The organism is Flammeovirga sp. SJP92 (assembly GCF_001583495.1).
Classification (GTDB): domain Bacteria; phylum Bacteroidota; class Bacteroidia; order Cytophagales; family Flammeovirgaceae; genus Flammeovirga.
In genome coordinates, this window is the sequence record NZ_LQAQ01000038.1 from 1 (window position 1) to 57,671 (window position 57,671).

The following is a 57,671-nucleotide window of genomic DNA, read 5'->3' on the forward strand; positions in this document are numbered from 1 at the left end:
TTGAAGGGAAAAGCGTTAAGAATTTCATGAATTGAGCCGTTAAAAATGATTTTCCTGTTTGAGCAAAGCGAGTTTAAAATCATTGAGGCGAGTGGAATGAAATTTAGCTTTTGACTTCTAAGCCTAGATTTTTTGCTTCGTTTTTCATCAATGGAAAAATGAAGAAGAAGGAAGCTTGAAAGTAGAACCTTCAAAGCTTGTAGAAATGTCTAGTGAAAGTTGACGATAATTTAGTTTACAGAGTAGTAGATTGAAAATTAAAAAAAGGATATGACAATGTCATACCCTTTCCAAGTTTGTTTGTTAGTTCTTATTGTGATCCGTACACCATATATAAAATACTATGGTAAACGGTACACTCTACTTCTGCTTTGTATATTCAGGCAGAATATTGTATCCTTTTAAGGCTTCATTCAAGTTATCTTCAAGTATTGGAATCCCTTCATTATTCATTGCACTTTCTTCCAATTCCAGCCAGATACCATAATTGAATTCCGGCAAAATCTCCTTGATTTGCTGTTTGTACTTCTTGTAGTTTTTCTCTTGCATATCAAGGCATTTTGACGAAGATGATCCGTAGTCATACATCGCTTGAAGATTATCTAAAAAACGTTTTGATGCTGATAATCTCCATTTAATTTCGTCTTCTTTTGAGATCAAAAATCTATTTCTCATTTTGTGCATTTCACTGTCCAAAATAATATTCTGATTCAGCTGAGCATATGATCGATCTAAATTGCTGAAAGTATACGTGATAAAATCGGTTTTGTCTTGTTTGCCTATTATTTGTTTCGGTACTGTATAATCTACCACCGTATTTTTATCTCTTTTGACCTTCACTTGCATTTTACCTTTCCCTTTTTCTACATAAAAAGTATGGATTCCTTTTGGTGCAAAACCTAAGTGTTTTTCATTAAAATAAACATCTCCTCCCTCTTTCAAAACCGTCACTACTTCTACACTGTCCAAGTCTTGCAACTGGTACCTTTCTTTATTTCTAAATCTGATTTCAACGCCATTATTTTGATTTAATTCTCCAGGTAAATAATTTTTAAAAGAAGTCAAAACTATGTCCTCATGAGTTTCAAAATTACTATCTAGCCATTTGTTTTTATAGTATTTTAAAATCAATCCTAATCCATAACCATGGTGTAACTCTGGTGCAAAGTGGGAGCCATTATCATAATAATTCCATGAAGACACAAACATCATATCTGCATCTCTTTCTAAGCCTTTCTCCAGCAACTTACGTAAGTCTGAAGTCATCTTATAATTATGGGCTTTTACAAAGGTCTCTTTATCCGTTATGTTCGTATTTTTTATTATTCGATTAGTCTTTACACTATGACGGTTGGCTCCTTGAAGATCTGAATAAACACTTTGTATAAATGGACGGTTTCTTTTCTTACACACCTCTGCCAAACGATCCACACCTACTTCATAACTCTGAATACCTCTTAGGGTATAAATGGCTGGGAAGTGGTCCAAAACCTGATTCATGAAACGGTTGTTACCAATAAAATCTCCTTGATATACAAATGCGACATCATCATTCAGTCCTTTCTTAAGGGAGGTATACACGTCCGCTACTTTCTTTATCAAACTTGGATCTTCCAGAAAACTTCTCGTGTACTTCTTTTCCAACCCTTCATCAATTACTTTCTGTGTGAATTTAGTGAAGACAATTACTTTATTATTTCCCGTTCTCAACCACTTCTTTGAGTAGTTGGTTGACTTGAATAAATCATTCAATGTATTCTCTACTTTCATTAATAGATATGAAACCGGTATGTTTTTAGTACGGTCCATCTCAATGGCAATAGAGAATTTGAAATCAATATTTTTATCCTCTGCTACTTTTACATAAGCAGAAAAAATCTTCTTGAATTGGTTGATATAATAATCTGTTCCCAGTGGTCTGAATTCAAATTTAAATCCATCAATGCCCATCAGTTTAGCAGACCTCATTTCGTATTCATATGAATCACTATTTTCCATAGGATTCCCCATCATTGAAACCTGTGGAACAGTTGTTCTATAGTACTTGTGCACTTCGGTTTCACCCAAGGTAGACTCATATTTCATCCCTTTCAAATAAGCATCATTAATGCTGAAATTATAATAAGGGTGGTTAAGTGCTAAAACTACTTTTTCAGGAAAGAAAACATCCGCTGTCTCCTGTACTGGGTCTTGAGCAAAAGTAGTACTAGAAACGGTGCAAATTAGTAGTAATAATTGGAGTAGAGAAAGGTATTTCATTTCAATAGGTATTTAAAAAATGTGACTATAAGTTCAGAACTCAAGCAATGTTTCGGTTACAATATCATTGCTGACAGTAGTAAAAACCAACATTCCGCTTTCAATCTGTACTCAGAGTCACTTCTTATTGATTCAAAGAAATATTTCTCTACATTCCTTTCTTTTTTGCAGCGTCTACTTTCAATAAATACACTTTTAGTGGAGACATTTTAAATTCATAAGGAAGGGTCTGTCCTGTTATCACATCTGTAATTTGCATCGACTTTTGATCGTCTTTTAACTCAATGTTAAGTGTAGCTTCCGTCTTACCTACATTAACAATAGATACCCACTTGTCTTTTTTCTCATCTTCAAAGTAGCGCCAAATACACCCTTTATGACTCGTTGCATTTTCTTCTGAAATCTTTAGTGAAGTTGGAGTTATCAGGCCTAAAGTCTTTGCTTGAATTTCATCTGAATTTTGAGCAATAATTAATGTCCCTTTTCCGGCTTTCAAAGCGGTTAAGGATTGACCGTATTCATCTTTCAAAACGCTCTTTTTATCCATTACTATTTTCCCGCCTTTATCTAAATACGATTGCAAAGCGTCTCTTTCACCAACGGTCATAAATGGCGTTTCTTCAATCACCACTACATCCCAATCTTGATGAGGTTGTGTATTCAAAATTCCTTCGGTTACGAAACCGACAGCTCTTCCTTCAAACAAGAAACGCTCATAGGCATGGTATTCTTTGTCCATATGATTATCGATGTTGATGGCTGATGTTTCAGAGTGGAATACACGAATAGGTTTTCTTAATTTCTGAATCTTAGTCAACAACTCAGCATTGGCATTCATATCCATATACGTCAGTGTGATTTCATTCAATACGCGAGGCATTTGTGTCAAGGAAGCGGCATAGCCTTTTGAGTTTTTTCTTAAAGATCCGTCTTCTCCTCTTGGCCAAAACCATGTTTGAATCACATCTAAACCTAACATTGTTGCCAACCAATAAGTCGCTCTTGCGTACTCTGGTTTCATTTTTAATTCTCTAAAACGGATCGTTGAGATAAAGTGACCTTCTGAATTAAACACTAACTTTTCTGGGCTCACTGATTTCATAAAATCATATCCCATACACATCTGTCTCCAATCAAAGTAATATTTCGAAGCCCATTCTGGTTCTTTCTTTTGCCACATATCCGAATACACTGCACCAGCATCATTACCAATCACTGTAGATAAAGCCGTCAAAGCCTCTAAATCAATACCGTGATCTCTTGTGTTTTCTGAAAAGAGATGAGGCATAATCTTGATATGTGTATTTGCATCAGGATCATATTTATGAATTTCATCCGACAGAAACTGAAACCATTCCACTCCTCTCAATTGATTAAAACGCATCCAATCATACCAAACAGCAGTTCCTTGTAATTCACCTGCCATTGGGATTGTCACATTCACACTCTCAAAGTCAGTATAATTCGTCTCCCAAACTTGATTTAATGCCGAAATACTCTGATGTTTTTCTTTTAAGTAATTTCTGAACTTTTGAAGCGTAAAATCGGAAACTGTACCCGTATCCCATGATTTTGCTTTGGTGTGCCAATGTGGTTCATTCGCAAGCATATAACCCAAACTACTATACTTCTTACCTTTGATATGAGGCACCACTTCTTTAAAAAGCAGACTTACTAATTCTCTTGATGCAGGATGATCAATATCGTAATCAAAATACCTTCTTTTTCCTACTGATGCTTCTGGGTATTTTTCTGTAAACCACTCTGGAGGACTTAAGTGATTGATAAATGCTGTACCAATTCTACCTGAAGGTTGATTGATCAAATCTTGTTTGAAACGTTTCTTTAATGTCCCTTTTTCATCTTCTAAAAAGCGAGTAGAAAGGAAAATACCGTCTAAGTTACCGTGGTACTCTGTAAGATAATCCGTCTTCGGTTTCCATGAATAATCTGCCAAGAAAACAGGCTGACCGTTGTACATTACATCATCACCAACAATTTCCGTTTTGCTCCAATCAATAATTGGCACTTCTTGTTTACTGATCTTCCCTTTTAATGCTAATGATAATCTTTCTTCTCCTTCTTCCAACATCAGTAAGATTTCGTTTCTTTCGAAAGTCGGCAATTCCTCCGCTGTTTTGCGTGCCTCTTCCTTATATCTTTTTACTTTCTTAAATAAGGCCTCATTTCTGTCAATGTTCTTTTCGTCCCAATCAGCAAATTGACCGCATATTTCAGCCGTCCTGATTGTACTTTTCTCTTTCGTCACATCAATCCCTTTTTTCTCCGCTTTTTTAATCAGCGTCTGAAGGGCTTTTTGTTTGGTGGAAATCGCTTCTTTTAAATCTTGTGCTTGTGCAGTAAATGTGATACACAATAATAGAAGGATAAAAAATGGATAGTTTGTTTGTCGATTCATATTCGTAAGTATTTAATATATATAGTATTGATATCGCAAGTGTTAAGCCGGCAGGCGTCACTTGTGATTAGTAATTGGCGAAGTCTCCTGACTTCGAAATGAATATTTCAACTTTCCTTAAGTATTTCGAAGTCAGGAGAGTGTTAAGCCGGCAGGCGTCACTTGTGATTAGTAATTGGCGAAGTCTCCTGACTTCGAAATGAATATTTCAACTTTCCTTAAGTATTTCGAAGTCAGGAGACTTCGCCAATAATCAGTTCCAAGTGACGCTAGCGCTTAACACTTGAAACATTAGGGAGCTTCCCAAAAGCCCACGATTGAAATCGTGGGCCTTGTATGTTTATTTCTTCAAAACTCTAAAAGTCTCTTCCCCCTCAACCGTTACATAATAGGTTCCTTTTTGAAGTGATTCCATTTCCAAAACAGTATTGTAATCGTGGCTTCTCAAAGAAAGTACTTTTTTCGCATTACTATCGAAAACAGTAATATTATATTCTTTTTGAGTACCATTGATATGCAATTGACCTACTGTTGGATTAGGAAAAATCTCAAATAGAGGTTTCACTTCTTTAGGTTGCATCAATAATTGAATTGGAAATTGATGCCCTTCGTACATTTCAAAATCATAACCCAAAGAAGGAAAGGCTTGACCAAATTTAGACGACTTGTAATACACCTTTGCTAAAGGATTGGAAACATCCGCTTTCAAGTGTTTTCCTTCCGTCTTATAATTGGTCATTATCCAATATTTACCTTTTTCCAATTCAATATCTTGAATGGACAATTGGAGATTTTTCTCTGAAAGTTGTACGATATCAGAAGTATATATTAATGCCCCTGGACCATCGTTATCATCAGTATAAATCCCAAATTGGGCTTGTACTTCGGTTGCGTTATTCTCTAATTGAATGCCATTGATTGTCCCATCATATTCTAAGAGGTAGGGAACACCTACAACAAAATCAGAAGATGATAAAATATCGGTATCGTAGGCTGTTGTTTTATTTTGAGCGAATAAAAATGTTGTATTCAACAAAAGCGAAATCAAAAATAGCTTTTTCATGTTTTCTTTATTTAAAAGTTTTAAAAAGGGATTACTCATAGATATAGTCGTCGTCTGAAGCACCGGTGGTGATCACTCTGGCTTCATTTCTATACACTACTTTATCTCCCGAAAAAGCTCCTCCTTGTACTGTTATCGCTGATTCGTTCGGAATATTTACATTGTATCGGCCCGTGATATTTCCGATTGTATTTTGGGAGAATTTCGCAGTAAACATGATCGGTGCGATAGGATGCGTTTTATAACGCTGTCCGCCAGCATCTTTGATAATCAATGAATACACTCCCGGTTTTGGCGATCTGCTGTTTCTTACCGTCACCAATTTCTGACGTGCCAATTCTGTCATAAACCTCAATCCTTCAATTCCCGTATCTGCAGGATAATTGGAAGCGACAAGATTGTTTGTACCACTTGAAACCGTATTCGTTATCGTCTGTTTAAAGGTGATATTCTCAAATGTGGCATTTGTAAATTTCCCTCTTCTTGATTGTGGTAATAAACTCGCTGACGCAATGTAAAGGGTCGATAAACTGTTTTCAGCATACAGACCCGTAGCGTAAATGTTATTACAAATCTTAGAGTGAGGCTTAATGAATAAAGCGCAGAAACCTAATTTATTCGACACATTTTTGATGTAAATATCATCAATCGAACCCATTTTTTGACTATCAGTCAGATTCAAATCATCATTCGCTTTCCCACTTCCAGGTTCTAGTCTAACAGTGATTCCTTGCTCCCCTTCTAAGTTTTCCATGTAAATACGTTTTCCACTGAAAGGCTGTACCAAGGCATATCCCGTTCCAATGCCCGTTGCTTTTGCGTTTTTCACCACGCCTTGCATTGGAATTCTATTGAAAGTCGATAAATCATAATTCAATCGACCACTGGAATCTCTTCCTAAAAATTTACTATCGGCCACCAAAAACACTGAAGGGTTTAAGGTATAATTGTCCGTGATGATAAATCTCGAAATTGCAAAATTCTTAACATAGGCTACCTTAAATGGTGTAGCTGTTTCGAGTGGTGCAAAATTGCTTAAATCAATCTCAAACCATGTCGAAGAACTTTCTGAAGCACCGATAATTTCTACATTGGAAATCACGGCTTGATTGGTACTAGAATTTCTACCTAAATTAAATAAGGTATTGTTTCCGCCACTTCTATCAATGATAAATTTCACATTGTTGCCAACCTCAATTCTGATATTGGATTTAAGGTTGATTTGCCCCAAAGTATAAGTCCCCGGATTGAACTTGATGACTCCACCACCAAGGCCAGAAAGTCGATCAATTTCACTATTGATTTGTGAAGCTGTCGCAATACCATCTCTATAAACAACAGTCTCATTGACCGTTACTTTATCAATAAAGAAGGTGAGATTTTTAGTACCTACAGTTGCTCGTGTTGTACCCACTGTTCGTTGAGCATAGGTAGAAAAGTGCAGACACAACGAAGTCATGCCTATCAAAAGTAACTTGCTAATCCAGTTACTCTTAATGTGATTGTAAGAATAATTCATTGTTCATTTCATTTACAGAGTATCTTTATAAATACTCTAATTTTCATTTCAATATTATAGCTAGCTGTTGATCTCAATTAAAGCTTAAGTATTTAGTTTGCAAACTGCTTGAATTGATTTCTGGCTCTAATGTAGATTGAAATAACAAAATGAACGTTGTTTTCCGTTAGAATGATGTTTCTATTGAAATGAAAATGAATGTACAATTAGGCACATTGAAATGACATTAGGTTACATGGTATTAACGTTAAAAATAATGGTTCGTAAAGTGGTTTTTAAAATGGTTCGTGAGCCACAAGGCATTGTGGCTCTACAAGACCCTTTTCAATTTAGCAATTCATTAAATTGAAAGTACAACTCCTGTAAAGACGCAATGCTTTGCGACTCACGAACCACAACACGGGCCATGATATTTTGGCCAAATCCTTTTCCTCAAAATCACATATCTCTCAACTGACCATCTTCTTTTATGATCACTTCCTCAAAGCCTTTGATTTTGTTTTTACCAATTTCCACATTCTTACAGTGGTTAAATTCAAAAATTGGACGATCAGGGTGAAGCTCTTCTAATTCATTATTTTTAATGATTTCGTTTCCTTTAATCAATAAACCATCCACATTATATGCCCATACAATTCGGCTATCAAAAGTGTTGATTTTATTATTGATAAAGCGAATATTTCTATCATAAATTGCTTTTTTATCGGTTGCTTTTCCTAATCTTGGCGTGATATAAAGCACCGCATGTTCCATCCCACTTGTGGCACAATTATAAAAAGTGTTATTCTGAATCAATACATCTTCTACCTGCCCCGATTCAAACCAATGGAATGATTCTCCTCTAAAGAAAACGGCTGACATACTTGATGAAAAGTAGTTCTCCTCAATCACAATTTTCTCTGGAGTTTTCAATACAATATTTCTTGCTCGATGGTTTTGCATGGTACATCCTCTCATTGTAAACTCCGGATTCCATGTTTTATTTTCCATCAAATCACCACTTTTTAATGCCGATGGAAGATCATTTTCAAAAGTCAATTGAGTATATTCTTCATTGAGTTCTTTATAAGAAGCTACCTTTAAAACTTTCGCTTGACGGTCTGGGCTTGGCTGATGGATCCACCAAATTTCATCTCCTTTTCCAGCAAACTGAAAACCATATTGTTGGTAGTGCTCCAACTTCACAATCACACTTCTTTTACCTACTACTTTATCAATAAAAACATACGTTCCATGCACGTTGGTTGCATCATCCAGCATATTTTCAAAACGGCAGTTTTCTACCAAAACTTTTCCTTTTACATTACAGAAGTGCGTTGCATCAGCAGTAGAGGAAATCAATCGATCGCTGTCTTTTCTTGTGTAAACACCACTGTTTTTGATCGTTACATTTTCGCTTCTCTCCGCCAAAAAGCCCATTCCTAAAGCATGGTGTACAATCACATTATCAAAAGAAATATCTTTAGACGAGATCATTTGAAAAGCGGGTGCATATCGGTTATCGCCATGCGGTCCTTTAAAATTGATCTTATTGTTTAATGTTGGAAACTGTCTCATCGGGCCATGGAAACGGTACTTATTGCTCTCTAAAAGTTCTACTTTTTCAGGTCGACCATTTAAATCCAATGCTCCGTGTGCCACTGCTTTTGTTTTCGGATCAAAAGTCAATGTGTTTCCTAAACTAGAGTAAGTGAAATGCTTGATATTAGGGAATTGTAATTGTCCTCTTCTAAGTTGAAATGAATAACCCTCTGTATCCATTACTACATCCATCCACTCTTCTTTTTCATTGACTGCTACTACTGTTCCTTGAATTGTAAAAGGTACTTTCCAGTCAATTTTGATGTTTTTGATGCTTACATTCTGACAGTTTTCAATCAAGAAAGGAAACATCTGACCATTAAAAATCAGCTCTGTATTCTTACCTTCAATAGTTACTTTTTCAAAGTTTTCAAAAGGGAAAGCAATACGTTTGATTCCGTTTTTATGGTTGGTGATAGGACAGTATTTCTCGTAGGCGAAATCAGGTTGGAAATAATATTTTCCTTCCTCAAAGACCAATTTAATTTCTTTGTCATTTGCGTTTTCTATCGCTTCACGTACCACGGGAGTCATATCCCTGTCCCCCTGACGAGGAATAGGAATAATTTTCTCCGCATAAGATGGTACCACGAATACCAAAATTAGAAATTGAATTATGAATAATTTCATGTCGTTTGTTAGTTTAGTTTACGTTGAAGGCTTCCTTTTAATTGTTCCGATTTAGAAACTGCTTTGATGCTGATGTCTTTTTTCAAGCTATTGATTTTGATCAAAGCTGTCGCGATACCGGCATCTGTTGTGAGCGTTTCTGTATTCATTAATTGGATATCCCCTTCTAGTGATACATTAATTTCTTCTTGATGATCGTGTACCAAAGTACCATTTTCATCCACCACTTTGATGTAGGCAAAAACCACATCTTGAGAAGCTAAAGGCACTGCTCTATCTGCCAAAACAATCGATAAATGATGTGCTTTTTCAGGTGTTTTCACCCAATCCTCTCTTACTTTTTTTCCTTTGATATACCCTTCCGCTCTTAGCGTTCCCTTCTTAAATTCTTTCAAAGCAAATGTAAATGGAGGATGAGAAAGGTTTGTTGATTTTTGGTCTTGATCTGGCTTTTGCTCACCAATCAATTGATCATTAAGATACAGTTTTACTTGCTCACAATTAGAATACACTTTCAGGGATAAAGGGGAGTTTTCATCCCAATAAGAAGCAATTTTCACCATGGCATCTTCCTTTTTAGAAACATCTTTTTGAGATTGATAAAAATAATAGGCGAATTTCTCAATCCTAAAAATGTCCGCAATTCCAGAAAATTCGATGTCCTTATGGTAGCCTCTATTGTAATCAAACATCACCCAATACCCGTCTCCAAAAGCAGTCGTTTGTAAGTTGTCGTTTAATGCTTCTTGTACATTGTAAGCCTGTTGTAATAATCGTTTTTCACCGTACGCTCTCGCTTGTCGGCTTGACGTTTCATATCGTGTTTGCTTGTCTAATTGATGTTGATTTAGACCTGCATTTTTTGAGTAATATTCCCAATCACCATACTCTGAAACAAAGTAAGGTCCCTTCCAATGCTCCTGATCATCAGGATGTAAAATACGGTGTTGGCGCGCTTGGAAGAACACATCATACCCCTCGTTCATCCAACCTGCTGAGTATGATGCTCCAATTGGATATTCTTCCTTTACAATCGCACTTAATTTCTTTCTAAATTCCAACGGCATTTTTGTCTCATTCAAAGAAACCTCCCAAAGCAATACATTCGCATGATTTCTATCTCTTCTGATTAAATCTCTTGCCGTTTGGAAAATCTGATTTCTAAAACCGTCCGTTGGTTTGTAATATTGCCATCCCAAAATAGCATCAATTGTCAATAAACCCAGTGAATCACAAGCATTCATAAACGCTGTTGAATGCGGATAATGCGACAGACGAATAACATCAAAACCGGCTTCTTTGATCAATTTTGCATCACGAATTTCTGCTTGTTCAGACAATGCATAACCCACATAAGGATACTCCTGATGTCTGTTCGTTCCTCTCAAATATCTTTTCTGTCCATTGATATATAATTCAGTCCCTACAAACTCCACTTTCTTAATACCAATTGTCGTTCGCTGTTGATCCACCACTTTACCATCTACGGTCACTTCTGTTACCAATTTGTATAAATTCGGTGAGTGTGTATCCCAAAGTTTCGGTTTCTTTACACTAAGATCTTGTGTAACTGTTTTTGTATTATTAGATGAAAGTTCGAAAGCTGAACCTTGGAACTTCATCACTTTCTTATTTTTAAAGTAAAGCGTTTGAGCCACTTTTACTTCCTGTACTTTGGAAGTCGTATTCTTTACTTCCGTCTTAATTTTTAATGATGCCTTATTCGCATTTACTTCAGGGTAATTGATAAAAATACCACCTCCAGCTACTTTCTCTTCCAACAATGGAAAAGTAATATGCACTGGATTTTTCTCAATCAACCAAACATTTCTATAAAGACCGCCATAAGTATTGAAGTCTAATATTTTTAAGGGTTTCGGCCCTGTAATCTCACTATCTGTATTATCCAACTTCACCACAATCACATTTTCCTTTTGAGGAGAAACGTAATCCGTCATATCAATGACAAACGGTAAATAACCACCAAAATGTTTCTTGACATATTGTCCATTGACCCACACTTCAGCAATGTTCATCGCTCCTTCAAACTCCACAAAAATTCTCTTCTTTGCAGGGTTCGACTGCACTTTAAATTTCTTTCTATACCACGAAATCCCCTGCCATTGATCATTCACTACCAAAGGCTCTAGTCGTGTAGTATGTGGTAAAGTTACTTCCTCCCACTGACTATCATCAAAATCTAATTTATGAAGTTTATCTACATTAAGAAGGGCCTCCTCTCTTACAAATTTCCAAGAACTATTAAAGTTCACTCTATCACTTCCAAGGACTTGAAATGACAGTATAAGTAGTACAATATTTAATCCTATCAGCTTCAACATTTTTATTTCATTTCATTCAAAAATATTCGATGTCACTACCCAAATATCAATGAATAATAAAAATTTGATGTTGTTCTCCGTACATGATCAGTCCTTTTACGTACGACTTTTCTGTCAGATACAGCACAACCTAGCTGACAGTATTAAAAATGAGGTTTTTATACTGATTCAGACCAATAATTAATCATTAATGAAAAAGCTGAATTGACTAAAACATACATATTAAAAACGCAAAACCACCCTTATTTTAGAGAAAAAAATGACCTTGTCAATGGTATTAAAAACCATGTTTCAAGTGTTAAACGATAGTGTCACTTGGAACTGATTATTGGTGAAGTCTCCTGACTTCGAAATGAAAGGGAACAATACAAAATCTAATTTTACGATTGAAATGTAATGAATATGATGAAGCAACTTTTTTATATAGGACATTTCCTCCTATTTTTTCTATTAAATACTAGCACCTACGCCAAAGAACCACCCAATATCATTTTACTTTTTGTAGATGATTGGGGATGGATGGATGTTGGCTATCGCAATAATAAATATGTCACACCTAATATAAATCAGCTGAAGGAAGAGAGTCTGGAGTTTACGAGAACGTATGTTTCTACTCCCACTTGTAGTCCTAGTAGAGCATCGATTTTGACAGGAAAAGAAGCCGTTCGCATGCAGATGGTGAGACATATTGTACATTCTAATCCGGATGGATCGAATGATGATAAATTTAGTTTTTGGAAGAAAGATCCTGTACAACGCCCGTCTATTAATTACCTTCCTTTGGAAGAAGTGACCTACGCAGAAGCCTTAAAAGAATACGGTTATTATAATGCTTTCTTTGGAAAATGGCACCTTGGTCATGCACCTTATCATCCCATTCATCAAGGGTTTGATGAGCAAAATGGCACAACCAACTGGGGACATCCTAAAAGCTATTATCCACCTTATTTCAAGTCTGGTTTTGGTGAAATTAAAGAGGGGGAATTCTTAACGGATAATTTGACCAATCAAACCACTTCTTTTATTAAAGAGTACGATAAGAAACAGCCTTTTATGATCTCGCTTTGGTACTATGGTGTGCATGGTCCACATGTGGGGAAAAAGGAGCATCTTGATTTATACAAAGGTTTACCTAAAAGGGAACAACAATATGGGGCTATGGTCACTGCGGTGGATGAATCGGTCGGGCAAATCAGAGAGGCTTTGAAATTGAAGGGATTGGATGAAAATACAATCATTATTCTGACTTCTGACCAAGGTGGATTTTTCTCTCAAGCTCCATTAAGTGGTGGTAAAATTGGTGGTAATACGCTGGGTGAAGGTGGTGCTAGAGTACCAATGTTGATCCATACACCTGATCCTTCTAGCCATAAAAAAGAGATCGACACTCCTGTTTCTACGATTGACATCTTTCCTACTTTAATGGAAATTGCCTCTCAAAAGAAATATAAAAATACTGGGATTCAAGGGGTCAGTTTGTGGTCTACTATCAACGGAAAAAAGAAAATAAAGGATAGAAATCTCTACTTTATGAGAAGCTATGAGGATCAATATGCTTCTGTTATTCAAAACGATTGGAAGTTGGTCAAATACCATAGCGGGAAGAAAACTTTATTCAATATCGCTTTGGATCAATCTGAGAAAAATGATCTGTATACGGTAGAAACAAAAGTGGCGAAGGAGTTGGAAGATGCTTTATTGGATTGGGAAAATGAAGTGTATTCTACTTGGGAGAAAGTGGATCCGCCTGTCAACTAAAATTGAATTAATAAAACATGTGTGCTACGAGCACCACGACTAAAGTCATGGGCATGTGATACTGACTCCAACAACACTAAAGTGATGTTTCCGTGTTTTAACCTTCAAGACTTCAGTCTTGATGAGGTTACGGTATCACCTGCCCATAGTTTTAACTATGGTGCAAGAACCAAAATAACAATAAAAAATGAAATACATTAATTATACTTTCATCTTGTTTATCTTTTTGTTTTCACAATGTGCAATGAATACAGCACAACAAGAGAAAAAACAAGTGAATATTCTATGGCTATTCGGGGAAGATATTGACCCTTGGATGCCCGTGTACGGTGACTCAACTATCCAAACACCAAATATCGATTTCCTAGCTCAAAATGGTGTGACTTTTACCAATTGTTTTTCGATGTCTCCGGTATGTTCTCCAGCACGTTCGGGGATATTTACAGGAGCAATGCCAACGACTATTGGTACTCATAATCACCGTGCAGGACGAATGGTCAACAAACCTCTTCCGGACCATGTAAAAGTGCTTCCTGAGCTTTTCAAGGATCAAGGTTATCATACTTTTAGTGAAGGAAAAGATGACTTCAACTGGTCATATGACTGGAATGACTACTGGTCTGGAAGTTACACGGAGAAAAAGCATTTTGGAAAAACGGGTACGGGAAGCTGGAACGACAGAAAAGAAGGGCAACCTTTCTTTGGTGTAATTGAGCTCTATGGTGGTAAGAACAAAAATAAGCCGAAGCATTTGGTTGACCCTAAGGATGTGAAAGTGATGCCTTACTACCCAGACATTCCGTCTATCAGAAAGCAAATTGCAGATCATTACAATCAGATTAAAGTGACGGATAATGAAATTGGGGAATTGATAAAGCAATTAAAAAAGGATGGCTTGTATGAAAACACTATCATTATTTTCTTCTCTGACAACGGTTATAACCTCCTGCGCGACAAGCAATTTTTATATGATGCCGGACTTCATATGCCTATGATTATTTCATCACCAGGAAACCCTGATCTATTAAAACAAAGTGGTGTGAGAGAAGACCTAATGAGCTTACTTGATTTAACGGCTACTACTTTACATTTAGCGGATATCGAAGTGCCCGAATACATGGAAAGTCAGAATGTATTTGATAAAAATTATCATAGAGATTTTGTAATCGGAGCAAGAGACCGTTGTGATTTCACGATTGATCGTATCCGTTCGGTGAGAACTGAAAAATTCAAGTACATCAAGAACTTTATGACTGACCGCCCTTTGATGCAATTACAATACAGATCGCATAAGAAAAGTACGATAGCGGTGATGGAGGCCTATAAAAATGGTGTAGAGTTTAGCAGTGATTGGCTTTCTGACACTCGCCCTGCTGAAGAGTTGTATGACCTTGAAAAAGATCCTTATGAACTTCATAATTTAGCTTCAGACCCTGATTATCAAGCGGAATTAATTCAGCATAGAAAGACATTGGAACTTTGGATTGAAGAGACAGATGATAAAGGGCAATATCCTGAATCTCAAGAGCAGTTGAAAGCTGTTTTTGAACGTTATGGAGAACGATGTATCAATCCTGAATTTGATTTTCTGAAAGCAACGAAGTAATAGTTAATATATAGATTTTTGAAGCCACTTCTGCTTTGCGGAGGTGGCTTTTTTGGTTGAAATTTAAACGTTATCATTCAAAGGCAATTGGTACTATAATCCAACTATCCACGGCCTTACCATTCTCTATTCCAGTCTTAAATGTCATTTTTCTCACTACTTCTATGGCGTTTTTATCCGCTTCGTCTGATATCCCCTTCACTACTTCAAACTCACTTGTGTGACCATTTCTATCGACTAGAAATCTCACATAAACTTTACCTTCAATACAACCTTTCGCTTTTGGATATTTTAATTCTCTTTTTACGAACTCAGATAAAGATATACCTTCTCCATGGTAAAATTTTGGTAATATTTCTGAGTACATGAAGTACGCTTTCTCTTCTTCTATATCGGCATTCATTTCTTTCGTATGACAACTTTCAAGTAAGTGGCATGAAAGAAAAATGGAGAGCGTAAATAATATCTTATTCATTAGTTTCATCTTTGGTTAAAGCATCTGTAATAATCTCTTGTCCTTTTTGGTTTATTAAATTATAAAGTGAATCAGCATCTAAATCCAAGGTATCAAATCGTAGATAGCTTAAACTCTTGTTCTCATAAGTGTGAGCTAGGGTATCTTCCCTTGCAATTTGAATAAAAGTATCATTTTCAAAGAAATATTTCGATTCTTTGACATAGCTTTTAGATTCTACTATTAATTGCTGTCTTTCATAAAGGTATGCTATCGTTAGTTTCTCATTTTCAAAATTATAGATTTCATGAATTGCATAATACTCATAAGCTCCCCGCTCTAGTTCAGCTTTGAAGATTTTATCATTTTTGTATGAAATTTTTATATCTGTCGCAACATCACCCTCTAAATATTTTTTATGAACCTGTTTTATATTATCCTGCTTTTTAGGTAATGCTTTTGGGGGATTAGTAATAGGATTAAATTCAATTCTCTTAAAGTCCCTTATTTCCTCTTTTTCGTGAGGTTTGGAACAAGAAATTACCATCATGATGAGAAGTAAATTGAATAGAATAGTTTGCATTTTTATATTATTGATCTTGATTTAAAAGTAGCAAATATCTTTTTAACCCACAACTGAAGTTGTGGGCTTTTGAGGAGCTATTCTAACCTCTTTATCTTCCCTAAGCATTGCCTCTAACCTTCAATACTTCAGTCTTGATAAGGTTACAGTATCACCTGCCGATAGTTTTAACTATGGTGCACGAAACTTTTTAATTATGGGTCTGCGTAAAATCATAAAAAAACGGGTAGCAAAACCACTTGGTCTCACCACCCGTCCTATTGTTTACTCTATTCTACTATTATTTCACTTGTACTTTAGTCGTGTATTGACTTCCGTTTTTGGTTGTCATTTTGAATAGATATAATCCACTGCTCCATCCTTCTACTGGGATTTTAATTGAAGCTGTAGTTTTGTCAATAGATTGAATCAATTGACCAGTTGCTGTAAAGATCGTTACGTTTACAACATCTGCTGAAACTACATTGACTTCAGAAGAAGCTGGGTTTGGATATACCTTAATCTCAACACCGTCGATCGTGATACTTGTTGGGTCTTCTGCAGTAATTGTGATCAAATCCTGTTGAGAAGAAGTATCTGTGCCGTTTTCATTACTTACTGTCAAGGCTACCGTGTAGATCCCTGCCGATGCGTAAGTGTGAGTTGGATTTTGTACATCTGAAGATGAACCGTCACCGAAGTCCCATGACCATGAAGTAGCATCAGTAGATGCATCTGTAAATGTGATCGTTTCATTTACTTTTCCTTCTGTGATATCTACTGTGAAAGAAGCTACTGGCATTGGATTTACGACATCTGAATTCACCACAATGTCCATTGTTTTTGTGGCAGATGAATTATCATTCGATGCTGTAAGCGTTACTGTAAAAGTTCCTGCTGATGCATAAGTATGTGATGGGCTTTGATCAGTTGATGTGTTATCATCACCAAAGTTCCATGACCATGAAGTGGCATTACTTGATGCATCTGTAAATTGTACTGCCTCACCTAAAGTGATTTCAGTTTTTGATGCTGTGAAATCTGCAACTACATCTGCAGGTGTTTCGTCTTCGGTCACTGTGATGTAATCTGCTTTTGTTTCCACATCATCACCATTTTCGTTCGTCGCAGTCAAAGTCACTGTATACGTACCTGCTGTTGTGTAGGCATGTGTAGGGTTTTGATCTGTCGATGTATTATCATCTCCAAAATTCCATGACCATGAAGTGGCGTCTGTTGAAGCATCAGTAAACGTGATTGTTTCGTTTTCTTTCACTGCCGTTTTATCTGCAGAGAATGATGCTACTGGCAACGTTCCTCCAGCAATTGGATTTACAGTAATCTTCATTTCTTTGGTATCCGAAGATGATCCATCAGAAGCTGTCAATGTTACAGTAAATGTACCAGTTGTAGCGTAAGTATGTGAAGGGTTTTGGTCCGTCGATGTGTTCTCATCTCCGAAATTCCACGACCATGAAGTGGCATCTGTAGAAGCATCTGTAAACTGGATTTCAGTTCCTAAATTTACTTCTGTTGCGGATGCTGTAAAGTTCGCTTCCACTCCTGATGTTTCCTCACCTTCGGCCATTAAGACAATATCATCTACATCCAACGTACCGTACCAGTTTCTTGCCATTGCAATTGTGGCATTGAAATCTTCTTCCGCTTCGAAAGAAAGTATATGTGTATGCCAATCCGTCAATGTTCCCTCTTTGAAAGATTCACCTTTTGCTCTTGGACTATTAGATTCCACATCCATAATCAATGGGAAGTGAATCGCAAGGCCCCTTGTTCTGACTGTCAAAGTGTATTTTGTTCCAGCTTTGAATGCTATCACTGTATTCGTTCTAAATTGACCGTTTGCAGAAGCAGTCGCTTCGCTGTCACCGTATTGCATATATTTATTACCACTTTCTTCCAACACTGTCAATGTTCTTGGCAAGTCTTCTTGTTGGAAAGCAATGTAATGGAATTTACGGGCATCCGTTCTCTCCTCTTCCAATAATGCCGTATTTACATCGTATTCTGAGAAGTCATTTTTGTAAACTACTTCATATGTCAATGCTGAAACTTCTACTGATTGTGTACCTGAAGCATTCTTGTTGGCATTTGCAATTGCCAATGAAACTTGATACGTTCCACCTTCTGCATAAGTATGAGTAGGATGTTGCTCATTAGATGTGTTGCCATCACCGAAATCCCATGTCCATGAAGTTATTTCTCCCGCTGATTTATCCATAAACTGAATCGTCTTAGGATCATCAAAGTTCACTACATGATAAGTAAATGAAGCTTCCAGTTCTGGTACTTCTGCCACTGTAATGTAATCGCCTTTTACAATTTCATCCTCTCCATCTTCATTTGTCACTTTCAGTTTTACTGTATATTGACCGGCTGAAGTATAAGTATGTTCAGGGTTTTGTACATCTGAAGTGGTACCGTCGCCGAAGTCCCATGCCCATGTCAAGATCGTTGTTGTTGATTCATCTGTGAATTGAATTGATGTGCCTTCATCCACTTCCGTAGCACTCGCTGAAAATTCTGCCGTTGGGAATAAACCAACCGTAATGAACTCTTCCTTAATCAGCTCATCTTCACCTGTCTCATTCGTCACTTTTAATGAAACTGTATACACACCTGCTGTTTGATAAGTATAGAATGGGTGCTGATCAACTGATGTACCGCCGTCACCGAAGTTCCATAACCATGCTGTTGGCAAATGCTTTGATTCATCTTCAAACTTCACAACAAGTGGCTTGTCTCCTTCCATTCTATTGACCGTAAACATAGCCTCCGGTGCAAAGAGTTTCTTCACTAAAGTTTCTGTTACACTACTATTTTGCGTTCCAATTGTGGCAGTATTCGTAATGATGTTATACCCTTCTAACTCCACTGCATAATTAATGACATCTGATTCACTCAATCCTATCAATACTACTGCACCTCTAATATCCGTGGTATACGTCTCCGCATTATCTGTATCAACAACGATTACACCAGGCATTGGCTGACCGTTTTCATCCTTCAACAAAATTGTAAAACTATAGGTTTCTGGAACGAAAGTAGTCAATGTCACATCTACTGCAACTTCTGCATTATAGACGGTAAATTGTCCTTCTTTAGCATTAAAACCTTCTTTTTCAACAACAAATGCTTTGCCTTGAATATTAGAAGACATTAATGTCACTTGACCATTTACGTCAGTAATTTGATCATCAAAACCTTCTAATTTCACTACCGCACCTTCAATTGGAGCATCATTTTCATCAGTGATTGTAAAGACTACATTTTGCTCTGTATCACTGACAAAAGCACTTTTAACTACAGCTTTTACATCATCAATATAAAGTACTCCTGTTCCTTTCGTATTATTATTGAATCGGAAACCAACCCAGTTTAATACCGCACTTTCAGAGAAGTCTTTCACTCCTACTTCCTGTTCTACAGTTAGCCATTTCCCTTTTTCAAAACCTGAAATATCAAGGGCTAACACTTGAGGAGCCATACCGTTGAATTTAGAAAGTAAAGAAATTTGGCTTAATGTAGCTTCAGCATCAATATACAATTTGAAAGAGACTACAATATTTTCTTCATCAATAGTAACATTAGGTTGTAATCCACTCTTAGGTGTTTGATTGTAATTACCGCTTTGGATTTCCTCATCAATAGTCACTTTGAGTGAAGCACTACCACCCCAAGCCATTTCATCTGTAATAGCATAAATAGCATTTGTAGCCCAGTCTGCACTGGTGGTATTTTCTTCAAAACCGAAAGCACAAGTATTGATCAATGAGTTGGTATTATTCATACAACCATCAGCCGCTACTTCCTCTTCTATATCTGTTACTCTAATGTCATCGAAATAAATAGTGGTTTTTTCTCCTGCATCAGCAACTTGAATCTGTAATTTGATTCTCTTGAAGTCGTTCTGTTCTTCTGGTGTAATTACTTTTTTCAACGTCACCCACTCATTGTGAGGCACTCCCGTTAAATCAAACTGAGAAACTGGAGATGTTAAGTCGGCAACTCTTACCTTACTAATTGTACTTCCTTCCTCAATAAATACTTTCATAGAGAATTCAAGATTTCTATCGGTAGGAAGTGGTGCTGAGTTTTTATCTACATAAACCGACTTTGTTTTTTCTAAAACGCCATCATTGGCAAATCGCATTACTCTAGTACCTTGAGGATTGCCATTCAAATCGACAATACCAAACTCACTATCACCCGTCCATCTTACTCTTACTTTTCCACTACCTAAATCGATCAAAGTTGGGCCTTCAAAGCCAAATAAATGTGAGTTCAAATGGTTTTGATCCGTTGCTTCATTTGGAACATCTTTTGGTGTTTCATCCGCCGGGTTTGAGCCTCCACCAGCAATATCAGAAGTCTTCTTCTCTAATTTGATATCATCTATAAATAAATAGCCCTCTCCATCATCATTTAAATCCACTTCTCTTACTCTTATCGTCACTTGACCATTTTCTGGGTCACTGTCCTTTCCGAAACTTATATTCCTTTTGAAAGTGACCCACCCTTCTTCTTCCGTCAATGCAGAAATGTCAAAACTGTTGACAATGAATAAGCTTTGTGACTTATTATCTTTTAAAATCACATCAAATGATTTGATCTTATTTCCAGTCTTGCCTTTCACTTTCAATGACAGTTCATAGTCTCCTTCATTCATATACAATGATTTAATTGGAGAGTGTGCCGCCAATGCTACATTACCGCTGACCAAAGAAACATCAGACATATTCAAACTTCTATTTCCTGAGGCTTTATGTTCTTGAGAGTAAATGGCGTTTGTTCCTAAGAACCAGTTTTTCTCTTCGTTGTCAATCCACTGACTGCCTTCAAAACCAAACAAAACGGGATCTAAACCCTTGAATTCTAATGGAATTACTTCTTCAATTTCAATATCATCAAAATATACTGTAGAAGTGGTTCCCCCGTTGGCAGTCGCATCACCTGGCTGAATAACCAATGAGAATGTTCCTTCATTAGAAGTACCTTGTGTCATTGTAAAATCATAGCTCACATCTACCCATTCGCCATAAGTTGTTGGTAATGAAAATGGATCTAGGTTTGTACTTGGATTTTTTACAAAAATTCTAAAACGAGAGGCTGCACTTCCTTGTTCAACGTAAACTTTAGCTTTGAATTTATATTTCCCTGCCGCTAACTGTACCATTCCAGCTGGAGCATGTGCTGAGCCACCGTTTCCTGTTAAAGGAGCAGTATGGTGGAACTTCAAACTATAGTTCCCATTAGCTGCCATTTCATCAGAAATAGAGAAATCGTTACTTGCACCCATCGACCATTTTTTGGCTGTACCATCTACTACTGCCGTTCCTTCAAAACCAAAAAGATCTTGATTTAAAGGCAACACTGATTCTTCTACTGCTGGCGGATCTGGAATAGTAGGCCCTGTAGTCATCCAAATTAAAAACTTAGTTCCTGCACCATACAATTCGTTGGTCTGAACCATTCTATGCTTTAAGCTTGCCTCTAATTCTAACGCTTTTTCCATATACATTGCATAATCTGCACCTTCTGTATTGGCTAGCTGGTTGGTCGTTTCTAATGGGTCTACCTCAAGGTCGATCAAATAAGGATTATCCTTGTTGCTCAATACTAGTTTGTATCGTGTTGTTGCTGCAGAAACCCACCATCCTGCATCTTCAGTGATAAATACAGTGTCGTCTTCTGTTACCATTAAATCATCACTTGTATATAAGTGAGATTGGTCTTTACCATGAACATCTGACATAGCTGGTAAACCTGCTAAACCTAAGATTGTTGGTCCAACATCCACATTTACATGAGGGGTAGTGACAATTTTTCCACTAGGGATTTTCTTAGGGTAACGAATCATGAAAGGGATCTTTGCTGAGCTTTCATAAGGCACACCTTTATTGATACGGCTGTACTCAAAAAGCATATCACCGTGATCCACTGTGTAAATAATAATGGTATTATCCAGCTGACCTTTGTCTTCCAAAAGCTTTAACATTTTACCAATGTTATCATCCACTGCTTTTACCATACCCCAGTATTCTTGCATATAAAACTCATCAAAAGAGCTGTATCTGTCTGAACCAGGATGAACATCGTTGTTATTTTGCTTATCGGCCCAGTTGGGTCTTGAACCTTCCTTATCATACGTTAAATCATAAGTATAAGGGGCTGTGAAGTTCACATTTCTACACCAATCATGATACTCTGGAGCAGAGTGGTTAGGTGTATGCGGATCTGGAATAGAGATCATCAAACAGAAAGGCTCTTCTGCATCAATGTCATCTTCCATAATTTCGATGGCTTTGTCTGTAAAGAATTCAGTGGCATAAATCCAATCACCACTCGGCTTTCCTTGCTCACCCCAATCATATGGAGGAACACCTTCTTCATTGTACCAAGTCCAGTGTTCTTTTTCAATACGCCATTCGATATTGTCAAAACCAAAATTTCTACCCGCACCCCAAACTTGAGTGGCAGGATCATCTTTCCCTTCCAAGTGCCATTTACCTACATATGAAGTGCTGTAGCCGTTGTCCTGTAAAATATGCGCCCATGTTTTCATGTCATCATGCATCGGTCTGTCATTACGAGCAGCACCTGTTGAGCCAGGATATAATGATGTAATAAATGAAGCTCTTGAAGGTGTACAAGTTGGAGAAGAAGCATAGTGCTTTGTACTCACGGCTCCCTCAGTTCCTAAACGGTCCATGTTTGGAGTGGCCACCTGATCTGTAGCATTCCAAGGGTTGTAATATTCCTCTTTGGTCAGATTGCCACTATGTAAATTAAGATCTCTGTATTTACTCACGGTCTTAAAGCTGTGCTCGTCCGTGTGTATAATTAAGATGTTGGGTTTGTCTTGAGCGAAAAGCATATTCGTCATGAAGACCAATAAGACTCCCCAAAAAAGTTCGCTTCTTTTCATACTATAAGTTTGTTTATGGATATATAAGCAGATATCCAACAATGATAAATAAGATTTGATGTGAAATATTTGCAGATGTTGTCTCTTGCCATCACTAGATGAGTCCTTATCCCTGTCGGTCTTTGGTGTCTCTATTGTAATAGGAATAAGAGGAGCATTATAGAATGAAGAGTATGCAGAAAAAATTGCAGTGAAGAATATCACAATGATTTTTTATATCCTTGACTAAAATTTTTATGCTGTACTTTTCATAAATAGTAAGAGAATAATACCTGTTAGTTGACTGTTTCTATTTCATTTCATGGTTGATTTTTAAAACGTTATCAATAGATGTAAAAACAACATTTAACGGTTTCAAATTTATTTTGATTAGCTTTTCAGGGAGTGATTTTGAGTGAATAAGATGTGACTGAGCGTTAGAACCTAATTTCTGTTAATGTGAATTCTGAGCAACTTCTGGGTAAAAAAAGAGAAGAAAAAGTGCTATAATGTAGTCTAAACAAAGATTTTATCCCATTGAAACTAAAATTAAGTTTGTAACTTTAGTTCATTATTAAACCACTTATCAATTCTAGTTCATCAAAAAATAGTACTCCTCTTCTGATTTTTTAGTTATTGAAATCAGAAACCTCAAAATCAAGAAAAAACATCCTTTACGGAGAGAAAGACTTTATTTACCTATAAATACGTCTGTGAGTAATTAAACCTACAAATTGCACTCACAACATTTAGCGTAGTTGAACAATACAAAGTCTTGTATTCTGATTTCAACTACTTGTGCGAATTTTTTTTGTGACTCAAACAAGCAATGAAATGAAGAAAAAAAATAAACTTATAATACTAGGAGCTTTCTTAGCGACATCATTCTGCAACAATGCTGTATTGGCTCAAAACCCAGTATCAGATCCAGATAATAAATTGGGCTGGGTGCTTAATCAAGACGTAAGTGACGAATTTGAAGGTGATCAAATCGATAAGGACAAATGGATAGTTCAAGGAGAAAATGATCACTATGAAAATAATTTTAAAGGAAGAGCTCCTTCACAGTTTGCCCCTCATGCTGTTTCTGTAAGAAATGGTCAATTGGTGATAACGACAAGATGGGAACCGGACTTCAATTTTATTGATGGAAAACATAAAGGATATAAGTTTGAAAATATCACTACTGGCGCCATCATCACTAAAAAGAAATTTAAAACGGGTTACATGGAAATTAAGTGTAAGCCGGCAGATGCTCCATTATCAAGTGCTTTCTGGTTTACTGGAAAAGGCGGTGAACTGGATCTGTTTGAGATCTTTGGTAAGTATCCAAAAGATAAGCACGTTGAAAAACTTTATCATACTTCTTTCCATGACTGGGGCAAAGATAGAAAAGATCCTCTATGGGGAAAAACAAGCTGGGACAATAAAGCACAGCTACCTTACCGATTAGCGAGCGATTATCACGTTTATGGTTGTGAATGGGGTGAAGATTTCCTTAAACTTTATATTGATGGAAAATTAATTCGCTGCGTCACTAAAGAAGAACTTGGAGACAAGTGGGTGATGAACAATGAACAAAAAGTTTGGGTAGATAATGAAGTTTTCCCTTGGAAAGTAAATCCTAAAAAAGAAGACATCACTGAAAAGGGTGTAGAATTTTTGGTGGATTATGTAAGAATCTGGCAAAGAAAACCATCTACAGATGTAGCTTGTGAAATGCCTGAAAACATCCTTGAAAATTATGATTTCAATAATGGCATTGAAGGATGGGAAACGGAAGGTAAAGTAAAAGCCGTAGATGGAAAAGGGAAAAATGAAGCAGGAAAAAATTATGTAAAACTTAGTGCTGGCAAAGAAGCTACCATTTCTAGAACAGTGAAACTAAAACCAAATACAACTTACATCCTATCAGCTTCTGCTAGAGCTCCAATGACCAATATGGACACTATCTGGCAAAACGGATGGCTAGGTGTAAAAGCATTTGGCAAAAAAGGACAACAACCGATTATCAAATACTTCAAAAATACATGGTACCGTCAGAGCATTTGCTTTACAACGGGTGATTTTGCCAACCAAACGTATATTTATTTTACCAACAAATGGCAAAAGAAAGAAGTACATGTTGACTACATCGAACTCACTGAAGTGACTACTGATCATTTAACATTGGACGGAAAATAAAGTGCGTTATCGCCTGTATTTTCTACAATTGATTTAATTCACATTGAGATATAGGTACAATACCTGCTTTAAATTTACACGGTCAGGACTTTCAATTTGCATTAGAGTAATAGTAAACTTCAGGGATAACTCACAATATTTTTGACTGTTTACGTTTAGCATTCATTTCATTCAAGTACTTTATCAAAAATCATTTTGTTATGGTACTTACACCTTAATTACTCTATATGACGAATTGAGTTCTTAATTACAACTTTTTGATGGGAGGGTAAAATTACCTTCTCATCATTTTTTTTTGCCCAATGACAAAATATTACATTTGTTAACTTACAGTATATTAAATTTTAAAAATCATTTAACTCGAAATAATATTTCATTAAAAGCATTAAAAGCATTTTTTATCACTGATTATCATTCCATATTAAAATAATTTTCTATTCCTACATTTCTCCAGAATCCTTTTATGTGATAATTGTTACAATTATGCTTTTAGGCATTAGATAGTTTTGTAGCATCAAAAGAAAAAAACAACGGAAATGGAAAATAAGAAACGTATTATCATAATTGGTGGATTATCAGCAGGACCATCTGCAGCCGCAAAAGCAAGAAGAACAGATGAGAACGCAGAAATTATTCTTTTTGAAAAAACAGCCAACATTAGCTATGCTACCTGTGGTATACCTTATGCCTTTTCGGGTAGAATTAAAGATAGAGATAAGCTTTTAGTGGTAAAGCCAGATTTACTACGTAAAAGATTCAATATAGATGTTCATTTGGAAGAACCTGTTACAAGTATTGACCCAGACAAACATTTGGTGTATACTCCTAAAGGAGAGTACCAATATGACAAATTGGTTTATGCAACAGGCGGTACAGCCATCGTTCCTCCAATTGAAGGTATTGAAAATAACCCTAACTGGGCCAATGCCAAAACTATTGAAGACTTTGATAGAATTGTGAAGTCGAATGCACTGGATGATGCGGAAAACATTACAATTGTTGGTGCTGGTTTAATCGGTTTAGAAACTGCTGAGAACCTAGTACAAATTGGAAAGAAGGTGACGGTCATTGAACTTGGAAATCATATTCTTGGACCTTGGGATGATAAATTTGCTCATATGGGTGAGAAAGTTTTAGAGGAAAATGGTATCCGCCTGGAACTTGGCAAAAAAGTAGACAAGATGGATGAAAAAACAGTGACTTTGAACGATGGCACTGTACTTTCTTCTGATTTTATGATCATGTCTATCGGTGTGAAACCTATCACGGAAATGCTGACTTCTAAAGGAGCAAAAGCACTACCGAACGGGGCATTGATTGTCAATGAAAAAATGGAAACTTCACTACCCGATATTTATGCGGCGGGTGATTGTGCTTCCATTCCTAATATGGTGACTAACTCTGAGGGATGGTTCCCAATGGGTACGCATTCCAATAAAGGTGGTAGAGTAGCCGGTGCCAATGCAGTAGGTGCCAACGAAATTTTCCCAGGTGGATACGGTACAGCCATTATGGAAATGTTCTCTCATACAATTGCTAGAACAGGAGCCGGTCCAAAGGTTTTAGAGCGCGAAGGTATTGCTTATGAATCAACATTTATCATTGCCAACTCGCACCCTGGTTTTTACCCAGGTGGAAAAGATATGTTTATTGAGATTTACTACACACCAGATACGCATACTTTATTAGGTGCGGAGCTGTTCGGTGAAAAAGGAGTAGACAAAAGAACTGATGTGTTGGCTACTGCCATTTATGCTAAATTGACAATTGAGGACCTTCCCAACCTAGATCTAGCGTACGCCCCACCGTTCTCCCCTGCTAAAGATCCAGTGATTGTTGCAGGTTACGTGGCACAAAACGCTCAAAAAGGGTTGTTCAAAGAAGTGAATGCTAAAGTTGCTCAAGAGGCTTTTGATAGCAATGTCGAAATTACAATTCTTGATGTGAGAAACCCTCAGGAGTTAGAAAACGCAGGTATCATTCATGAAAATGCGATCAATATTCCACTGGATGTTTTAAGAGAGCGTCTGAATGAAGTACCTCAAGACAAACCTATTTATATTACTTGTGCCAAAGGTTTAAGAGGTTATTTGGCTTCTTTAATCTTAGCTCACAATGGTTTTTCTAACCTTCATAATATAGCCGGCGGGTTTACTGCATTTAAAAAAATCAATGGGTTAACACCCGTTTTAGCTTAAGGATAAAATAGCATTGAAGTGTGACAAAATGATATGTGACTAGATTATAACTAATTCTAAGGGTTGATGACTCCCGCTTTGAAAAAAGAGGTTTCATCAGCCCAAGAATTCTGTTAAGACTAAGTCTCAAAACATAAAATACCCTGATTTATTTATCCCTTACTTATTATACTGTATACTAGATTTTCTACTCAATTATTTTTTGATTCAAGACAAAATGACAAAGGAGGAAGCTTGAATGAAGGACTTTAAAAGACAGCAGAAATATCAATTAATAGTTGATGAAAATTTAGTTTACAATGTACATATTCCATAATGGGTTATTTCATTAGAAGAACTCCATTATATGCGTGACACAATTCTACAACTTATTATAACAAAATTCTTTCATGGATACTTTACTTGCTCCTTGGCCGTGGTATATAGGCGGACCAATGATTGGAGCCACTATGGGACTACTTTTATTATTAGGCAAAAGCTTGGGTTTATCGTCCAATTTCAGGACGATATGTACAGCTTGTGGCATTGGTAAAAACACTCAGTTTTTTAATTTCCAATGGAAAAATGAGTCCTGGAATTTAATTTTTGCCTTAGGGTGTATCATTGGAGGTTTTATTTCCAATAACTACTTAGGTGGAAATGTTTTGGCGGGTGTATCTGAGCAAACAGCTGAACATCTAAATCAACTGGGCATTACAAGCAATACACATCATGTATTGCCCACAGAGCTTTTCAGCAAAGAGGCCGTTTTTAGTTTAAAAGGAATTTTGATGCTTTCCATTGGTGGGTTTCTGATTGGCTTTGGTTCAAGATACGCAGGCGGATGTACCTCAGGTCATGCCATCAGCGGATTATCCAACCTTCAGTTGCCATCCTTGATTGCAGTGATTGGCTATTTTATTGGTGGTTTGATTATGACCTTTTTTATTTTACCTTTTATCATCCAATTATAATATGAAAGCGGGAAGAACATTAGTTTATTTATTGTTAGGCATACTTTTCGGTATTGTCTTATCAAAATCTGAAGCCATATCATGGTTCAGAATCCAAGAAATGTTTCGCTTTGAATCGTTTCATATGTATGGATTGATTGGTTCTGCGGTTGCGACTGGTGCCATTTGTGTTCAGATCATCAAACGTTTCAATGTAAAAGATGTAGATGGACAACCCATTGTTATTGCTGACAAGCAAAAAGGAATATGGAGATACTTGCTAGGAGGTACATCCTTTGGAATGGGATGGGCTTTGGTTGGCGGTTGTACTGCTCCAATGTTTATCTTAATTGGATATGGAGAATACAGCATGGCTATTATCTTATTCTTCGCCCTATTAGGCACATTTATTTATGGAAAGTACAAAGATATTTTACCTCATTAGAGCATGTTTGAAGCATGCTCTTAAAGGCTAACATTTTCATCAATAGTTAAAAGAAGAGACTGGATCTAAAATCTGGTCTCTTTTTTTATATCAAATAGTATGGATTTAAACTATTATTTTGATCAAAACTGTAAAAGTATAGTTCATTTTAACTCTTCAAAAAACAAAAATGGATCATTTTTTTAATTCGTTGATATTAAGTTAACATTACATAGATGAAAATATTATATAACAACATTCTCAAATCATTTCCCTTCAATATTACATCTCCAAATGCTTGACTTTTAAAAATACATCACAGTTGATTTGAAATAAAGTTGAAACAAATTCGGTCAATAGATTTTAATTAAGGCCTAATTCAATTGATTTCAGTAGATTAATAAAGAATAACCTTTCAAAACAATCAATTATTTTGGTGGATTTACGTCCTGCAAAACCTCTCGAAATAGGAGTAGGATGAAGATTTATCAAGAATTTTAGGATGAATTATAGTTTAAAAGCTGATTTCAAAAAAAGCATTACGAATTATTAAAAAGTGTAATTTAAATACCTATTTTTTTATTTTATGAATGTAAATTTTTTTCAATTTTACCTTAAGAAACCGTCTTTTTTTAATGGTTTCAGTTTCTGATACTAAATTATAATAAAGAACTTCAATGAAGGTAAATAGAAACATTTAGTTAACATAAGATGCGTTGTTTTGCACTTGTATTACGATCTAAACCTAATTAAATTTTATCTAATCAAAATTACAATGTTAACTAAAAAACTACCTTTCATTGTAGCATTAGTTATGCTATTAACAAGTGCATCTTTTGCACAAACAACTATTAAAGGTAATTTAATTGACGCCTCTAGTGGGGAGCCTGTAATCGGTGCAAACGTATCTATTGTTGGTACAACTACTGGAGCTATTTCGGACTTTGATGGAGATTTCTCATTCAAGTCTAACAAAGAAGGAGAGCAAAAAGTTGCCATCTCTTTCGTAGGAATGAGCGCTATCGAGAAAAGTGTAACTTTGAACGGTGGAACTCTTGAGCTAGGAACTATTAAAATGGAATCTGACGCCATTGGTCTTGAAGAAGTTGAAGTAATGGCTTCAATTGCAGTAGATCGTAAAACTCCTGTTGCTGTTGCTACTGTTTCTGCTGATCAAATTGACATGAAATTGGGTAATGCTGAATTCCCTCAAGTATTAAAATCATCTCCAGGTGTTTATGTATCTGACGCTGGTGGTGGATACGGTGACTCTCGTATTTCACTTCGTGGTTTCGATTCTGAAAACGTTGCTGTTATGATCAACGGTATCCCTGTTAACGACATGGAGAACGGTAAAGTATACTGGTCTAACTGGGCTGGTTTAGGTGATGTAACAAAAACAATGCAGGTACAGAGAGGTTTAGGTGCTTCTAAATTAGCTGTTCCTTCAGTGGGTGGTACAATCAACATCCTTACAAAAACTACTGATGCTCAAAAAGGCGGTAACGTATTTATGGGTATGGGTAATGACGGTTACTTAAAAACAGGTGTTACTTTATCAACTGGTCTTATGGACAACGGTTGGGCTGTAACTACTGCTTTATCTAAAACAACTGGTAACGGTTATGTAGATGGAACTTCATTTGAAGGTTATTCTTACTTCTTGAACGTTTCAAAGAAAATCAACGACAAGCATACATTAGCTTTCACAACATTTGGTGCTCCTCAAACGCACGGTCAAAGAAGATCGTATGTTACTGAAGAAGAGTATGACCGTTACGGAAAGCGTTACAATAAAGACTGGGGTTATAGAAATGGTCAAGAGTTCAATACAAACGAGAACTTCTACCACAAACCTCAAATGTCATTGAACCACTACTGGACAATCAATGAAAAAACTGACTTAACAACTTCGGCTTACGTATCAGTTGGTCGTGGTGGCGGTACTGGTATTGTATCAGAAGACAGACACTTCGAAAGTGCTTACAGAGACAACTCTACTGGTGGTATCATCGACTGGGATGCTTATGTAGCAAACAACAGAAACGAAGACGGTTCTTCAAAAGGTGCTTACAGAGCTGGTTATAACAACCACTTATGGACTGGTGCTTTATCTACTTTAACTCACCAATTGAACGATAACTGGACAATCACTGGTGGTTTAGACCTTCGTTACTACTTAGGTGAGCACTACCAACAAGTAGAAGATCTTTTAGGTGGTGACTACTATGTAGACAACCAAATGGCATCTCAGCCAGGTCGTCATACGCAAGTAGGTGACAAAGTAGGTTACCATAACGACGGTAGAGTACAATGGCAAGGTTTATTCGGTCAAGTTGAATACTCTAAAGATAAATTATCAGCATTCTTCTCAGGTGCGGTTTCTCACCAAGCTTACCAAAGAATTGACTACTTTAGCTATGAGTCAGGTACTGAAACTACAGACTGGCAAAGCTTCTTAGGCGGTTCTGCTAAAGCAGGTGCTAACTACAACTTCGATGAGCACCACAACGTATTCATCAACGGTGGTTATATCTCAAGACAGCCATTCTTTAACGCTGTATTCTTGAACTACCAAAATGATGTAAACCCTGATGCTGTAAACGAAAAAATTCTTTCGGGTGAAATTGGATACGGTTACCGTAACAAAGGTTTCAAAGCTAACGTGAACGGTTACTACACACTATGGCAAGATAAGTCTTTCGTGAAAACAGTTTGGGAAGATGGTGTTCCTTACACAGCCAACTTGTTAGGTGTGAACGCATTACACAAAGGTATTGAAATCGACATGACATACCGTGTGAACCACAAATTAACACTTACAGCAATGGCTTCTTTGGGTGACTGGAGATGGATGAACGACTTAGAGAACGTTCAAATCTTCGATGACCAACAAAACGCGATCGATACTGTAAACGTTTACATCGCTGGTGCAGAAGTTGGTAACTCTGCTCAAACAACTGCAGCTTTAGGTGTTGAATATGAAGTATTCCCTAAGTTAAAATTAACAGCTGATTGGAACTACTTTGGCAGCTTATTCGCTGACTATGACCCTACAAGAAGAGATTCTGAGGAGTTCAGTGGTCAAAGTGCTTACGAAATGCCTTCTTATAGCTTAGTGGACCTTGGTTTCAACTACGGTTTCAAAATGGGTGGATTTGATGGTGTATTCAACTTCAGAGTGAATAACGTCTTCGATACTGACTACGCTGTTCAAGGTCTTCAAGGCGGCGTTGATGAACTTGGAAACATGACAATGAGTGGTTACTACATGGGTCTTGGAAGAACTTACTCAGTAGGTTTGAAAATGAGCTTCTAGTATAACACTAAAGTATATATCAAAAGCGTATCTTCTGTACAAGAAGGTACGCTTTTTCTATTTTAAATTTTGGAAGGACATTGTAATAACATCCCTACAGAACTGCACTTCAATAGATTTTCATAAAATACTTCTCTTTTGGTATGTAATCAATCATCATTAAGCTGTATCTCCTTCGCCCTAAAGAGAAAAACGTTAAGAATTTCATTTGACAGTTGATAACATTTTATTTACAGTATGGTTATCATTAAGTTCCACTCATCAGTAGAATATCAATCAAAAAAAATGCAGTAAACTATTTCTCTGGAACTATAATGAAGCTTCTAAAAATACAACTAACTGCATATTTTTATACATTAAACTACTAAGACTTTACTTTTTCTCAACCTCATGTTTAATAATTTTCAAATCATCCCAATTCAGAATAAATCAATGTAATGATTTCTGCTTCTGTAGGCTACCGTTCATCAATACTCTATGATAGAACAAGCTAACTCTCTACTGAGAAGCTAGCATAAATACATTAATAAAACTTACGCTATTGGATTGAAAACGAGCATTTAGTATATATTTGGTAAGGTGTAATTAAAAAATCATCTCTTGTTCTTATATCTAAAATATGCTTTTTGGATTTTTCTTGAAAATGTAAAAGATGTAAGATTTTACTCAACTTTGAAATATTTAAAAATAAGGCTGTTTCAAAAACAAAATAAAGACTAGAAAAAATCACACTACATCGTAATAATATTCTAATATTCATATAATAACCTTCAATAAATCACATAATTAAGTTATTTTCACAATTTATTATCACATACCTTTTGAATTTATTATTATTTATTTTACATTTAAAATAACATTGAATACTTTCATTATTACCCCGACACATGAGAATCATTACCCCTTTTACTGTATTTGTGATACTTTCAATTTTTGCCATGAGCTTTCATCTTTCACCACTAGTTGCCGGAACAGAAACTGAAGTGGCAATAAGTACTAAAAACAACACTCCTGAAGAGGTTGTCCAAAAAATCAATCAAAGATTAAGAGACAATCATCAACGACACCTACAGTGTGTATATAAAAATGGAGATATACTGATAGAAAATAAAACTGAAGTATTGTACACTGTTACGTACAATAAAGATTATAAATATTCAACAGGTTTTGATAAGCATCATAACTTAAAATATTTATATGTGGTCCGTGGAACTAAAATCGTGGAATACCACCTGTTCAAGAATTAAGCTGTTTCATTACTTAAATGAAATGAAAACAGCATTTAAATTGGTTTAGAAATACGAGGAGCAGCAATGCTCCTTTTTTGTTTGTCTATTTTTGAATAAAAAAAGGAACACAAAGTGCTCCTTCTTTACCCCTTAACAAAAATAGGTTACTACAAACCTTTTATAATCTATGTTTATGAAATACTACTTTTCATTCCATAAGGAGATGCACAACAATGTCATGCACCTCACTTTATAACATATTATTTATCCTATATTTATATCTAATAGACTTACATTTCTTTTGTAAAAGCAGGGAGCAAAACTCCCCACATTTAAATTGGTAAATAGGCTTATTCCACCTTATAACATCTACTTTATACCTTGATTTACTACATATTCAGTTAAAATAAGTCTAGTATAAAAACACTACCCTATCATTTTTCTTCTGTATAAAATTCATACTACTATATGTCTCTTTTTATAATTATTGATACTTGGGTTACTAGTAATTGCTAGTTTTGAGTTATTAGATTTCATCTCATAATTGTTCCATATGATTTTTAATATTTTAATTGAAAATCTTTCACTCTCAATTCACTTCCTACCCCACCTCTAAAATTGGCTCCATCAAAACTCGATGAATACACGACAATAATATGGGTGGGCTCTTGATCAGAAGAAGCAAATCCATGTTCGGGCATTCTTTCATTAGAAGAAGAAGGCATCATAAAAGGTGCTAAATCGTTATGATTTCCATAAAGGAAAGGAAGGTTGATATTCTCAAAAGCATCCATCTTTTCGTCTGATCTAAACCAAGCAGTCGCTAGACGGTAACGTTTTTCATCTTCACCAGTCCCTTCTCTCACTTGCAATAGAACATAGACATCGCATTGGTCCATATTTCCATTGTAAGGTGCTGGTATATACTGAATGTCTGTTTCAAAACTTTTAGGCTGATCTGTAAATGGGATGCCGAAATCTGTTCTCACATTAGTGAGTCCACTTCCTTGAATCTCACCCACAAAAAGTGAACCTGCTGCCACAACACCCAAAGCTGAAGTAGTTTTTAAAGTAGTGTATTCGTATTCCTCTTCCGAAGGTGACGGATACACAGTTCTTACTCCTGTTGGAATGATCAAATCTGCCGCTCCTACATCACCAGTTCTCCAAGGTGTCCCTTCAAAATCTTCACCGGGAATATAGAACTTTCTGCTGTTATTGGCTTCATTGGATTTTCGACCTCCATAATACCAAGTCATAAAATCTGAGTATAAAATTTGATCACCAATTCTTTCTGTTTCACCATCTTGGTAAGTCACATTGATGGTCCATTCAATCTCATCAAAAATAAAGACTACTCCCTCAGAAAAATCACGCACATCATACGGATAAGGAACTACCGGTACATCTTCTGGAGCGTAATGAAACGTTTTAATGGTTAGGTTTTTAATATCTGCATTGTCTTCAATCACCACATCAATTGTATAATTACTTTGATTAATGTCTGCGGAGATTTGCCCTTCGATTTCGAAATTATGGAATACAATATCAAAATCATCTTCAATAACCGAGACCGTCCATTCGTACTCTTGATAAGTTGAAATCACAAACTTCACATCTTCTGTATAATCTGTAACCTCGAAAGGGTCAGGTGTTATGGTCGCTTCTTCCGTCAATTCAATACCTGTAACATGCAGTGCTGAACGGTCTGTTCCATAAGGCACTCTTATTTCTACACTTTGATCCTCTTCTGAAATAATGGCATTGCCACTTTGTTCTTCCAGTTGAAAAGATATGATTTTACCAAAAATATATGGAAATGGAATGTCATTTTTGATACAAGCACCCAGGCCTAAAGTAACCGTTAATAGTAATATAATTTTTTTCATGTGTTTAGATAAATAAAGTTAGACCAATGTTTAAAGAGAAAATGTCCAAGTCGAAGTTGGCACTGCTCGTCGTTCTAGAACCCGTATTGACTTGATTTTCGACCTGTTCAGTATTCTTAAAATTGAAGCCGATTACATCCATTTTTACTTCTAAGGCAAGGTTGTTATTGATGAAAGCCACCATACCTGGAGAAATTCCAATATTCAACTCGTGCAAAGTAGAGTGAACACCCACAATATCATGGGGACCGTTTTCCATATTCAGACTTTTAGATTGCCCATAACCATAAGATAAACTCACTTCATTGAACAGCCCAAATCGGTTTCCTTTTCCTAAACTGATATAATTTCTCATAAAGAATGTAGTGTACACCATATGGGAAACATCACTCATTCCTTCTATTGATAAGTTAATATCATCTCCAAGGTCCAATTGTAAATTATCGATGCTTAACCCTTTTCTAGCATAGGTCACACGCCCACCTATAGCTAAGTCGTCCTTTACAAAATAGCCAAAGAATGGACTTATTCTTAAATTATAACCGCTTCCATCCCATTCATTCAAAACCAAAAATTGGTAATCGTCATTGAAATGCTGAGAGTAATTGAAGGAGGCTCCGACCATCCATTGTCCTTTTGGTATGAAGGTCCTATTTGTGATACCTCGGTCATAAGCGGGTTCCTTATCTTTCGTTTCAGCGTAAGAGAGCAGTGTCAATAATAACATTAATGACGATAGATAAATTGATTTAAGTTTCATGATTTTTGATATTTAGATTGTAGCTTTTTCTTTAAAATATTTGATTTGTTCTTTGTGATAGGATTTCAATTTCTTCCATTCTTTTCCTTTAAGACAGTATTGATAATCCACTTTTTTTAACCTGTTAACGGCCTGCACCAGTGGAATTGGTGAGACAACTAATACCAATGGTGCCACTGTGGCCCCTACACATACAGCTCCTACTCCCAACACTTGAGAAAACCTGCCTCTTTTGTGTTTTTTGGTATGATAATATTGTTTTGCCTCTTCTTTTAGAGGTTGAATTTTGGCATATTCCTCCATAAAATCAACGGTCTTGTTGTGTGTATTTACAGATTCATAGCGAATAGATTCGATATTCTCTTTTTCGATGACATATAACTTTTTGTCACGCATATAGACAAAAGTTGATTCATCACTAAAACGTTTTCCTCTTTTCCACTCTTTCTTAGTGATGGAAACTACTTGTCCATCTTTTAGATGAAGATTGATATTGTCCATTTCAGTTGGAATAGATATAGCTGAAGCAATGGCTTGAATAACGATGATTGACATAAGGATAGTCATTAAGTTTTATGAAGATTTTTTAGTTAATCAACAGTGTCTCCGGTTTCGAAAAGTAATTCTATAAAAGACCTGTTATTTTCTAGATCTAAATTGTTTTCTAGTGTGTTCAACTCAATTGTCTCCTTTATAATCTGGAAACCCGCCTTGGTTTGTTCTTGTGCCATTAACAGAAGACTATAAGAAACAATAAAAACGATCAGTAGTATATTTTTCATAATTTAGATTGATTTAGTTTCCACAAAAGGAAACAATTAAGCAATAAGTTTCTACCCCATGTATTTTAAAAACATGAGCAGATTAAGTTAAATGATAAAAAGGTTCACTGTTACTTCCGTTAACTTGTGATGGTTATCGATATCACCCAAGTAATTACTAACTGAACGTAACGCTTTATTCGAAGTATAATTTCATTTTTCATATTATAATTTTCACAATAGTTTCCAATTAAGGAAACTAATTAGTTATAGCAATTGATTTTGTATTATAATTTTCAGTAAAATAAATTTCAAAAATCTACCTTTTAATTCATCAAGATCATTTTAAATTAAACTTAAGTTTCTTAATAAGGAAACTAAAAATTCAAATTTACACCAAATACTAGTTTCACTTCATCACAAAGGTTTAAATCTAATATTTGATTTCGTTGTTGTAACTTGACAATACAAATATGGTACTTTGTTTCCTTAAATGGAAACTTAAATAAATTCATTAACAATAAAACTTTATTTTGCTTCAAAAAATACTTTCTGAGCGATATTTTTTGATTTACCTAAGCCAAAAAGCAATTCTATTGATAAGTCTTTTTTGGAAAGTTGGGAACTTCAGTCGATTTTGTATGATACACCTTATTACACTGTAAACTAAGTGTTCGAATATTTATGGTATTTAGAAATCTAGAGATTTCTGATGATCAGTGGGACACGAATGACACTTACGCTTAACATTCGCGCCAGTGGGCTTTCTACCCTTTTAGTTTGGTAGTACTCCCTTGGCCTTGAAGGGAAAAGCGTTAAGAATTTCATGGAATGAGCCGTTAAAAATGATTTTCTTGTTTGAGCAAAGCGAGTTTAAAATCATTGAGGCGAGTGGAATGGAATTTAGATTTTTTGCTTCGTTTTTCATCAATGGAAAATGAAGAAGAAGGAAGGTTGAAAGTAGGACCTTCAAAGCTTGTAGAAATATTGATTGCAAGTGTTCGAAATTTTACAGCAAACAACTTAGACAAAGCATGGAATTCAATAATTAATCGAAATCATTTTCATAAATATTCTTAAAATATGATTACTTTTGGTCATCATTTCTAACTAAGTTTACTGAGACACACTTCTGAAAAAATTCATCTATATTTTTTTATAAATGAAAATCACACTTTGGAGGTGTTCTATATTTTTATGTTATGCGACTACTACTTTTTAGATTACTTATTGTTTTACTTTTTAGTATCACAACGTCTGCCTATTCTCAAACCGCTGTAGGAATAAAAACAGACATCAACGGACTACCTCTCAATGGGAGGATTATGGATTTCAACTTTGCACCTCAAAAAAAGTTAATCCTAAAAACAGAAATTCAAGAATTTGCAAAAGGGAAAATCCACCTGAAAGAGGAAAAGGTATTATCTGGCTACATCAAAAACATCAACGGGAATTTCCACTTCAAGGAAAAAGTAGATGATATTGAGATAAAGGTAATCAGCGGAAGACAGATAGATTGTGTTATTGTGGGGCAAGACTCTACAAAAATTGTTTACAGTGCCTATGTAAAAGGAAAAATGACAAAAAGAAAGTATTCTATCCTTTCTAATATGAATTATGGTGATTTCACTTTTGGTGAGCAAATCGTCAATAAATCTGATGGTAAAGTGGAAGAGTTGTTTTTCTATAAAGAAAAGAATGATAACTTTTGGTCTACCTATAACACAGCTGTTTTAGAAGATATTTTTGTCAGTGATTCCATCTACACCCCGATTGAACTCACATTATTAAAGCAAAAAAATCGGAATTACACCAAAGGGATCATTACCTATAACAATGATAAAAAAGATACTGTATTCTATCATATCAGCAACAAAAAAATTGTATATAAAAAACTGCTGACTTCAGAATTTGAAACGGAATTAATTCCTCAGAATTTTAAAGCATTAGCTTCTATTCAAGACTCTATTTTTACAGTGAAGTCAATTGTTGAAAATGGGAAAGTGATTAGGAAACCTTTAGTTTTGGCGTACAAATACAAGGTAAATGACCTTCATGAATACGCTCAGAATATTGGCGTAGTGCGTCCTCAAAATTATATTTTCAACAAAAGGCTCGGATTGTGGGAGGCAGTAGAGCAGTATGAAAAGGTAGATGAATATACTACGTTCTCTTATCACACAAGATCCACTTTTTGGAGCCGAATGATTAAAAGCCTGATGACCTACCAATTAGAAGACAGGGCAATCACAAATAATGAAGCAGATACTTTTCATGGGCAATTAAGCACTTTTGAATTGAGAAATAATAGAAATTTGCTCACGGCAAATAAGGTCCATCGCTTTTTCAAACTAAAAAGGTACTATGATAGTTACAGGAATAACCAACCGTTTTATTTTACAAAAACTTGGCACCCAACTTCTGAAAAGACCAACTACAAGGGGTTAGTCACCACATTCAACGACCGTTATTTCACAATCACTTATTATCAAAATAATAATAAAATAGCGGAGATCAATTACGGTGCGTCTTTAGATCAACTCTATACCAAAACTCGAACTTCATCTTTTTATGCCAACAATCAGCTGATTGCCCAATATCAATATGATTTGAGAGGAAACGTAATGCGTTATAATGTATTTTACCCTGGTACAAATACAGTTTTCTATAGCTACCATATTGTAGAAATGATGTTAGAACGATATCAGAAGAATTTTTATTATCCTACTTTTGATGCATTTAATGAGGCCAATGGAAATCCCATAAAGTTCGTCAATCAAAGGTTTGAACTCAAAGATCCTTATACTCAAAATAAAACCAGTGTTCAGTTCTCCTATGAGAAATTGATTTTCATGAGCCGAATGGAGAATAATCAACAGATTTATTCTTACACAGATCAAATTCAAGAATTAGATTTTTCTCCCATCCAAAAGATAATTGATAAGCATATCTCAGAAAATGTTCCTGCACTTCAGGAAAGTATTGATCATAACTGTAATGGGCACTATTTTCTTTCAATGATTTTGGATGAGAAGGGTAAATTTGAAAAAATTGATATTATCGGTTCCGTCAACAAAGATGTAGATCAAATGGTTGAAGAGTTGACTGCTATAATACAGAAGAAGGTAAGACTCACTCCTTATCTGATTCATCAAGAACCAGTAAAAGTTGAGCTTATTATTCCATTAGTTACAGTACTTAAAAATAAGTATACACAACACAATTATAGTGTAGCAAGGCCTGACATGAATTATGTTTATGAACAAAAGGAACCGGCTGACCTCTCTGAATATATTGAATTTGAAGAGTTTTAAAATAAAAGAGGCACCCTAAAAATTAAGGTGCCTCTATGGATTAACATGTGTGATTAATTTTCACTCTTACTACTATTTTTGGGGCGATCTATTACCTTATGGTTACATAATTTTCTTCTAGTAATGGCAATCTTTTTATTACTTTACTTTAAATAAAATACTGTACAAAGCGGGAATAAAAATCAAGGTAATGATGGTTCCAAACATCAATCCGACCATGATGGTTACTGCCATTGGTTCCCAGATTGCTCCACCACCTAAGTACAATGGAATAAGTCCTAATACAGTGGTGAAAGTGGCTAAGATAATGGGTCTGAATCGCTGCAGACACGCATCAATAACAGCTTGTAAAGGTGCTTTTTTCAACTCCTTTTCTTCTACTTCTATTCTCTCAATCAATACAATGGCATTGTTGATCACAATTCCTGCCAGTGATATAATCCCAAGGAAAGCCATAAATCCGAATGGAACTTGGAAAACCAACAAGCCGAGTACCATACCGATAACACCCAATGGAATGGTTAAAAGAATGATGGTCATTTTTCTGAAAGAGTTGAATTGCATCACCAATAGCATCACGATGATAAAAGCTGATAAGGGTAAGTAAACGAAAACGGCACCCATGTTTTCTGCACTTTCTTCAGCATCTCCTCCCAAAGAGTAAGAATATCCTGCTCCCCAGTTTTTTTGCTCTTGATCCAACCAAGGCTGAATAGCTGTCATGATGGTATTAGCGTTTCCATCTTCTGTCAGCTCACATTCTACCGTGATTGTACGCTTCAAATTCTCTCTTTTGATCTGTGTGTACTGCCACACCGGAACAATCTCCGCAACTTGATTCAATGGAACACTTTTTCCTGTGTTTTGGCTGTAAACATTGGCCGTTTTTAAAGCAGACAATGACAAATCAGAACTTTCAATACTCTGCAATAAAATTGGAATTGACTTCTCATCTTCTCTAAATTCACCCGTCTGAAAACCATCCAAAATTGTTTGTAATGACACGGCAATATCTTGATTGGTCATCCCTGCCGATTGTGCTTTACTTTGATCGATTTCAATCACAAACTTTTTACCTTTTGGTCCCCAATCGTCTTTTACGTTTTTAGTGCCTTCTACTTTCGATAACTCTGCTCTGATGCTTGTCGCAATTTGCTGTAATTGATCTGGATTATTTCCTGAAACTTTGATTTCAATGGGTGCTCCACCACTTCCAGCTCCTAACAAACCTGCTTTTACGTCAGCATCATGGAAGTGTAAAAAGCTGTATTCGTCAATCTTTTTAATTAATGCATTATTGATCAATTGGTCTGAAGTGTTGACCAAAATGTGTGCATAATTGGCGTTCGGTTCATCTGCAGTATACCCTAAATCATAAGACGAAGGACCTTCTCCAATAAATGAAGTCCACGATGTAATTCCTTCATTTCTATGATCATTGACCATTAATTCTTCTCTGAAAAAACCTTCCAACTCTTGGATCACTTCTTGAGTAGATTCGATTCTTGAACCTTGCGGTAAATTGATATCAATCGTGATCATGTTTCTATCGCTATCAGGGAAGAATAATACTTCCAATAAGCCAAAACCTAAAACCGAGGTCGCAAACATCACACAAACTCCTGCTACAACTGTTTTCTTGTATTTCAAAGAGATTAAAATCACTTGATGATAACCCGATTTTAAAGCCTCAATCATACGGTCTAAAAACTTCTTTTTCTGCTCTCCGTTTGGTTTTACTTTCAAAAAGTACACACATAACAAGGAGATGATACTCAATGAAATCAGCCATGAAGAAATCAATGCAATTGAAATAACAGAGAAGATGGGTCCCATAATGTCTCCCATGATTGACTCTGCCATATAGAAAGATAAAAATGCTGCAGATGTAGTCAAAGTGGAGATTAATAAAGGATAAAATAATTCTTGTACGGAATCAATTGCCGCCTTTTTCACCTCAATTCCTTCTTCCATTTTCACCATGATGGATTCCGCAACCACAATCCCATTGTCTACCATCATACCTAAAGCCATAATTAATGCCGCCAATGAAATTTGGTTGATACCTAAATCGAATAAACCCATCACCATAAATGTGGCAATTGTCACCATTGGAATTAAACTGGCAATCACTAACCCTGTTCTTAGGCCTAAAAAGATCAACATCACGGCTAAAACAATCACTACAGACTGAATTAAATTGCCTTCAAAATCTGTTACTTTATGATCAATATAATGGTCCAAAGAAGACAATCTCAATACTTCCAAACCAATTGGTAATTGCTCTTCGTACTCTGCTAAAACTTGATCTACTTCTTTTCCTAGGCTCAAAATATTTCTTCCTTCCTTTAATGAAATATGTAATGAAACACCTTTCTTTCCATTGATTTTTACAATCTGTTTCTGCGGATAGATATAACCTTTTTCAATTGTTGCCACATCTGATAGTAAAATTACATTGCCGTTGTTTCCTACAGGAATCAGCATATTGCGAATGTCTTTTACATGATTAAAATTGCCGGAAGGTTCTAACACAATTCTCTCGTTTTGAACATTGATTTCACCACCTGTATTCAAAATGTTCGTAGCACTGATCATTTGCTCCAAACTGCTTGAAGTCAATCCATAGGTTTTCAATTTTGCATTATCAAACTTGATAAATACTCTCTCTTCTTGCTCTCCATTGATCTCTACTTTGGCCGCATCTTCCAGACTGATCAAGTCATTTCTCAGTTGATCAGCATATTTTTTGACTTCAGCATAAGAGAAACCATCACTTGTGATGCCGACAGCAATACCGAATACCTCGCCAATTCCATCATCTTGTAATTGTGGATGAACGTTGGAAGGAAGGTCTGACATACGGTCCAATTTTCTTCTCAAACGATCCCAAACGTCTTGTAAATCTTCAGGTGTCACCTCCATTTTCAACTCTACTGTAACCACTGAAAGGCCTGTTCTTGAATCACTAGTTACTTTCTTCAGTTCTGGTAATTCTTGAGCTACTTTTTCAATTTTGTCCGTTACTAATTCCTCCACTCTATCTGGACTAGCCCCTGGAAAAGAAGCAACAATTGTGGCTACTCTTACCGTAAATGGAGGCATACTGTCTCTTGATAAAGATTGGTAGAAGACGACTCCCATGATCATGACCACGGCTAAAATACTAAGAACAATACGGTTCTTTTCGATGGAAAATTTTGCGAAGTTTATCATTTTGATTGATGAATTATTGAGGTGAGAGAAAGATTAAAGTTTTACGATTTGACCATTGATCAGTGTATGCAGGCCGGCAGTCACAATCATCTGACCTTGTTCCACACCTTCATTGATAAGGATACCTTCGTCTGTCAATTCGCCTACTTTGATGTATTGCTTTCCGATCACCCCTAATTCATCACTATGGTCTTCAATAGTGTAGACAAAGTTGCCGTGCTCGTCTTCACCAATAGCACTCAAAGGCAAAACAATATTGTATTCAGAAGCTAAATCTCCCATGTCAAATTTCACTTCAGTCGCCATTCCTGGGTGGATAGAAGCAGTAGGGTTATTGATTCTAATTTTCACGGGGAAAGTAGCATTTTCCTGATTTAAAATAGGTGATACTTCTATCACTTCACCTTTTAGTTTTTGAGCAATTGACTTAAAGTTGAGAAACGCACCCATTCCATTTTTGACTTCATTGATAGTACTTTCCGACACTCCCACAATCACATTCATCTCGTTTCCTGCATTCAAGACCATTACTTTGTGGCCTGAACTTACCGTTTCATTAATATTCGCATTGACCTCGGCCACCACTGCATCTTTTGGTGCATAAATGTATCCGTTGAGAATTTGTTGGTGATCGATAGCTAATTTTCTTTCTGCTGATGTCAACTGATTGGAAGCATTTTCGAAAGTATTTTTCACCGTCTCGTACTTACTTAAAGTGTAATTGCCTTGTTCATATAATTTGCGTCCTCTCTCGTATTCTGATTTGGCAGTGTACATTTCAGATTTTGCCGCTTTTAAAGACGCCAATGACTGCTCGTAAGAAAGTTGAGCTTGAATATTGTCTAATTGCATCAATAATTCTCCCTTCTTCACCTTTTGTCCCACCTTCACTAATTTCTTTGTGATAATGCCATTATTTCTAAAACTCAACTCCATTTCTTGATCCGCAGAAGCTTTCCCGCTGTAGGTTGTATTATTGCTTAAAGTAGTATTCCCTACTTTTAAATAACGAACACTTCTATATGTTTCTTCTTTCTGATTTTCTTCTTTTTGACAAGCTGAATTGAAAATGAAAACAGCGAATAGCAAAGATAAAATTGTAGTATTTTTCATGATTTTGATTGATATAGGATGATTAATTATTTTGGATAAATTGTGTAGCACGAGCATAAAAGGCTTGGTTGTTTTCTTCTGAGTTTAATAGAAAATAGTAACCGATCGCTCTTTGGATTTGAAGTGATACCATAAAGTAGTTGTATTGTGCAGTGATAAATGCCAACTCATTTTCTAAAAGATTATTTTGAGCGTCTATCAGCTGAATCACTGGAATAATGCCGTTAGCGTATTCACTCTGAGAGATTTTTAAGTTCTCTTCTGCCACTACCTTGTTGGCTTTTGAGATTTCGATATTGGTCAATTCATTAATCAAAGCAATGATATTGTCATAGACCATTCTTTCCATGTCCTGCTCAAAATCATTTTTCTGAACAGTCAGCTTTTCCATCTGAATTTTTGATTTTTGCTGGTTGATGTTTCTTGTATTTTGTTGGAAGATTGGAATAGAAACATTCAAACCTACATTGTAATTGTTCAATGGAACATTTGGAAAGCCCACCGGCATTGTTGTACCCGCTCCTTCTCTTAATAAAAACTGATTGTATTGTCCTTGTAAAGCGACTGTTGGAATAAAGCGACCATTTTTATTCAACTTATAGTTCCTCTCGACAGATTCTTTGTTGTAATGCAAACTCATCAATTCAGGAGAGTTGGTCAACGCCTCTTGAATCAAGAACTCCGTCAATAAAAAGCGTTCATTGGGCTGATCCAACAGTTCAATTAATTGTTCATACGCTTCATTTTGTTCTTGAACTCCAAGCAGTAAGCTGTCTTCCAAAACCAGACGTTCGTCCATTGGCAGGTTCAATAATTTATTCAATGCTAGATGCGATTGAGCAACTGTATTTTTGGCCTCAATCATACCTTGCGTATTTTGAGCCAATTGGCTTTGGAATCTTAATACATCAGATTTTCCTCCCACTCCCATTTGAAGATTTTCTTCTGCCAATTTCAAATTTTCTTTGGTTAGCTGGAGGTTTTTCAATTGAATACTTTTGTTCGCTTCATAGATTAAAGTGTTGTAATAAGCCATCCCAACTTCCAATACTTGGTCCAATTCTAAAGCATTAAAATCTTCTCTCTGAGCTTCTAATGATAGTTGGGCCATTTTAATATTTGCTGAAGCATCCGCCGAGTAAATAGTCTGTTTCAATTGTACATTTCCTGTCATACTATACTCAGGGTTCTGACCGAAAGACAACTCTGCCATCTCCGCATTCACATAAGTACCACCTGCATTTACACCCACTTCTGGCAAGTAATTCGACTTCGACAATCGAACTTCTTGACCTTTAATGTCAATGGATTTTCGCTCAACTTGCAACGCTAAGTTTTGATGAAGCATGATGTTCATTAAGCTTTTTAATGAGAAGCGGTGCTCTTCACCTTTGAAGTTCGATTGCATGTAGTTGTACTTTACGATTTCGCTATTCTTAAAATTCATACCCACATACTCCGCTATATCAAGGTTGATTGTCATTCCATTTTCATAATCAATTTCTATCGGTAATTCTGATAAGTTTTGACCTCTCGTTACCGCTTCAATCGTCAATGCTATTCTTCTAAAAATCTGATCAAAATTGATATTTGGTTGATTGGTGGCCATCACACCCAACTCTAAATCTCTAACTCCGTACCCCGATAAAGATGGAAGTTGTAACTCGTTCACTTGATTGATGATCTTTTGGTAATCCTCTTCTCCTAACTGGGAAGTACTGCTAAAATAAACCGCATCTACCCCTGCTGGAATTTCTAAAGATGATGTCGTTTCATGAATTGGAATTAATGTATATTCCGCATCCATTTCAGCGAAAACTTCATCCAATTTTTGTTCTATTGGAAAAGATGTAATAAGATAATCATCCACTACAACTCCCAAGTTCTTATAATTAGCTAACGAATAGAATGACTCTACATCACCTTTCATTGAGAAAGGAGTAATAAAGTAAGTAAAGTTATCAATGCCTGAAGTTTCATTTTGGCTAGATAATTCTACAAAATCCTGATTGACAAAACCTGCCAAGATCGTTGGAATTTCAAACGTAATGTTCTCTTCATAAAACATCAACGCATTGGTAGGACCAAAAGCGATAATCATATCACAATCCTCGGCTATAAGGCTATCATATTGCGTTTTTGCAAGCGATGGATCATAACTATTAAAAACTGCTTCAGTAAATACAACATGATATTGATGTCCTAAAAGCGACAGAATTTCATCTTTCATAGTCATACCCAAAGCATCTGACTGTAAAGATTCTTTTTCGGCTAAAACGCCAATTTTGATTTGGTCTTGCCCCATTAAAACGGAACTGTAGCAAACAATAAAAATGAATAGTAGTAAATTTTTCATGATAGAGATTAATATTAAGTTTCCATGAAAGGAAACTAAAAGGCAATAAGTTTCTGCTTCATGTCTTGTTAGACAAAAAGGAGGTTAAAAGAATTAAGTTTTTATTTTTACATCACAAGTATTCACCGAAAGGCGACACTGGAATAAGTTTCTAAATAGTAATGATCACAGCTACAATGGAAATAAGTGCCAATGGAATGTAGCGTTTTACCCAAAATAGAATTTCATTTTTCATATTGTAAATGTTTTATTTAGTTTCCTTTTAAAGAAACCAAAAAGATACAGAAATTGATTAATAGTGGTATAGAAAAATATTATTTTTTATTATGCTTATCGTTGAGTTTTAGCAAAGAAGTAATAACATCTGAATTAAAATGAATGATTCTATTGATCAAATCATCAATCTCTTTATCACTTTCTGAGGTTCTAAACTCACTTAACCTTCTGATTTGTGAATTTTGATCCATTAAGCCATTCACAACCAGCTTAATGTATTCTTCTAATCCATGAGCATCCAAATAAAACAAACGTTTACGTGAAGAAGCTGGATCTTGGATAAAATTTACTCTGCGAACAGCAATCAGTATTTTAAGCATTTTACTTACTGCTCCTTTAGATGAATCAGCCAATTCAATAATATCTTCAAATGTCAGATATTTTTCATTTGAGATATAAAAAATACCGATAATTCTTACAGCCAATGGTGGCAAACCATCTAGTTTATGCGCTTCCACAAATTCATCTAATACTACTTTCTTATCCATTCTAATTTCTTTATTGATTTAAGGTTAAATTAGTTTCCAATTTCAGAAACAAAAATAATACGATTAAATCACAATTTTAATTTTTATCTCCACTTTTTAATTCTTGAAATAAAAATTTCACTTCCGATGAAGTAACTTAACAATGCAAAGATGATAATTAGTTTCCTAATAAAGAAACTTAATAAAATTCATTAACATCTTTATTTCATAATTAAAAAAAATACCAACTGCATTAACATGAAGAATCAATAAATGATACAACCTTCATAATCAACGTTATTTCCACTAATATTAAAACTAACTCAATATCAATTGATCATAAACATTGCTATTTTTTTCAACTAAAATTAATATTTCAAATCTAATTGTTTCCTCTTTTAGAAACTGACAACACAAATATGATATTTAGTTTCCTAAATTAGAAACTTCATTCATTTGTATTAACAATAAACACATGAGAAAGCCTCTTTTAACATTGTATAAATACACAAATCAAAATATTCCCATAGCTTTACATTACTCTTTTTAAATTGATCTTGTTATCAAACGATAAGATTTTTGGTAACAGTAAACTCTCAAACTTTATAAATAATAATGCAAAATCTAACAGAGGAAGAATTACAAGAACTTGAAAAACAACTCAGCTGTCCTGAAGGAGACAACGGAATCAATGTTGGCAATATCATGAATGAATCCAATATCAATATGACACTAAGTGGTATTGAGGCGATGGATATTCAAAATCAAGATAAAATACTAGAACTCGGTCATGGAAACTGCGGTCATCTATATAAAATTCTAGAGAAAGCAGAAAATGTAGAGTATACAGGTTTAGAGATTTCTAAAACAATGTGGCAATATTGTAAGGAAAATTACACTGATACTACTGCTTCATTTTTGCTATACGAAGGGCAGACAATTCCTTTTGAAGAGAACCAATTTGACTTTGTATTGAGTGTCAATAATGTCTATTTCTGGGCTGAACCCTTTGCATTTATCAAAGAAATTGAAAAAGTGCTGAAAGTTGGGGGAAGTTGTATCATCAGTTTTGCTCAGAAAAGTTTTATGGAAAAACTACCTTTCGTAAGAGATAAATTCACATTGTATGATGATCAGGCTATTCGAAATTTAGTGGCTGATACGAATTTACAAGTCGAAAGTATTCAATCTTTTAGTGATATAGTCACTAGTAAATTAGGAGATAGTGTCAATAGACTTTATGGTGTAGCGGTATTGAAAAAGAAGGCATAAATAGATTGTGAATCTCCTTTTCAATTACTTTCTAATACTATTTTGAAGACAAGAGCGAACCGTGTGAACCTGCAATTAAGTATGTTCACACGGTAATTCTACCATCAACTTCTATTTCATTAAAAAAGCAAGAATTATTGTGGTCCTTTATTTTTTTACCATAGGTTAAATTTTTCCTCCTACGACTTCTTCAACTTTGTGTTATCGTTAATCTCAATCACATATCACAATGAAAAAAGTCGCATTAATAACAGGAGCAGCAGGAGGAATCGGAAAAGAATTTGCTAAAATACACTCTTCAAGAGGTGGAGATATTGTAGCAGTAGATCTTAATACTGAAGGCCTTTTACAACTAAAGAAAGAACTTGGCGGAGGTCAAAATAATACTCAGATATACACAATTGCCAAGAACCTTACCCACCCTGATGCCACTCGTGAAATTTACGAAGAAGTCAAAGCACAAGGAATAGAAATCGATTACCTCATAAACAATGCTGGTTTTGGAGGCATAGGGAAATTCCATCAAAGAGCGTGGGAAAAAGACCTTGCTATGATTCAAGTCAATATTCTTGCCCTTACTTCTCTTACACGCTTTTTCTTACCTGATTTTATAGAAAGAAATTCAGGGAAAATCTTAAATGTTTCTTCTACGGTAAGTCTTGTACCTGGACCTATGCAGGCTGTTTATTTTGCAAGTAAAGCCTATGTTACTTCTTTTACCAATTCAATTTCTGGTGAATTAATGGGAACTGGAGTGAGTGCTACAGCCCTCTTGCCAGGTGCCACTCAAACCGGTTTTGGAGCGAGTTCAGGAATGGACAAAACAAGTATTTACAGAAAACCTGCTAGTGCAAACGATGTGGCACGTGATGGTTATCAAGCCATGCTGGAGGGAAAATTAGAAATTATCTCTGGTCTCCCTTGGTCACAAAGAATGCAACTTTCCATTACGCCTTTGCTACCAAAAAAGATGGTGGTAGAAATGGTTAGAAAACAACAAGACGTTTAAGTCAAAATACATACTTCTCTCTTCTGAATTGATGAGAAATAAAATATTTATTCTTCAATAAGTACCTGGCAAAAAAAACAGATGTTTCGTGCACCATAATTAAAACTATGGGCAGATGATAGTTCAGTTCACTTCATCAAGTCTGAAGTGTTGGTGCTCACTATTTTGTCCCAGTACTTAAAAACTCAATCTAAAAAAATAACACCATGGAAATCACAACTTTTGAAACAGAGATCAAAGAACTTGTAGCAAATCAAAGAACGTATTTTAAGAGCAATGCCACTCGACCTGTTGAATTTAGAATTTCTCAATTGTTAAAATTAAAACAACTGTTGTTGGAATATGAGGATGAAATGCACGATGCCATTTTCAAAGATTTTGGCAAATCAAAATATGAAAATCAACTGACAGAGTTTTTTCCTTTGATAGATGAAATCAATATTGCTGTCAAAAATTTAAGAAAATGGGTGAAGCACCGTAAGGTTTCAACAAATTTGATCAACTTCCCCGCAAAAAGTTATTTGGTACCGGAACCATTGGGCGTAACGTTAGTGATTGGTGCTTGGAATTTTCCTTACAATTTGTCGCTCACCCCACTTGTAGGTTCTATGGCGGCTGGAAATACTACGATTGTAAAGCCTAGTGAACTTCCTGCCGAAACAAGTAAAATCATGGCCAAAATCATAAATGAGAATTTTGACCCTGCCTATATCTGTGTTGTTGAAGGTGATATTCCTGAAACCACTGCTATTTTAGCACAACGTTATGATAAGATTTTCTTTACAGGAAGCCCCAAAGTGGGTAAGATTGTACATAAAGCGGCAGCGGAACACCTAACCAATGTTACTTTAGAATTAGGAGGTAAAAACCCTGTAATTTTTGCAAAAGACTGTGCTTTAAAAACCAGTGTAAAAAGAATGATCTGGGCAAAATTTGTCAATTCTGGTCAACTTTGTATCACAGCTGATTACGCTTTAGTACATAAAGATATTAAAGATGAATTTCTGAAAATTGCCGTAGAGGAAATCAAAAAGCATCATTTTTCGAAAGAGAGAGCCAATTATGTAAAAATCATCAACCATGCAAACCTAGAAAGACTTGCCAAACTGATAGATCCTGAAAAAGTGTATTATGGTGGAAAAGTAGACCGAGATATGCGTGTGGTTTATCCAACAATTATGACTGATGTAAAGCTGGATGATGCCGTAATGCAAGACGAGATCTTTGGTCCAATTCTTCCCGTTATTGAATATGAAACAATGGAAGAAGCTTTTGAAATTATTAAAACTTTTGAAAAACCATTGGCCGCCTACCTATTCTCTGACAGTGCTGAAACCAAAGACCGTTTCCTACATGAAATTCCGTTTGGTGGTGGTTGTATTAATGATTGTGTGATGCAAAATACCAACCCTAATCTTCCGTTTGGAGGCGTAGGTCAAAGTGGAATGGGCAGGTATCATGGTAAATTTAGTTTTGAATGCTTCTCTCACTTTAAAGCGGTATTGGATAAACCAACTGCTATTGAAACGAACTTAAAATACTATGGCTATTCTGAAAAGAAAATGAAAGTGTTTAAGATGCTTTAATGCCAATGAATACTTTAAATCATAAAAAAGCGGAAGGCGGTAAGCGGAAAAAAATCGCCTTCGCTTTTCTAATGGGATTGATCACTACTTTCATCATTTCATTTACAATTGTCTCCATCAACATAGGTTTTAATGAATTATTTCTTACAATCTGGATTCGGTCTTGGATGACAGCCTATGCGTTGGTCATTCCTACAATTTTGTTTGTCGCACCTGCTGTACAAAAGGTAATAGATCGTTTATTTGAAACATCGAACACATCAATTTGAGAATACGAAGATGATTCTTTTCATAAAAGCTGAAGCTCTAAAATAGTTTCAGCTTTTGTGTTTTTCAGGCCACTTTTTCAAAAATTAAAATAGTGAAATACGTTTTTACCATAGGGTAAAAAATAATAATGGAGATGTGCTGAAATTTGTATCAATCAAAATCCAAACGATATGAAAATTCAAAAAACACTACTCGTCATCGCACTTCTTCTAATGAACAGTGCCACTCTTTTTTCGCATCACTCCAACGACAAAGACATGAAAGAAAAACAAATCAAATCCAAAACAGTGGTCTTTATTCATGGACTATTTATGAATGATCAAACTTGGAACGAATGGAAAACCCTCTTTGAAAAAGAAGGCTACACTTGCTATACTCCAGCAAATCCAAAACATGAAGGTAATCCTGCATCTTTGAGGCAAAATCCACCTGAAGGACTTGAAAATGTACAGTTTCAAGATTGGATTACAAATCTGGAGACACTGATCGATAGTTTGCCTGAAAAACCCATTCTTGTTGGACATTCTTTTGGAGGCTTGACTGCTCAAAAATTAGTTGAAGCAGGTAAAGCTGAAGCCGCTATTTTGATCAGCAGTGTACCTCCGAAAGGGAATATTACTTTTAAACTGAGTTTTCTAAAAGCCAATAATAAAGTGATTTCACGATCGAAAGGAAATACTATTTTCAATCCTTCTGATCAAGAATATAAAGATTGGTTTCACTATGCCATCACCAATACATTAAGTAAAGAAAAATCTGATGAGCTGTTTGAGCAATATGCAGTACCTGAAAGCCGTCAAACTCCAAGAGCATCACTTCAAAAAATTGCTAAGATTGACACCAAAAAGCCTCATGTTCCCTTGCTGTTTATAGGCGGACTTGATGATGTTATTGTTCCTAATGTATTGATCAGGAAAACCATCAAAAAATACAAAGATAAAGACAGTATTGTTGATCATAAATTCTACGAAGGTAAAGATCATTTTATCTGCGGGGCCCCTGGCTGGGAGGAAGTAGCACAATACAGTCTGAACTGGCTATCCAACTAAAAAACTAACAATCATGAAAACAAAAGCACTCAACTTGATCCGTATACTATTAGGCTTGTTTATGATAGTGATAGGCCTGAATAAATTCTTTGTTTTTATTGAAATTCCGCATCCTCCTGGAAGTGGAGGTACACTGATGGACATTTATATGGAATCTGGATTTTTAAAATTGGTAGGTGTACTTGAAATAATTGGCGGCATTGGTTTATTATTAAATCAATTTACGCTTATAGCTGTAACGGTTATTACTGCCATCATGTTCAATGCTACTGTTTTTCATATTTTGTATGATCCAAAAGGAATTGGCCCTGCTTTATTCAGTCTGTTGCTATGCATTGTTTTAGTTTTCACAAAAAAAGAACGTCCAGCTTCATTTCTAAATACATAAGAAGTGTTTGATGTGAAGTAATTGATGATTTAAAAAGGGCTGTCTCGAAACCTATTTCATTTGGAATGAACATGAAATATAGTTTGGTGACAGCCCTGAATATTGATGATGTCTACTACTTTTTCAACTATAGTAAAGTGAAAATTTCATCTTGTGAAAGTCTTGATTTTGGTAAAGTTGCATTAAAATCACTTTCAGTTCTATACCCCAATGCCACACAAACCAAGGAAGTAAAACCTTTGGCTCTTAAACCAAACTCTTCATCAAGAGCCTTCATATCTATCCCTTCCATAGGTACGGCATCAATACCCATTACACCAGCACCCAAAAGCAAATTACCAATATTGATATACACCTGTTTGTCCATCCAATGCTGAAGGTCTTTCATGTCGTATTTATGAATATCAGCAAAAACATTTCTCCCCCCATGCATTTGTTCTTTAAACTCTGGAGCTCCGTATCTTCCATCTTTATCTTCTTTGTCAAGCAGATGTAACATAAACTCTTCATCAGCAGTAGTTCTAGTACAGAAAAGTACCACATGTGAAGCGTTTAAAACTTTTGCTTCATTAAAAATAAAGAAGCCCTGTGTCCCTTTTGCTATGCGTTTTTTACCTTCCTCACTGCTGGCAATAATAAAATGCCAAGGTTGAATATTTGTACTTGAAGGACACATTTGAAGCAGGTTTTTGATTTGCTCAAAGTCTTCATCAGAAATCTTTTTTTCAGGATTAAACTCTTTTGTAGAGTAACGCCAATTCATTACTTCTTTTAAATTCATGGAGTGTTGTTTAAGGGTTTAAAATTTAAATCACTCGAATATAAAGTTTCACTGCATTATGCACCGCTCATCAAAACCCTTTCCCAATCATATCTCAAGAAAGGAAAAGTTTTTGTTCTTTAAATACTAATTATCAGCAACAGAATTCGTATGATCCATCCATAAATTAATCCATTAAATCAAAGGACTTTACTACTCAGAATTATACAACATATTGTATATTTACTAACAGAAATAGACATCCAAAACACAATGAACATGAACAAAACGCTACTATTAAACCGAAACTTCATCAACTTTGGAATTCCAGCCGTACTCATGGGGATTCTTATTTTATTAATGAACTCTCCGTTTTATAATGGAAATGACACCCTTAGTTTAGCCATCTCAGCAGATCTTCTGATCACCATCCCATTGGTGTACTTTCTTCTGATTCGAAAATCTCAGATACCCAAAACAACTGTCGTACCGATGATGGTCATTGGTCTTCTTATTGGAACTTATTTTCTGCCTAAAGAAAATCAGCTTTATCTAACGTTATTCAAAAATTGGGTTTTACCCCTAATAGAACTTTCTATCATTACCATTGTGATTATTAAAGTCAGAAAGGCCACCAAAACGTATCAAAAACTCAAGAATATTTCTCCCGATTTCTATGATACATTAAAAAATGTATGTGCTGAAATTTTACCGCAAAAGCTTGTTCTTCCTTTTGCTACAGAAGTGGCCGTATTGTATTATGGATTTATCCATTGGAAAAAGAGAGAGCTTGGTCCAAACGAATTTACATACCATAAAAAGAGTGGAACTCCTGCGTTGTTAGGAGCATTAATTTTGATTATTGCCATTGAAACCATTGCTTTTCATTTTCTTTTGGCACAATGGAACACTACAGTCGCTTGGGTGTTGACACTCCTTAGTTTATATACAGGTTTTCAATTTATGGGGTTTGCAAAAGCACTATCACAACGCCCCATCAGTATTGAAGATCAGACACTCACGCTTCGATACAGTATAATGAATGAAACGCAACTTCCTTTTTCGACGATTAAAAGTATCACTCTTTCCAAAAAAGGCCTTCCAAAAAATAAACTCAACAGAAGTTTATCTCCTTTAGGAGATTTGGAAAGCCACAATGTGATTATACATTTAAAGGAAGAAAACACATTGACTGGACTTTATGGCATCAAGAAAAAATTTAAAACCATCAGCTTTCACATCGACAATGCCGATGAATTTGTCAAGAAAACAGAAAGTAATTTACCATAATCATCCATAAGAGCATGTTTGAAAAATTTTCACTTCTAAAAATATATTCCAAACATGCTCTAAGTTTTTTGATATAGATCAAAAAAATTAAATTACTTTTTCAACTTCTTTGCATCATAAGTATTTCAGAAACTAGAATACCGTTTAGGTATTAATGCCACAAAATGATGGATGCGAAGAAAAAAGACTTTATAAAGTTTACGATTGTCATGCTGGTATTTATGGCCGGCATGATTGTTTTAATAGTAAACCATATTGATGATTGGTACATATGGCTTATTTATATTGCCATTTGGACTTATGCTGAAATGATCATTGTCAAAGATTTACATTTCAAATGGTGGGTCTGGGTTTTAATCATTGGTGGACTGAGTATTATTGACTGGATTGTAATTACACATTTTGGTTAGTTTTATAGATTGCAAACTAATTAATTCTATTCTTTTTTTGAGCAAACTATGAAATGGGTCTGCATGGATGGGAATACATATACTATTGAAACGCTGATCTCGAATGAGTATAATATTAGATTTTACAATTGCCCAAAATCATTAAGAGCATGTTTAAAACAAAGCATAAAAAAGATGATGATTAATACTTTGAGCATTTAGCATCAGGAATATACCGATATAAATATACCACCTATACAAAATTGGCTAATTAGAAGTACATTGAGGTAGCTTGATGGATTGGAATTTGCTAATAATAATGAGGATTTCATTTACTCAAAAAAAAGCTAAGAGCATGTTCAAAACATCTCTAAAATAAAACACTAAGAATTATCCTCAATAAAATCAAAACCAATGTATTCAGAATTACTGCCACTGTTCAATAAATTGGTACAGTTAAGCCCACAAGAAGAAGAATTAATCACATCAAGTTTCACCACCAAAACCTTATCAAAAGGAGATTTCTTTTTGAAAGAAGGGAATGTCTGCAAATATGTAGGATTCATAAGAAAGGGTCTTGTTCGATATTTTGTATTAAAAAATGAGGAAGAATCTACTTTTGAATTTACTAAAGAAGGTGAGTTTATTTCAGATTACCCCAGTTTTAACCGAAAAACCATTTCAATGCAGAATATTGAAGCCATTGAAGACTGTGAGTTATTAGTCATTGAATACAGTCACCTCCAATACATATTTGATAACACCACCAATGGCAATTATTTAGGCAGACAAATTATAGAGCACCGTTTTGATATAATGGTCAATCAGCTTTTAGCTGTATACATGCAAAATAGCGAGCAACGATATCAGAAATTCTTAGATGAATATGCCGACTTAACTCAAAGAATACCTCAATATTTAATCGCTTCTTATGTAGGTGTAAAACCGCCTTCTTTAAGCAGAATCAGAAAGCGATTGCAAAATCAGCCTTAAAAAAAATGATTTGAATAAAGAAATTCAGCCAATTTATTAACCTGGGTGAATCATTTTTTGTAGTGGTTCCTTGTACATTTGCTATTATGTTTTAACATTAAAGTACGCTATGAAACATTATAAGAACTTCTTTATTCTTATTTCTCTTCTTTGTATGACGGCTCATTCCATTTGCCAGGCACAAAGCATTAATTTTGAGAAAGTGCTAAGTACTTATTACATAGAAGAAGATAAAGATTTACTTCCACATTCAATTGAATTTTTAAATTCAGAGGAAACTGATAGTGAAATACTTCGTTACGTTATTGTTGGTTTTTATGGAGGATTATTCATTAAAAATCCTGCAATAAAAAAACAGTTTAAAGAGAATATAGAGCAGTTTAACAATCCTGAAATCAATAAAATGTTTTCAGGATTGATTGAAGGAAATATTGAAAAAATCATGGAAAATTATGCCATTTCTCCTTCACACAATGATATGAATTGGGCCGCTTTCTTTTCTACTGGTGACACTCAGTATCTTCAAAAAATACTAAGAAATGCTTCTTATGCTAGTAACCGTGAGGATCTTAACTTATTTCTTACTGGAGCGAGTGCAAAATGGTCATTGTGTTCTAATGCAAAGCAACATCAGCTTGTGAAAGATTTCTTACTTCAAAATGAGGAATATGAGGAAATTGCAGAAGAAGTTTTGACTATGAAACCATCAGATTTGGAAAATGAAATTTATAATGTGGTAAAAGAAGAAAGGGCTAAAGGAAATTGGCTATAGACTAAACAAACACAACTTCCAACTTCATTTATAGTTTCAGAACTATCAATTTAATACTTAAAGCAAGGGCTTTTGGGAAACTATTCTAACATTCAACTTCCAACTAATTATTGATTTCATAAATTTAAATTAAAGCAAACAACTAGCACAAAACAGTCTAATCTGATTAAAGACTGTAAATTAAAACCCCAAAAGCCCATAATTTTCTTTCATGTATTTTGAAAAAGTAGAAAATTATAATCCTTCTTATATTAACTCTATTACACAATCATCAATTGAAATCTCTGCAAGCTTTCTACATACCTTTTTCTAATTATCTTCCTCTTCATGTTGGTCT

General features: G+C 35.4%; 38 protein-coding genes. 20 read left to right on the forward strand and 18 right to left on the reverse strand.

What is annotated here, in order from left to right; translation table 11 throughout:
* Positions 1-360 precede the first annotated feature (360 nt).
* The 6 genes from AVL50_RS09750 to AVL50_RS09775 form a co-directional block, all read right to left on the reverse strand.
* Positions 361-2,259 (reverse strand): hypothetical protein, encoded by a 1,899-nt coding sequence (locus tag AVL50_RS09750; RefSeq protein WP_062616312.1) that lies wholly within the window; start codon positions 2,257-2,259, stop codon positions 361-363.
* Positions 2,260-2,407: 148 nt separating this feature from the next.
* A complete protein-coding gene (locus AVL50_RS09755; protein ID WP_082795742.1) occupies positions 2,408-4,678 on the reverse strand; it encodes a beta-galactosidase in 2,271 nt (756 codons plus the stop codon).
* Between the two features lie 340 nt (positions 4,679-5,018).
* A complete protein-coding gene (locus tag AVL50_RS09760; RefSeq protein WP_172826804.1) occupies positions 5,019-5,741 on the reverse strand; it encodes a T9SS type A sorting domain-containing protein in 723 nt (240 codons plus the stop codon).
* A gap of 31 nt (positions 5,742-5,772) precedes the next feature.
* Entirely contained in the window at positions 5,773-7,260 is a 1,488-nt protein-coding gene (locus AVL50_RS09765; RefSeq protein ID WP_157491240.1) for a hypothetical protein, read from the reverse strand.
* A gap of 438 nt (positions 7,261-7,698) precedes the next feature.
* Positions 7,699-9,471, reverse strand: a complete 1,773-nt coding sequence (locus AVL50_RS09770) for a right-handed parallel beta-helix repeat-containing protein (RefSeq protein WP_157491241.1) — start codon at positions 9,469-9,471, stop codon at positions 7,699-7,701.
* An 8-nt stretch (positions 9,472-9,479) separates the two neighbouring features.
* A complete protein-coding gene (locus tag AVL50_RS09775) occupies positions 9,480-11,813 on the reverse strand; it encodes a sugar-binding domain-containing protein (protein WP_063850646.1) in 2,334 nt (777 codons plus the stop codon).
* Positions 11,814-12,215: 402 nt separating this feature from the next.
* Here AVL50_RS09775 and AVL50_RS09780 point away from each other — a divergent pair, with 402 nt between their 5' ends.
* Positions 12,216-13,571 carry a sulfatase gene (locus AVL50_RS09780; RefSeq protein ID WP_253764268.1) on the forward strand — a complete coding sequence of 452 codons (1,356 nt, stop codon included), beginning with the start codon at positions 12,216-12,218 and terminating at the stop codon, positions 13,569-13,571.
* 187 nt (positions 13,572-13,758) lie between these two features.
* Complete coding sequence (locus tag AVL50_RS09785; RefSeq protein WP_063850648.1) at positions 13,759-15,177, forward strand: sulfatase; 1,419 nt, start codon at positions 13,759-13,761, stop codon at positions 15,175-15,177.
* A 73-nt stretch (positions 15,178-15,250) separates the two neighbouring features.
* On the opposite strand, the gene AVL50_RS09790 is transcribed toward AVL50_RS09785, so the two are convergent.
* The 3 genes from AVL50_RS09790 to AVL50_RS09800 form a co-directional block, all read right to left on the reverse strand.
* Positions 15,251-15,652 (reverse strand): energy transducer TonB, encoded by a 402-nt coding sequence (locus AVL50_RS09790; protein ID WP_172826805.1) that lies wholly within the window; start codon positions 15,650-15,652, stop codon positions 15,251-15,253.
* Positions 15,645-16,214 (reverse strand): hypothetical protein, encoded by a 570-nt coding sequence (locus AVL50_RS09795; protein ID WP_157491242.1) that lies wholly within the window; start codon positions 16,212-16,214, stop codon positions 15,645-15,647. The genes AVL50_RS09790 and AVL50_RS09795 overlap by 8 nt, the downstream gene beginning before the upstream one ends.
* Before the next feature lie 280 nt (positions 16,215-16,494).
* A complete protein-coding gene (locus AVL50_RS09800) occupies positions 16,495-23,139 on the reverse strand; it encodes a PKD domain-containing protein (protein ID WP_082795743.1) in 6,645 nt (2,214 codons plus the stop codon).
* An 813-nt stretch (positions 23,140-23,952) separates the two neighbouring features.
* On the opposite strand from AVL50_RS09800, the gene AVL50_RS09805 reads away from it, so the two are divergent.
* From AVL50_RS09805 to AVL50_RS09830, 6 genes are all read left to right on the forward strand, one after another.
* Complete coding sequence (locus AVL50_RS09805) at positions 23,953-25,302, forward strand: family 16 glycosylhydrolase (protein WP_157491243.1); 1,350 nt, start codon at positions 23,953-23,955, stop codon at positions 25,300-25,302.
* Between the two features lie 536 nt (positions 25,303-25,838).
* Positions 25,839-27,500 (forward strand): FAD-dependent oxidoreductase, encoded by a 1,662-nt coding sequence (locus tag AVL50_RS09810; protein ID WP_062616323.1) that lies wholly within the window; start codon positions 25,839-25,841, stop codon positions 27,498-27,500.
* Between the two features lie 389 nt (positions 27,501-27,889).
* A complete protein-coding gene (locus AVL50_RS09815) occupies positions 27,890-28,453 on the forward strand; it encodes a YeeE/YedE family protein (RefSeq protein ID WP_062616324.1) in 564 nt (187 codons plus the stop codon).
* 1 nt (position 28,454) lies between these two features.
* Complete coding sequence (locus AVL50_RS09820; protein WP_062616325.1) at positions 28,455-28,877, forward strand: YeeE/YedE thiosulfate transporter family protein; 423 nt, start codon at positions 28,455-28,457, stop codon at positions 28,875-28,877.
* A gap of 754 nt (positions 28,878-29,631) precedes the next feature.
* Positions 29,632-32,175, forward strand: a complete 2,544-nt coding sequence (locus AVL50_RS09825; protein ID WP_062616326.1) for a TonB-dependent receptor — start codon at positions 29,632-29,634, stop codon at positions 32,173-32,175.
* Between the two features lie 887 nt (positions 32,176-33,062).
* Positions 33,063-33,422 (forward strand): hypothetical protein, encoded by a 360-nt coding sequence (locus AVL50_RS09830; protein WP_157491244.1) that lies wholly within the window; start codon positions 33,063-33,065, stop codon positions 33,420-33,422.
* A gap of 542 nt (positions 33,423-33,964) precedes the next feature.
* Here AVL50_RS09830 and AVL50_RS09835 read toward each other — a convergent pair.
* Genes AVL50_RS09835 through AVL50_RS09850 form a run of 4 tightly spaced genes read right to left on the reverse strand, consistent with a single transcriptional unit; the run spans position 33,965 to position 36,835 of the window.
* The gene (locus AVL50_RS09835; RefSeq protein ID WP_062616328.1) at positions 33,965-35,293 is read right to left on the reverse strand and encodes a PCMD domain-containing protein; all 1,329 of its coding nucleotides are present in this window, start codon (positions 35,291-35,293) and stop codon (positions 33,965-33,967) included.
* A gap of 4 nt (positions 35,294-35,297) precedes the next feature.
* Positions 35,298-36,053, reverse strand: coding sequence for a hypothetical protein (locus AVL50_RS09840; protein WP_157491245.1), 756 nt, complete (start codon positions 36,051-36,053; stop codon positions 35,298-35,300).
* Between the two features lie 12 nt (positions 36,054-36,065).
* Positions 36,066-36,608 (reverse strand): hypothetical protein, encoded by a 543-nt coding sequence (locus tag AVL50_RS09845; RefSeq protein ID WP_157491246.1) that lies wholly within the window; start codon positions 36,606-36,608, stop codon positions 36,066-36,068.
* A 35-nt stretch (positions 36,609-36,643) separates the two neighbouring features.
* On the reverse strand, positions 36,644-36,835 hold the full coding sequence (locus AVL50_RS09850) for a hypothetical protein (RefSeq protein WP_062616331.1): 192 nt from the start codon (positions 36,833-36,835) through the stop codon (positions 36,644-36,646).
* Between the two features lie 837 nt (positions 36,836-37,672).
* On the opposite strand from AVL50_RS09850, the gene AVL50_RS32940 reads away from it, so the two are divergent.
* Both AVL50_RS32940 and AVL50_RS09855 read left to right on the forward strand, forming a co-directional pair.
* Complete coding sequence (locus AVL50_RS32940; protein WP_172826806.1) at positions 37,673-37,894, forward strand: hypothetical protein; 222 nt, start codon at positions 37,673-37,675, stop codon at positions 37,892-37,894.
* A 122-nt stretch (positions 37,895-38,016) separates the two neighbouring features.
* The gene (locus AVL50_RS09855) at positions 38,017-40,128 is read left to right on the forward strand and encodes a hypothetical protein (RefSeq protein ID WP_157491248.1); all 2,112 of its coding nucleotides are present in this window, start codon (positions 38,017-38,019) and stop codon (positions 40,126-40,128) included.
* Between the two features lie 138 nt (positions 40,129-40,266).
* On the opposite strand, the gene AVL50_RS09860 is transcribed toward AVL50_RS09855, so the two are convergent.
* The 4 genes from AVL50_RS09860 to AVL50_RS09875 all read right to left on the reverse strand — a co-directional run bounded on the left by AVL50_RS09860 (position 40,267) and on the right by AVL50_RS09875 (position 47,577).
* On the reverse strand, positions 40,267-43,344 hold the full coding sequence (locus AVL50_RS09860) for an efflux RND transporter permease subunit (RefSeq protein WP_216639028.1): 3,078 nt from the start codon (positions 43,342-43,344) through the stop codon (positions 40,267-40,269).
* A gap of 33 nt (positions 43,345-43,377) precedes the next feature.
* Positions 43,378-44,457, reverse strand: a complete 1,080-nt coding sequence (locus AVL50_RS09865; RefSeq protein WP_063850651.1) for an efflux RND transporter periplasmic adaptor subunit — start codon at positions 44,455-44,457, stop codon at positions 43,378-43,380.
* 22 nt (positions 44,458-44,479) lie between these two features.
* Entirely contained in the window at positions 44,480-46,813 is a 2,334-nt protein-coding gene (locus AVL50_RS09870) for a TolC family protein (protein ID WP_082795744.1), read from the reverse strand.
* A gap of 314 nt (positions 46,814-47,127) precedes the next feature.
* Positions 47,128-47,577, reverse strand: a complete 450-nt coding sequence (locus AVL50_RS09875; protein WP_062616335.1) for a MarR family transcriptional regulator — start codon at positions 47,575-47,577, stop codon at positions 47,128-47,130.
* Between the two features lie 594 nt (positions 47,578-48,171).
* On the opposite strand from AVL50_RS09875, the gene AVL50_RS09880 reads away from it, so the two are divergent.
* From AVL50_RS09880 to AVL50_RS09905, 6 genes are all read left to right on the forward strand, one after another.
* On the forward strand, positions 48,172-48,828 hold the full coding sequence (locus AVL50_RS09880; protein ID WP_062616336.1) for a class I SAM-dependent methyltransferase: 657 nt from the start codon (positions 48,172-48,174) through the stop codon (positions 48,826-48,828).
* Between the two features lie 229 nt (positions 48,829-49,057).
* The gene (locus AVL50_RS09885; RefSeq protein WP_062616337.1) at positions 49,058-49,837 is read left to right on the forward strand and encodes an SDR family oxidoreductase; all 780 of its coding nucleotides are present in this window, start codon (positions 49,058-49,060) and stop codon (positions 49,835-49,837) included.
* A 206-nt stretch (positions 49,838-50,043) separates the two neighbouring features.
* Complete coding sequence (locus tag AVL50_RS09890) at positions 50,044-51,423, forward strand: aldehyde dehydrogenase family protein (RefSeq protein WP_062616338.1); 1,380 nt, start codon at positions 50,044-50,046, stop codon at positions 51,421-51,423.
* A gap of 5 nt (positions 51,424-51,428) precedes the next feature.
* The gene (locus AVL50_RS09895; protein WP_062616351.1) at positions 51,429-51,692 is read left to right on the forward strand and encodes a DUF2798 domain-containing protein; all 264 of its coding nucleotides are present in this window, start codon (positions 51,429-51,431) and stop codon (positions 51,690-51,692) included.
* A 171-nt stretch (positions 51,693-51,863) separates the two neighbouring features.
* Positions 51,864-52,742, forward strand: coding sequence for a carboxylesterase (locus tag AVL50_RS09900; RefSeq protein ID WP_216639029.1), 879 nt, complete (start codon positions 51,864-51,866; stop codon positions 52,740-52,742).
* Positions 52,743-52,755: 13 nt separating this feature from the next.
* Positions 52,756-53,130, forward strand: a complete 375-nt coding sequence (locus AVL50_RS09905) for a DoxX family membrane protein (RefSeq protein WP_062616339.1) — start codon at positions 52,756-52,758, stop codon at positions 53,128-53,130.
* A gap of 127 nt (positions 53,131-53,257) precedes the next feature.
* On the opposite strand, the gene nfsB is transcribed toward AVL50_RS09905, so the two are convergent.
* Entirely contained in the window at positions 53,258-53,911 is a 654-nt protein-coding gene (gene nfsB / locus AVL50_RS09910) for an oxygen-insensitive NAD(P)H nitroreductase (protein ID WP_062616340.1), read from the reverse strand.
* Positions 53,912-54,169: 258 nt separating this feature from the next.
* Between nfsB and AVL50_RS09915 the strand changes: the two genes are divergently transcribed.
* From AVL50_RS09915 to AVL50_RS09930, 4 genes are all read left to right on the forward strand, one after another.
* Positions 54,170-55,180 (forward strand): hypothetical protein, encoded by a 1,011-nt coding sequence (locus AVL50_RS09915; protein ID WP_062616353.1) that lies wholly within the window; start codon positions 54,170-54,172, stop codon positions 55,178-55,180.
* Between the two features lie 164 nt (positions 55,181-55,344).
* Entirely contained in the window at positions 55,345-55,590 is a 246-nt protein-coding gene (locus AVL50_RS09920) for a hypothetical protein (protein ID WP_062616341.1), read from the forward strand.
* Positions 55,591-55,983: 393 nt separating this feature from the next.
* Complete coding sequence (locus tag AVL50_RS09925) at positions 55,984-56,562, forward strand: Crp/Fnr family transcriptional regulator (protein ID WP_062616342.1); 579 nt, start codon at positions 55,984-55,986, stop codon at positions 56,560-56,562.
* A gap of 109 nt (positions 56,563-56,671) precedes the next feature.
* Entirely contained in the window at positions 56,672-57,334 is a 663-nt protein-coding gene (locus AVL50_RS09930) for a hypothetical protein (protein ID WP_157491249.1), read from the forward strand.
* The last annotated feature ends 337 nt before the right edge of the window (positions 57,335-57,671 follow it).

Coding starts and splice junctions, on each gene's coding strand:
- AVL50_RS09825 (WP_062616326.1), top strand. CDS start 29,632: ATGTTAACTAAAAAACTACCTTTCATTGTAGCATTAGTTATGCTATTA.
- AVL50_RS09890 (WP_062616338.1), top strand. CDS start 50,044: ATGGAAATCACAACTTTTGAAACAGAGATCAAAGAACTTGTAGCAAAT.
- AVL50_RS09900 (WP_216639029.1), top strand. CDS start 51,864: ATGAAAATTCAAAAAACACTACTCGTCATCGCACTTCTTCTAATGAAC.
- AVL50_RS09860 (WP_216639028.1), bottom strand. CDS start 43,344: ATGATAAACTTCGCAAAATTTTCCATCGAAAAGAACCGTATTGTTCTT.
- AVL50_RS09815 (WP_062616324.1), top strand. CDS start 27,890: ATGGATACTTTACTTGCTCCTTGGCCGTGGTATATAGGCGGACCAATG.
- AVL50_RS09750 (WP_062616312.1), bottom strand. CDS start 2,259: ATGAAATACCTTTCTCTACTCCAATTATTACTACTAATTTGCACCGTT.
- AVL50_RS09920 (WP_062616341.1), top strand. CDS start 55,345: ATGATGGATGCGAAGAAAAAAGACTTTATAAAGTTTACGATTGTCATG.
- AVL50_RS09780 (WP_253764268.1), top strand. CDS start 12,216: ATGATGAAGCAACTTTTTTATATAGGACATTTCCTCCTATTTTTTCTA.
- AVL50_RS09805 (WP_157491243.1), top strand. CDS start 23,953: ATGAAGAAAAAAAATAAACTTATAATACTAGGAGCTTTCTTAGCGACA.
- AVL50_RS09795 (WP_157491242.1), bottom strand. CDS start 16,214: ATGCAAACTATTCTATTCAATTTACTTCTCATCATGATGGTAATTTCT.
- AVL50_RS09800 (WP_082795743.1), bottom strand. CDS start 23,139: ATGAAAAGAAGCGAACTTTTTTGGGGAGTCTTATTGGTCTTCATGACG.
- AVL50_RS09925 (WP_062616342.1), top strand. CDS start 55,984: ATGTATTCAGAATTACTGCCACTGTTCAATAAATTGGTACAGTTAAGC.
- AVL50_RS09830 (WP_157491244.1), top strand. CDS start 33,063: ATGAGAATCATTACCCCTTTTACTGTATTTGTGATACTTTCAATTTTT.
- AVL50_RS09775 (WP_063850646.1), bottom strand. CDS start 11,813: ATGTTGAAGCTGATAGGATTAAATATTGTACTACTTATACTGTCATTT.
- AVL50_RS09765 (WP_157491240.1), bottom strand. CDS start 7,260: ATGAATTATTCTTACAATCACATTAAGAGTAACTGGATTAGCAAGTTA.
- AVL50_RS09840 (WP_157491245.1), bottom strand. CDS start 36,053: ATGAAACTTAAATCAATTTATCTATCGTCATTAATGTTATTATTGACA.
- AVL50_RS09855 (WP_157491248.1), top strand. CDS start 38,017: ATGCGACTACTACTTTTTAGATTACTTATTGTTTTACTTTTTAGTATC.
- AVL50_RS09905 (WP_062616339.1), top strand. CDS start 52,756: ATGAAAACAAAAGCACTCAACTTGATCCGTATACTATTAGGCTTGTTT.
- AVL50_RS09875 (WP_062616335.1), bottom strand. CDS start 47,577: ATGGATAAGAAAGTAGTATTAGATGAATTTGTGGAAGCGCATAAACTA.
- AVL50_RS09850 (WP_062616331.1), bottom strand. CDS start 36,835: ATGAAAAATATACTACTGATCGTTTTTATTGTTTCTTATAGTCTTCTG.
- AVL50_RS09755 (WP_082795742.1), bottom strand. CDS start 4,678: ATGAATCGACAAACAAACTATCCATTTTTTATCCTTCTATTATTGTGT.
- AVL50_RS09930 (WP_157491249.1), top strand. CDS start 56,672: ATGAAACATTATAAGAACTTCTTTATTCTTATTTCTCTTCTTTGTATG.
- AVL50_RS09845 (WP_157491246.1), bottom strand. CDS start 36,608: ATGTCAATCATCGTTATTCAAGCCATTGCTTCAGCTATATCTATTCCA.
- AVL50_RS09790 (WP_172826805.1), bottom strand. CDS start 15,652: ATGAATAAGATATTATTTACGCTCTCCATTTTTCTTTCATGCCACTTA.
- AVL50_RS09760 (WP_172826804.1), bottom strand. CDS start 5,741: ATGAAAAAGCTATTTTTGATTTCGCTTTTGTTGAATACAACATTTTTA.
- AVL50_RS09785 (WP_063850648.1), top strand. CDS start 13,759: ATGAAATACATTAATTATACTTTCATCTTGTTTATCTTTTTGTTTTCA.
- AVL50_RS09880 (WP_062616336.1), top strand. CDS start 48,172: ATGCAAAATCTAACAGAGGAAGAATTACAAGAACTTGAAAAACAACTC.
- AVL50_RS09895 (WP_062616351.1), top strand. CDS start 51,429: ATGAATACTTTAAATCATAAAAAAGCGGAAGGCGGTAAGCGGAAAAAA.
- AVL50_RS09810 (WP_062616323.1), top strand. CDS start 25,839: ATGGAAAATAAGAAACGTATTATCATAATTGGTGGATTATCAGCAGGA.
- AVL50_RS09865 (WP_063850651.1), bottom strand. CDS start 44,457: ATGAAAAATACTACAATTTTATCTTTGCTATTCGCTGTTTTCATTTTC.
- AVL50_RS09885 (WP_062616337.1), top strand. CDS start 49,058: ATGAAAAAAGTCGCATTAATAACAGGAGCAGCAGGAGGAATCGGAAAA.
- AVL50_RS09835 (WP_062616328.1), bottom strand. CDS start 35,293: ATGAAAAAAATTATATTACTATTAACGGTTACTTTAGGCCTGGGTGCT.
- AVL50_RS09820 (WP_062616325.1), top strand. CDS start 28,455: ATGAAAGCGGGAAGAACATTAGTTTATTTATTGTTAGGCATACTTTTC.
- AVL50_RS09770 (WP_157491241.1), bottom strand. CDS start 9,471: ATGAAATTATTCATAATTCAATTTCTAATTTTGGTATTCGTGGTACCA.
- nfsB (WP_062616340.1), bottom strand. CDS start 53,911: ATGAATTTAAAAGAAGTAATGAATTGGCGTTACTCTACAAAAGAGTTT.
- AVL50_RS09870 (WP_082795744.1), bottom strand. CDS start 46,813: ATGAAAAATTTACTACTATTCATTTTTATTGTTTGCTACAGTTCCGTT.
- AVL50_RS09915 (WP_062616353.1), top strand. CDS start 54,170: ATGAACAAAACGCTACTATTAAACCGAAACTTCATCAACTTTGGAATT.